The 55,742-nt window shown below is 71.9% G+C and carries 58 protein-coding genes and 1 tRNA gene (2 of these 59 only partly in view); 29 read left to right on the top strand and 30 right to left on the bottom strand.

Translation table 11 applies throughout. The features are described 5' to 3' along the window. From M3666_RS00785 to M3666_RS00775, 3 genes are all read left to right on the top strand, one after another. On the top strand, positions 1-195 hold the 3' portion of the coding sequence (locus M3666_RS00785; protein WP_251154190.1) for a thiamine pyrophosphate-dependent enzyme. Its footprint begins 939 nt before the window's first position; the window shows 195 of its 1,134 coding nt (coding positions 940-1,134); the start codon falls outside the window, past its left edge; its stop codon occupies positions 193-195. A gap of 89 nt (positions 196-284) precedes the next feature. Continuing rightward, positions 285-1,244, top strand: coding sequence for an alpha-ketoacid dehydrogenase subunit beta (locus tag M3666_RS00780; RefSeq protein ID WP_066657646.1), 960 nt, complete (start codon positions 285-287; stop codon positions 1,242-1,244). 32 nt (positions 1,245-1,276) lie between these two features. Further along, on the top strand, positions 1,277-2,896 hold the full coding sequence (locus M3666_RS00775; RefSeq protein WP_251154189.1) for a dihydrolipoamide acetyltransferase family protein: 1,620 nt from the start codon (positions 1,277-1,279) through the stop codon (positions 2,894-2,896). Between the two features lie 52 nt (positions 2,897-2,948). Here the strand turns inward: M3666_RS00775 and M3666_RS00770 are convergent, their stop codons facing one another. Continuing rightward, positions 2,949-3,788, bottom strand: coding sequence for a hypothetical protein (locus M3666_RS00770; protein WP_066651774.1), 840 nt, complete (start codon positions 3,786-3,788; stop codon positions 2,949-2,951). After that, positions 3,785-4,837, bottom strand: coding sequence for a hypothetical protein (locus M3666_RS00765; RefSeq protein WP_066651776.1), 1,053 nt, complete (start codon positions 4,835-4,837; stop codon positions 3,785-3,787). Before M3666_RS00765 ends, M3666_RS00770 begins: the two co-directional genes overlap by 4 nt. Before the next feature lie 160 nt (positions 4,838-4,997). Between M3666_RS00765 and M3666_RS00760 the strand changes: the two genes are divergently transcribed. After that, positions 4,998-5,570, top strand: a complete 573-nt coding sequence (locus M3666_RS00760) for a GNAT family N-acetyltransferase (RefSeq protein WP_251154188.1) — start codon at positions 4,998-5,000, stop codon at positions 5,568-5,570. 30 nt (positions 5,571-5,600) lie between these two features. On the opposite strand, the gene M3666_RS00755 is transcribed toward M3666_RS00760, so the two are convergent. The 7 genes from M3666_RS00755 to M3666_RS00725 form a co-directional block, all read right to left on the bottom strand. Then, positions 5,601-6,251, bottom strand: coding sequence for an ATP-binding cassette domain-containing protein (locus tag M3666_RS00755; protein ID WP_251154187.1), 651 nt, complete (start codon positions 6,249-6,251; stop codon positions 5,601-5,603). After that, a complete protein-coding gene (locus tag M3666_RS00750; protein ID WP_251154186.1) occupies positions 6,248-8,272 on the bottom strand; it encodes a hypothetical protein in 2,025 nt (674 codons plus the stop codon). The genes M3666_RS00755 and M3666_RS00750 overlap by 4 nt, the downstream gene beginning before the upstream one ends. Before the next feature lie 23 nt (positions 8,273-8,295). Further along, positions 8,296-8,694, bottom strand: coding sequence for a lactococcin 972 family bacteriocin (locus M3666_RS00745; RefSeq protein WP_066651785.1), 399 nt, complete (start codon positions 8,692-8,694; stop codon positions 8,296-8,298). Positions 8,695-8,777: 83 nt separating this feature from the next. Beyond that, a complete protein-coding gene (locus M3666_RS16965; RefSeq protein WP_209684240.1) occupies positions 8,778-10,070 on the bottom strand; it encodes an esterase family protein in 1,293 nt (430 codons plus the stop codon). Continuing rightward, positions 10,067-12,100: a DUF2156 domain-containing protein gene (locus tag M3666_RS16960; protein WP_251154185.1), complete on the bottom strand. Its 2,034-nt coding sequence runs from the start codon at positions 12,098-12,100 to the stop codon at positions 10,067-10,069. The genes M3666_RS16965 and M3666_RS16960 overlap by 4 nt, the downstream gene beginning before the upstream one ends. Positions 12,101-12,228: 128 nt before the next feature. Beyond that, the gene (locus tag M3666_RS00730; protein ID WP_066651791.1) at positions 12,229-13,434 is read right to left on the bottom strand and encodes a histidine kinase; all 1,206 of its coding nucleotides are present in this window, start codon (positions 13,432-13,434) and stop codon (positions 12,229-12,231) included. Continuing rightward, a complete protein-coding gene (locus tag M3666_RS00725; protein WP_200884149.1) occupies positions 13,427-14,053 on the bottom strand; it encodes a response regulator transcription factor in 627 nt (208 codons plus the stop codon). Before M3666_RS00725 ends, M3666_RS00730 begins: the two co-directional genes overlap by 8 nt. Positions 14,054-14,184: 131 nt before the next feature. Here M3666_RS00725 and M3666_RS00720 point away from each other — a divergent pair, with 131 nt between their 5' ends. Then, complete coding sequence (locus M3666_RS00720) at positions 14,185-14,919, top strand: GntR family transcriptional regulator (RefSeq protein WP_066651794.1); 735 nt, start codon at positions 14,185-14,187, stop codon at positions 14,917-14,919. 121 nt (positions 14,920-15,040) lie between these two features. Here the strand turns inward: M3666_RS00720 and M3666_RS00715 are convergent, their stop codons facing one another. Together M3666_RS00715 and M3666_RS00710 are read right to left on the bottom strand one after the other, a co-directional pair. Next, a complete protein-coding gene (locus M3666_RS00715) occupies positions 15,041-15,493 on the bottom strand; it encodes a PTS glucose transporter subunit IIA (protein ID WP_209684238.1) in 453 nt (150 codons plus the stop codon). Then, on the bottom strand, positions 15,490-15,747 hold the full coding sequence (locus M3666_RS00710) for a PTS transporter subunit EIIB (RefSeq protein WP_268746776.1): 258 nt from the start codon (positions 15,745-15,747) through the stop codon (positions 15,490-15,492). The genes M3666_RS00715 and M3666_RS00710 overlap by 4 nt, the downstream gene beginning before the upstream one ends. Before the next feature lie 161 nt (positions 15,748-15,908). Between M3666_RS00710 and M3666_RS00705 the strand changes: the two genes are divergently transcribed. The 12 genes from M3666_RS00705 (at position 15,909) to M3666_RS00650 (ending at position 26,356) form a co-directional block, all read left to right on the top strand. Then, complete coding sequence (locus M3666_RS00705; protein WP_251154184.1) at positions 15,909-17,174, top strand: PTS transporter subunit EIIC; 1,266 nt, start codon at positions 15,909-15,911, stop codon at positions 17,172-17,174. Between the two features lie 113 nt (positions 17,175-17,287). Beyond that, positions 17,288-18,202, top strand: a complete 915-nt coding sequence (locus tag M3666_RS00700) for a metal ABC transporter solute-binding protein, Zn/Mn family (RefSeq protein ID WP_209684236.1) — start codon at positions 17,288-17,290, stop codon at positions 18,200-18,202. Positions 18,203-18,258: 56 nt separating this feature from the next. After that, positions 18,259-19,089: a metal ABC transporter ATP-binding protein gene (locus M3666_RS00695; RefSeq protein WP_251154183.1), complete on the top strand. Its 831-nt coding sequence runs from the start codon at positions 18,259-18,261 to the stop codon at positions 19,087-19,089. Next, a complete protein-coding gene (locus M3666_RS00690; RefSeq protein WP_066651805.1) occupies positions 19,089-20,033 on the top strand; it encodes a metal ABC transporter permease in 945 nt (314 codons plus the stop codon). The genes M3666_RS00695 and M3666_RS00690 overlap by 1 nt, the downstream gene beginning before the upstream one ends. Next, entirely contained in the window at positions 20,030-20,443 is a 414-nt protein-coding gene (locus M3666_RS00685) for a Fur family transcriptional regulator (RefSeq protein WP_081984565.1), read from the top strand. Before M3666_RS00690 ends, M3666_RS00685 begins: the two co-directional genes overlap by 4 nt. A 10-nt stretch (positions 20,444-20,453) precedes the next feature. After that, entirely contained in the window at positions 20,454-21,149 is a 696-nt protein-coding gene (locus M3666_RS00680; RefSeq protein WP_251154182.1) for an alpha/beta fold hydrolase, read from the top strand. A 467-nt stretch (positions 21,150-21,616) separates the two neighbouring features. Further along, the gene (rpmB, locus tag M3666_RS00675; protein WP_022903747.1) at positions 21,617-21,853 is read left to right on the top strand and encodes a 50S ribosomal protein L28; all 237 of its coding nucleotides are present in this window, start codon (positions 21,617-21,619) and stop codon (positions 21,851-21,853) included. Further along, positions 21,853-22,023 carry a 50S ribosomal protein L33 gene (rpmG, locus tag M3666_RS00670; RefSeq protein WP_022908193.1) on the top strand — a complete coding sequence of 57 codons (171 nt, stop codon included), beginning with the start codon at positions 21,853-21,855 and terminating at the stop codon, positions 22,021-22,023. The genes rpmB and rpmG overlap by 1 nt, the downstream gene beginning before the upstream one ends. 2 nt (positions 22,024-22,025) lie before the next feature. Then, positions 22,026-22,331, top strand: coding sequence for a 30S ribosomal protein S14 (gene rpsN / locus M3666_RS00665; protein ID WP_022903745.1), 306 nt, complete (start codon positions 22,026-22,028; stop codon positions 22,329-22,331). Positions 22,332-22,622: 291 nt separating this feature from the next. Further along, positions 22,623-22,910 carry an HU family DNA-binding protein gene (locus tag M3666_RS00660; RefSeq protein WP_058727660.1) on the top strand — a complete coding sequence of 96 codons (288 nt, stop codon included), beginning with the start codon at positions 22,623-22,625 and terminating at the stop codon, positions 22,908-22,910. Between the two features lie 177 nt (positions 22,911-23,087). Further along, entirely contained in the window at positions 23,088-25,052 is a 1,965-nt protein-coding gene (locus tag M3666_RS00655; protein WP_251154181.1) for a cytochrome c oxidase assembly protein, read from the top strand. After that, the gene (locus M3666_RS00650) at positions 25,049-26,356 is read left to right on the top strand and encodes a DEAD/DEAH box helicase (RefSeq protein WP_251154180.1); all 1,308 of its coding nucleotides are present in this window, start codon (positions 25,049-25,051) and stop codon (positions 26,354-26,356) included. Before M3666_RS00655 ends, M3666_RS00650 begins: the two co-directional genes overlap by 4 nt. A gap of 277 nt (positions 26,357-26,633) precedes the next feature. Here the strand turns inward: M3666_RS00650 and M3666_RS00645 are convergent, their stop codons facing one another. Continuing rightward, complete coding sequence (locus tag M3666_RS00645) at positions 26,634-27,083, bottom strand: DUF4383 domain-containing protein (protein ID WP_158407721.1); 450 nt, start codon at positions 27,081-27,083, stop codon at positions 26,634-26,636. Positions 27,084-27,321: 238 nt separating this feature from the next. Between M3666_RS00645 and M3666_RS00640 the strand changes: the two genes are divergently transcribed. Together M3666_RS00640 and M3666_RS00635 are read left to right on the top strand one after the other, a co-directional pair. Further along, on the top strand, positions 27,322-28,218 hold the full coding sequence (locus tag M3666_RS00640; protein ID WP_251154179.1) for a phosphatase PAP2 family protein: 897 nt from the start codon (positions 27,322-27,324) through the stop codon (positions 28,216-28,218). Between the two features lie 243 nt (positions 28,219-28,461). Further along, positions 28,462-29,601, top strand: a complete 1,140-nt coding sequence (locus M3666_RS00635; RefSeq protein ID WP_251154178.1) for a CE1758 family FMN-dependent luciferase-like monooxygenase — start codon at positions 28,462-28,464, stop codon at positions 29,599-29,601. 94 nt (positions 29,602-29,695) lie between these two features. On the opposite strand, the gene M3666_RS00630 is transcribed toward M3666_RS00635, so the two are convergent. Further along, complete coding sequence (locus M3666_RS00630) at positions 29,696-30,076, bottom strand: multidrug efflux SMR transporter (RefSeq protein ID WP_066651819.1); 381 nt, start codon at positions 30,074-30,076, stop codon at positions 29,696-29,698. Between the two features lies 1 nt (position 30,077). Continuing rightward, positions 30,078-30,392 carry a multidrug efflux SMR transporter gene (locus tag M3666_RS00625; protein ID WP_209684219.1) on the bottom strand — a complete coding sequence of 105 codons (315 nt, stop codon included), beginning with the start codon at positions 30,390-30,392 and terminating at the stop codon, positions 30,078-30,080. Between the two features lie 94 nt (positions 30,393-30,486). Here M3666_RS00625 and M3666_RS00620 point away from each other — a divergent pair, with 94 nt between their 5' ends. The 4 genes from M3666_RS00620 to M3666_RS00600 are packed head-to-tail and all read left to right on the top strand — an operon-like array spanning position 30,487 to position 34,470. Then, positions 30,487-31,065, top strand: coding sequence for a TetR/AcrR family transcriptional regulator (locus M3666_RS00620; protein ID WP_251154177.1), 579 nt, complete (start codon positions 30,487-30,489; stop codon positions 31,063-31,065). Positions 31,066-31,122: 57 nt separating this feature from the next. Then, positions 31,123-32,136, top strand: a complete 1,014-nt coding sequence (locus M3666_RS00615; protein ID WP_066651825.1) for a permease — start codon at positions 31,123-31,125, stop codon at positions 32,134-32,136. Next, entirely contained in the window at positions 32,123-33,046 is a 924-nt protein-coding gene (locus M3666_RS16560) for a TIGR03943 family protein (RefSeq protein WP_285840982.1), read from the top strand. Before M3666_RS00615 ends, M3666_RS16560 begins: the two co-directional genes overlap by 14 nt. Next, on the top strand, positions 33,046-34,470 hold the full coding sequence (locus M3666_RS00600; RefSeq protein ID WP_251154176.1) for a hypothetical protein: 1,425 nt from the start codon (positions 33,046-33,048) through the stop codon (positions 34,468-34,470). The genes M3666_RS16560 and M3666_RS00600 overlap by 1 nt, the downstream gene beginning before the upstream one ends. 31 nt (positions 34,471-34,501) lie before the next feature. Here the strand turns inward: M3666_RS00600 and M3666_RS00595 are convergent, their stop codons facing one another. The 8 genes from M3666_RS00595 to M3666_RS00560 all read right to left on the bottom strand — a co-directional run bounded on the left by M3666_RS00595 (position 34,502) and on the right by M3666_RS00560 (position 41,170). Next, positions 34,502-35,461 (bottom strand): helix-turn-helix transcriptional regulator, encoded by a 960-nt coding sequence (locus tag M3666_RS00595; protein ID WP_066651828.1) that lies wholly within the window; start codon positions 35,459-35,461, stop codon positions 34,502-34,504. 158 nt (positions 35,462-35,619) lie between these two features. Continuing rightward, positions 35,620-36,666, bottom strand: a complete 1,047-nt coding sequence (locus M3666_RS00590) for an NAD(P)-dependent alcohol dehydrogenase (RefSeq protein WP_251154175.1) — start codon at positions 36,664-36,666, stop codon at positions 35,620-35,622. Positions 36,667-36,802: 136 nt separating this feature from the next. Beyond that, on the bottom strand, positions 36,803-37,864 hold the full coding sequence (locus tag M3666_RS00585; RefSeq protein ID WP_251154174.1) for a glycerate kinase: 1,062 nt from the start codon (positions 37,862-37,864) through the stop codon (positions 36,803-36,805). A 28-nt stretch (positions 37,865-37,892) separates the two neighbouring features. After that, on the bottom strand, positions 37,893-39,008 hold the full coding sequence (locus tag M3666_RS00580) for an FAD-dependent oxidoreductase (protein ID WP_251154173.1): 1,116 nt from the start codon (positions 39,006-39,008) through the stop codon (positions 37,893-37,895). Positions 39,009-39,045: 37 nt separating this feature from the next. After that, on the bottom strand, positions 39,046-40,167 hold the full coding sequence (locus tag M3666_RS00575; protein WP_209684209.1) for an AI-2E family transporter: 1,122 nt from the start codon (positions 40,165-40,167) through the stop codon (positions 39,046-39,048). A 94-nt stretch (positions 40,168-40,261) separates the two neighbouring features. After that, positions 40,262-40,531, bottom strand: coding sequence for a GlsB/YeaQ/YmgE family stress response membrane protein (locus M3666_RS00570; protein ID WP_066651839.1), 270 nt, complete (start codon positions 40,529-40,531; stop codon positions 40,262-40,264). A gap of 203 nt (positions 40,532-40,734) precedes the next feature. Next, entirely contained in the window at positions 40,735-41,052 is a 318-nt protein-coding gene (locus M3666_RS00565; protein ID WP_251154172.1) for a hypothetical protein, read from the bottom strand. A 44-nt stretch (positions 41,053-41,096) separates the two neighbouring features. After that, positions 41,097-41,170, bottom strand: a tRNA-Gly gene (locus M3666_RS00560). A gap of 217 nt (positions 41,171-41,387) precedes the next feature. Between M3666_RS00560 and M3666_RS00555 the strand changes: the two genes are divergently transcribed. Both M3666_RS00555 and M3666_RS00550 read left to right on the top strand, forming a co-directional pair. Next, positions 41,388-42,467 carry a DUF6177 family protein gene (locus M3666_RS00555; RefSeq protein WP_251154171.1) on the top strand — a complete coding sequence of 360 codons (1,080 nt, stop codon included), beginning with the start codon at positions 41,388-41,390 and terminating at the stop codon, positions 42,465-42,467. Between the two features lie 25 nt (positions 42,468-42,492). Next, the gene (locus M3666_RS00550) at positions 42,493-42,804 is read left to right on the top strand and encodes a hypothetical protein (RefSeq protein WP_209684196.1); all 312 of its coding nucleotides are present in this window, start codon (positions 42,493-42,495) and stop codon (positions 42,802-42,804) included. A 45-nt stretch (positions 42,805-42,849) separates the two neighbouring features. Here M3666_RS00550 and M3666_RS00545 read toward each other — a convergent pair whose 3' ends face one another. Both M3666_RS00545 and M3666_RS00540 read right to left on the bottom strand, forming a co-directional pair. Then, complete coding sequence (locus M3666_RS00545; RefSeq protein WP_066651850.1) at positions 42,850-44,895, bottom strand: cytochrome c oxidase assembly protein; 2,046 nt, start codon at positions 44,893-44,895, stop codon at positions 42,850-42,852. A gap of 86 nt (positions 44,896-44,981) precedes the next feature. Continuing rightward, positions 44,982-46,097 (bottom strand): GNAT family N-acetyltransferase, encoded by a 1,116-nt coding sequence (locus tag M3666_RS00540; RefSeq protein WP_251154170.1) that lies wholly within the window; start codon positions 46,095-46,097, stop codon positions 44,982-44,984. Positions 46,098-46,199: 102 nt separating this feature from the next. Here M3666_RS00540 and dcd point away from each other — a divergent pair, with 102 nt between their 5' ends. The 3 genes from dcd (at position 46,200) to M3666_RS00525 (ending at position 47,789) form a co-directional block, all read left to right on the top strand. Then, positions 46,200-46,787 carry a dCTP deaminase gene (gene dcd, locus M3666_RS00535; RefSeq protein WP_209684193.1) on the top strand — a complete coding sequence of 196 codons (588 nt, stop codon included), beginning with the start codon at positions 46,200-46,202 and terminating at the stop codon, positions 46,785-46,787. A gap of 97 nt (positions 46,788-46,884) precedes the next feature. Beyond that, entirely contained in the window at positions 46,885-47,394 is a 510-nt protein-coding gene (locus M3666_RS00530) for an XRE family transcriptional regulator (RefSeq protein ID WP_066651859.1), read from the top strand. Continuing rightward, positions 47,391-47,789 (top strand): DUF86 domain-containing protein, encoded by a 399-nt coding sequence (locus M3666_RS00525; protein WP_251154169.1) that lies wholly within the window; start codon positions 47,391-47,393, stop codon positions 47,787-47,789. Before M3666_RS00530 ends, M3666_RS00525 begins: the two co-directional genes overlap by 4 nt. A gap of 262 nt (positions 47,790-48,051) precedes the next feature. Here the strand turns inward: M3666_RS00525 and M3666_RS00520 are convergent, their stop codons facing one another. The 6 genes from M3666_RS00520 to idi form a co-directional block, all read right to left on the bottom strand. Continuing rightward, positions 48,052-49,167: a sugar-binding protein gene (locus tag M3666_RS00520; protein WP_066651861.1), complete on the bottom strand. Its 1,116-nt coding sequence runs from the start codon at positions 49,165-49,167 to the stop codon at positions 48,052-48,054. Between the two features lie 85 nt (positions 49,168-49,252). Continuing rightward, positions 49,253-50,545 (bottom strand): multiple monosaccharide ABC transporter permease, encoded by a 1,293-nt coding sequence (mmsB, locus tag M3666_RS00515; RefSeq protein ID WP_251154168.1) that lies wholly within the window; start codon positions 50,543-50,545, stop codon positions 49,253-49,255. After that, a complete protein-coding gene (mmsA, locus tag M3666_RS00510; protein ID WP_209676583.1) occupies positions 50,542-52,065 on the bottom strand; it encodes a multiple monosaccharide ABC transporter ATP-binding protein in 1,524 nt (507 codons plus the stop codon). The genes mmsB and mmsA overlap by 4 nt, the downstream gene beginning before the upstream one ends. 407 nt (positions 52,066-52,472) lie before the next feature. Further along, positions 52,473-53,492: a LacI family DNA-binding transcriptional regulator gene (locus tag M3666_RS00505; protein ID WP_251154167.1), complete on the bottom strand. Its 1,020-nt coding sequence runs from the start codon at positions 53,490-53,492 to the stop codon at positions 52,473-52,475. 104 nt (positions 53,493-53,596) lie between these two features. Beyond that, complete coding sequence (locus tag M3666_RS00500) at positions 53,597-54,682, bottom strand: magnesium and cobalt transport protein CorA (RefSeq protein ID WP_251154166.1); 1,086 nt, start codon at positions 54,680-54,682, stop codon at positions 53,597-53,599. 257 nt (positions 54,683-54,939) lie between these two features. Beyond that, entirely contained in the window at positions 54,940-55,482 is a 543-nt protein-coding gene (gene idi, locus M3666_RS00495; RefSeq protein WP_066651866.1) for an isopentenyl-diphosphate Delta-isomerase, read from the bottom strand. A gap of 21 nt (positions 55,483-55,503) precedes the next feature. Between idi and M3666_RS00490 the strand changes: the two genes are divergently transcribed. Beyond that, on the top strand, positions 55,504-55,742 hold the start of the coding sequence (locus tag M3666_RS00490) for a polyprenyl synthetase family protein (protein WP_066651867.1). The gene runs 820 nt beyond the window's last position; only the first 239 of its 1,059 coding nucleotides appear in the window; its start codon is at positions 55,504-55,506; its stop codon lies off the right edge, out of view.

Below are 55,742 nucleotides of genomic sequence, written 5' to 3'. Positions count from 1 at the left end.
GACGAGCAGCTCGCGCGCTTCGACGAGGAGGGCGAGGACATCGCCGCCGACGTCCGACGGGCGACCGTGGCCCTGACCCCGCCGTCGGTGGACGTCATGTTCGACAACGTGTACCGCGAGCCGCACCCGGTCACCACCGCGCAGAAGGCCTGGCTCGAGCAGTACGAGGCCGGGTACGAAGGGGGCTCCCACTGATGAGCACGACCGAGCAGCTCTTCGACTACACGCTCCGCGCCCACCCCGGTGCGGGCGAGGTCCCCAGCGAGCCCGTGCAGACCCTGCCGATGGCCAAGGCGCTCAACGCCGGCCTCGCCGCCGCGATGGCCGCGGACGACAAGGTCCTGCTCATGGGCGAGGACATCGGCCAGCTGGGCGGCGTCTTCCGCATCACCGAGGGCCTGCAGGAGCGGTTCGGCGCCGAGCGCGTCCGTGACACCCCGCTCGCCGAGGCCGGCATCATCGGCACCGCGATCGGCCTGGCCCTGCGCGGCTACCGTCCGGTGGTCGAGATCCAGTTCGACGGCTTCGTCTGGCCGGGCTTCGACCAGATCACCTCGCAGCTCGCCAAGATGCAGAACCGCCTGCCGCAGCACATGTCGCTGCCGGTCGTCATCCGCATCCCCTACGGCGGGCACATCGGCGCCGTGGAGCACCACCAGGAGTCCCCCGAGGCGTACTTCGCGCACACCCCGGGCCTGCGCGTGGTCAGCCCGAGCACGCCGAACGACGCGTACTGGATGATCCAGGAGGCGATCGCGTCGAAGGACCCGGTCGTGTTCCTCGAGCCGAAGTCCCGCTACTGGCCGAAGGGCGAGGTCGACCTCGTCGACGGCCACGTCCCGATGCACACCACGCGCGTCGCCCGGACCGGCACCGAGGTCACCCTCGTCGGCCACGGCGCGATGGTGGCGACCCTCATGCAGGCTGCGGACATCGCCGAGGCCGAGGGCACCAGCTGCGAGGTCATCGACCTCCGCTCCATCTCGCCGATCGACTGGGAGCCGCTGCTGACCTCGGTCCGCAAGACCGGCCGGGTCGTCATCGCGCAGGAGGCCTCCGGCTTCGTCAGCGTCGGCAGCGAGATCGCCGCGACCGTCGCGGAGCAGTGCTTCTACACGATGCAGGCGCCGCCGATCCGGGTCTCCGGGTTCGACGTCCCCTTCCCGGTGTCGAAGCTCGAACACCTCCACCTGCCGGACGCGGACCGTGTCCTCGAGGCCGTCGACCGCGCCCTCGCATACTGACCGAGCCGACCAGAACGTTCGAAGGAGCCGCAGTGCCCGCCGCCGAATTCCCCCTGCCCGACGTGGGCGAAGGCCTGACCGAGGCCGAGATCGTGCAGTGGCGCGTCGCGATCGGGGACGAGGTCGCCGTCGACCAGGTCCTGGTCGAGATCGAGACCGCGAAGTCGCTCGTCGAGCTGCCGTCGCCGTTCGCCGGGACCGTCACCGGGCTGCTCGTCTCCGAGGGTGACACCGTCGAGGTCGGCAAGCCGATCATCCGGGTCGACTCGGACGTGCAGGTCGCGTCGACGTCCGCCCAGCCGGGAGGCCCGTCCACCGTCGCCGACAGCGTCCCGGCCTCGCCGGACGTCGCCGTCACCCCGCCTGCCGCAGCGGCCGCTCCGGCTCCCGTCGCGCAGACGCCGCCGGCGCCCGTGCAGCAGACCTCCGCGCAGCAGACCCCGCCGGCACCGGCCGCCGCCCCGGCCGCACCCGCAGCGGCCGCACCGGCAGCTGCTGCTCCGCAGCAACCGCGGCACGCGGCTCCGTCGCAGCCGGTCGCTGACCACGCGACCGTCGTCGGCTCCGACGAGTCGTCCGGCGCCGTCCTGGTCGGGTACGGCTCCGCGACCACGTCCCCGTCCCGCCGGAAGCCGGGCGCCCGCCGGGCCGCAGCGCTCGCCGCCGAGGCGAGCCGTGCCTCCAGTGCGGACGCCGTCGCCGCGGCCGAGGCCGCCTCGGACCCGGGCGAGGACAGCATCTCGCAGGCCGTCGGCGAGCAGGGCTCCCGACCGCGCAAGGCCGTCGTGTCGGGCATCGTCCTGGCGAAGCCGCCGATCCGGAAGCTCGCGAAGGACCTGGACGTCGACCTGACCGAGGTCGTGCCGACGGGTCTCGCCGGCGAGGTCACGCGCGACGACGTCATCCGGCACGCGAAGCAGGCCGGCGTCTTCCGCAACATCGAGACGCCCGAGTGGGGCGACGTCCGCCGCGAGACCATCCCGGTCAAGGGCGTGCGGAAGGCCATCGCGAAGGCGATGACCACGTCGAAGTTCACGGCGCCGCACGTGTCCCTGTTCGTCGACGTCGACGCGACCCGCACCATGGAGTTCGTCAAGCGCCTGAAGTCCTCGCCGACGTTCGCCGGTGTCAAGGTCTCGCCGCTGCTCGTCTTCGCCAAGGCGGTCATCTGGGCCGTCCGTCGGAACCGGTCGGTGAACTCGACCTGGACCGACCAGGAGATCATCGTCCACCACTTCGTGAACCTCGGCATCGCCGCGGCGACCCCGCGTGGGCTCATCGTGCCGAACATCAAGGACGCGCAGGACATGTCCCTGTTCGAGCTCGCGAAGGCGCTCGAGGACCTGACGCTCACCGCCCGCGACGGCAAGACCACGCCGCAGCAGATGGCCGACGGCACCGTGACGATCACGAACATCGGTGTCTTCGGCATGGACACCGGCACCCCGATCCTCAACCCGGGCGAGGTCGCCATCGTCGCGATGGGCACGATCAAGCCGAAGCCGTGGGTCGTCGACGGCGAGGTCCGCTCGCGCATGGTGACCACGATCGGTGCCTCGTTCGACCACCGGGTCGTCGACGGCGATGTGGCCTCGCGCTTCGTGCACGACATCGCCTCGGTGCTCGAGGAGCCGGCGCTGCTGCTCGACTGACGCCTGGGTCCCGGCGGTGCTGTGGGGTTCCGCAGCGCCGGGCCGGCGTCACTCAGGCGCGCGAGCGCAGCTCGTCGATGCGCCCTGCGACCGCAGCGCGGAAGGCGGAGACCGCGACGACGGCGTCGAGTGCGTGGCTCTCCGGAGGCTCCGCGCTGCCCGCGGCCGTGGAGAGTTCCGAGTACGCACGCGCGCCGGTCGCATCCGCGCTCGTGAAGAGGTCACAGACGGCGACGACCGCGTCGGCCCGGTCGCGCTCGGAGACCGGCTCGAGGACGGTGAGCACGGCGTCGGCGGCACGGGGTCTCCCGGAGCGGAGATCGGCCACGAGGACCCAGGCGAAGTCGTAGAGATCCTTGTCCGCGCGACGCCAGTAGGCGCTCGCGCCCTTCGCGGCGACGTACCCGCCGAGTCCGGTGATGGGCGCCTGTTCCCCGTTGATCTGCGTCGCGTGGACGTCGTGGAGCGCCGGCCCCGGTCCCCGGAGGTTCTTGGCGCCGAGCACCGAGCAGCCCGGCAGCGCGATCTCCTGGTCGATGTTGTCCGGGACGTCCACCAGGAACTCGACCAGGACGGGGAAGCCCCCGACGTCGAGCAGCCACCGCCAACCGGTGTTCGGGGTGGCCGTGACGAACCCGGCGGCCAGGAGTGCGTGCTCCAGCCACGCGAAGTCGAGGTCGTCCCGGTCGTACACGAGGCCGATGTCGATCAGGACGTCGACGTCGTTCGTGCCTTGGTGGGGCTCGTCCGACTCCACGAGGTGCTCCGGCACGAGGCCCCCGATGAGCAGCAGATCGCGTCGGCGGTCGCCCACCGCGCGCAGCAACGACGCGTACGCCGTCTCGGCGAGCGCTCGGGCACCCCGGCTCCGCGTCGATGGGTCCGAGCTCACGAGACCACCTGGAGCATCGTGGCGCGGAAGGACTCTGCTGCCTCACGCTCGCGGTCCGTGCCCGCGGCGAGGTCAGCGTAGACACGAGCGGGCGCGGCGACTCGGCGACCATCGACGATGCTGGCGGTCCTCTCGATGACGGGCGTGGTCGGTGCGAGTCTGATCCGCGGCACGGAAGCGGGGATCAGTCGGGCGCGTCGGGTCGCTTCGTCGATCCCGCGCCAGGCGTCCGGACTCGCGACGTAGGCGGTCACGACCCATCCGCCGGTCAGCGTGGGGCGGGACAGCTCGCTCGCTGCGGCTCCGGTCAGGACGAGCTCGTCGCCGAACGCCTCGACGAGTTGCTCCACGATGCGAGCGGGGTCCCGGTGGACCGAGTGAAAGCCGTCGAAGCGTCGGCGTTGCTCACCCGTCCACCGTGACCAGGAGTCGAACATCGCCGGCCCGTTCGCGACGACCCGGCTCCGGGGTCGAAGGCCCGGTGCCGTCCACTGCTGCGCATCGAGGAGCGCGTAGGTGCCGGCGACGGTCCCGAGGGATCGACCGCTCATACGGGCAACCGTCTCGACATCCGGTACGTCGCTCGCTCCCGCCGTGGCGGGGTCCTGCTTCGTCAGGACGGCGAGCAGCGCTTCCGTGACGTCAGCCCGGGCAGGGCTCCATGTCAGCGGACGATCAGCAGGGCGGGACGGCGAAGCGCCGTCCCGGTCGACCCACACGGTACCGAGACGGAGCTCCGCGGATCCGTCGCGCCCGACCCACGACGCGCCCTCGGAGCGGAGCAGCTGTCGTGCTCCTGGTGACACGGTGTGGGCAGCGATCACGATGAGGTCGCCGTGCTCTCGTGCTGCGCGCACTTCCGGGTCGATCAGTGCTCGTTGCACGTCCCTCGGGTAGCCGTAGCCGGCCCAGGAGACGACGAGGCGGCGACGGGATCCGTCGGGCAGTGTTGCCGTCCAGCTCCCGTCGCGTCTCGGTGAGAGGACGACCGAGCCGTTCGGGAGCGCTTCCGCCAGTGCGGTGATCGCGAACTCTTCAGTGTTCGGCACGTTTTCACTGTACAGTGAAAACGTCCTTCATGCTGAAAAATCGGTGATTGTGTACTCGTTGGGCGGCCCCGGGCTGCGCGAAGCCGCAGTCCGGGGCCGGATCGCGCGGACGTCGCGTGGTGTCCACCCAGTTGTCGGGGGTCGGGGTGATGATCGGACCATGGCCCACCAGCTCCTGACCCCACAGCAGGAGATCCGGACGGATCGCCTGGTGCTGACACCGCTCACGCCCGCCGACATCGACGACGTGCACACGGTGTTCTCCGACGCGCGGACCTGGGAGCACCTGCCCTCCGGGCGGCACGCCGACCGTGCGACGACGATCGACATGGTGCAGCGCAAGATCGGCGGTCGGGCCCGGTACGGCCTCGGCTCGTGGACGGTCCGCACGACGGACGGAGCGTTCGTCGGGGTCGGCGGCGTCGACATGACGACGGCGGGGGTCTGGAACCTCGGCTACCGGTTGGCTCCCGCAGCCTGGGGGAACGGGTACGCCGGCGAGCTCGCGCGCGCAGCCGTGGCCGAAGCGCACCGCGCAGCTCCCTGCGCGCCGGTGACGGGCCGGGTGCTGACCAACAACCCGGCGTCGGCCGCTGTGCTGCGGAAGGTGGGGCTGTCGCTCGTCTGGCAGGGGCCGGCGTCGGTCGCTGCTCCGGACGGCGTGCTCGGTCAGGTGTGGACCGACCGCGAACTCACCGACGACCAGTTCGCCTGGCTCGTCCGCAACGCCTGAGGGGCGGACGACGCCGAGGAGCGGGCCTGCTCAGGGGCCGCCTCGATGGTCCCGTGCATCCCGGAGGGCGATCACGCGTGCCGCGCGCCGTGTGACCGACGGAGCGTGCGTCGCGATGAGGACCGCGGCGCCTGCGGCCGCGAACGACTCGAGCCGGTCGAGCACCAGCGCAGCGTTGTCGGCATCCAGCGCGCTGGTCGGCTCGTCGGCGAGGATGACGGACGGCTGCTTGACGAGGAGCCTCGCGAGCGCGACGCGCTGTTGCTCGCCGCCGCTCAACTCATGGGCGCGCGCCGTCGAGCGGCCGCCGAGTCCGACCTGTTCGAGCGCCGCGGCGGTCGAGAGGCCCCGACGACGGCCGCGTCCGGTCGGTCGGGCGAGGTCGACGTTCGCCCCCACGGTTGCATCGTGGACCAGCCCGAAGTCCTGGAACAGGTAGCCGATGTGGTCCCGTCGGAGCAGGCGCGCGCGGCGTGCACTCCGTCCCGCGTCCACACCGCCGATGCTGATCGTCCCGGAGTCGACCCGGTCGATGTGGCCGACGCAGTCGAGCAGCGTCGACTTGCCGCAGCCGCTGGGCCCCGTGAGCGCCACGACCTCGCCGGCGGCGACCGAGAAGGTGAGGTCCTCCCAGAGCGTGCGACCGCCCCGCTGCTTGCTGACGGTCAGGACGTCGATCATCGTGCTTCGTCTCCTCGGGACCTGTCGGTGCCCCGGGCCGTGCCCAGGACGATCACGGTGCTCACGATCGACACCACCACCGCGGCCGCGATCGCGAGCAGCGCTGCCGGAGTGGCCGTCTGCGTCAGCGGGTCCAGCGTCGAGACCCGCCACGATGCATCCGGCCTGAGCCGGGACCACGCCGCACCCGCCGCGACAGCTGCGACGGCGACGGACACCACCTCGACGGCGAGCAGGTCGGCGTCGGCCCGTACCGGGTGGACACCTGCGACGGTCTTCGCGAACCTGGCCCGGCCGTGCCGGCGACGGTGTGCCGACGTCGCGAGCACAGCGAGCGCGACCGACACCACGGCACCGCTCACGACCGCAGCGGACTGGGCGACGACCGTCCGCCGGGCACCGCGTGCGGTCTCCGCTGCCGCCTGTCCGACGTCCACCACGGCACTGATCTCCGAGCCGACCCCGGCAGCGTGGATCGCCCGCTCCGCGCGCGCACGGTCGCGGAACGCGACGTCGCCGGTCGACAGCCACGAGCCGAGCTGGTCCGCCGAGAACATCGTGGCCGGCGTCGGGACGACCACCAGGACGGCGTCGTCGACCCATCCCCGGACCCGGCCGCCGTCCGGGTACGTCCAGAGCTCCGGCGTGCCGAGCCGCCCGAAGGTGACGTCCCGGGTGGCCGCAGCGGGCGCGTCGCGGAAGTCCCAGTCGGTGAGCGACCTGACGAGCGCGTCCGCGTCGAGCCTGCTGCGCTCGGGGAGCCAGACGGTCGGCCCCGCACCGGCACGGATGCGGGTGCCGTCCGCCGCGCGGACGTCCTGGAGTCGGAGGTACTCGGCGTCGACGAAGAGCGCGGACACCCCCGCGCCGCCCTCGCCGGTCGAGACCTCCCTGAGCGCGGTGAGCAGTGCGTCGTGGTCCTGCAGTGCGCCACCGGCGAACCGGCCGAGCCGGTCCCAGTACGCCTGTGACTCGATCGGTCGGGGGTCCGGCGTGATCCAGAGCTGCACGACCGTCCCTGCCGCCCGGAGGTCCCGATCGGTGCCGGACGTCCGCGCCACGACCTCGGCGCCGACGAGACCGCTCACCGCGGCGACGAGCAGCAGTGTCGCCGCCAGCCGTGCGATGTGCGCGAGCCCGACGATCCCACCCGGTGGCCGCGAGCCACGCAGCGAGTCGATCAGGGGGCGTCGGCAGGCGAGGAGGACGCCCGTCGCGTGCGCGAGCAGCACCGGCGTGAGCAGCGCGGCGCAGAGCAGCGCGGACGCGGCGACGAGTGCCGGCCACTGCGCTGCGCCGTTGATGATCCAGATGCCGACGCCGGCGAGTGGCGCGCCGACGAGCACGACCGTCGCGCTCGTCCGCAGTGCACCGAGCTCCTGCCGCAGGATCCGCGCCGTGCTGTGTCCGTGCAGTCGCCGGACCGCGCAGCGCCGTGGGGAGCCGACCGTCGCGACCAGGCACGCGGTCGCCGATCCGAGGACCAGGATGCCGACCAGTCCCGCGGTGCCGTCGACCGTCTCGCCGATGCCGAGTCGAGTCAGGGCCCGGATCGACTCGGTCGTCGTTCCGTAGCCGACCGAGTCGAAGGCGCGGACCAGGTCGTGGCGGGCGGCATCGTCGCCGAACAGCTCGTACGTGCCGGTCGGGTCGACGCGGTCGAGGTCGGCCATCGGTCGGACCCGGGTCGAGACCGCACTGGAGAAGTCCGGGTAGCCGTCACGGAGCCACTGCTCGCCGAGCGTCCCCGGAGCGTCGGTCACGAGCGCTGTCCGGCGTCCGTCCGGGTCCGCGCGGTCGGCGACCATCCGGACGACGGTCGCGTGGTGTTCCTCGGCGACGCGGGTGATCGCTCCTGCGATGATCCGGTTCGACCGCGCCGCGCCGCCGAGGGAGACGGTGACCGAGGACGTCGCCCCGACCACGCTGGTCTCGTCCGCCACGGTGAGTCCGACGAAGGCGAGGACGAACGCGAGGACGGGCGGAATGGCGTAGGCGAGTACCAGTGCACGGGGTCGCATGCGGTTCTCAGGACCGTCGACGGTCAGCAGTTGTGGTAGTAGGCCTGGTTCCCGCTGAACTTCTTCGGGGTGATCGCGTAGGCGTACCGCCCGCCGGGGACACCCGTGACCTGCCTCGACTTCTTCCCGACCGCGGTCGCGCCGTGGCAGCGCTTCTCGCGGAAGTAGTTCGACCAGACGTCACTGCTGCCGACGCCCCACTGCCAGAAGCTCCCGCCCCCGCCGTCACTCCGCTGCAGGACCGAGGAGCGACGCTCTCCGGACGTTCCGGCACCGGAGTCGGGGATGACGATCCCGCCCGCTTCCGAGCCCTGCCCGAGCACCTCGGTCGGGCTCGCGACCGCCACCGTCGCGGTCCCGCCGACGACCAGCCCGATCGTCAGCGTGAGGCCGATCAGGACCTGCTTCCCCTTGTGTTCCATGTCGTCACCCTTCCGTTCGTCTGATGTGTCCGATCAGCGTGACGGAGCGCTTCGGGTGATGTCAAACATCGGATGTACGATATTCAGCTCTGCGATCGAGGTTCCGCCGCGGACAACGCATCCGCGAACGGCCCGACGTACGTCCGGAACGACCACTGCACGGTGTTCCAGTCGTGACCGCTGCCCGGCGCTGATCCGACCTCGACCCGGGCCCCTGCCTCCCGCGCGGCCGCACCGAGCTCCCGTGCGTTCTCGCTGAACTTCCGGTCGGACGACCCGGCGGTCAGCCAGAGGGCGTGGCCGTCCAGCCCGTGCTCCCGCATCTGTGCGATCGGTGCCGCCGCCTGCCAGGCCGCCACGGATCCGCCGAACGCCTGGTCGGCGCTGTGCTGCGGGCCCTGGTCGATCGGCTGGAGCTCGCTCGACACCGCCAGCGCCGCACCGAAGGCGGACGGGTGCCCGGTGAGGAACTGCATCGTGCACGTGCCACCCTGCGAGAACCCGGTCAGCCCCCAGGCCTTCCGGTCGGTCGTCGCGGGCAGGTTCGCGTGGATCCAGGTCGGCACGTCCTGCGTCACGTAGGTCGCGACGTTCCCGAGCCGGGAGTCGACGCACATCGTGTTCCTCCCCGGCGCGGAGAGCTGGTCGACGCTGACGACGATGGGCGCCCGACCGTCGTGCGCGCGGGCGTAGGCGTCCAGGGGTTCCGCCAGACGACCGGCGGTGAACAGGTCCCCGGGCGCACCCGGCTGCCCCGAGAAGGCGATGACGACGGGCAGTGGTCGCGGGTCCCGCACCAGGGCCGCCGGCGGCAGCCAGACGACGGCCGGCCGCGCGTCGAAGTGCGAGCGCGTGCCGGGGATGGTCGCGGTCCGGACGATCCCGGCGGTGGGCATCGTGTCGAGGGGAGCGGCGTCACGGTCGTAGGCGGGCCACGGGTCGCTCTGCACGACGGTGCCGAGCGTCGGGTACTTGGCGAACTCGACGTTGATGCCGAGCGCAGGCACGACGAGCGCCGCCGGCACCAGGACGATCGCGAGCGCGCGACGCCATCCGCCGCCCTGCACCAGACCGGTGACCGCGAGGGCGAGTGCCGCGCCGGCGAAGGCGCTCCACATCTGCGTGATCGGGCTCAGCGCGACGCCGAACAGGTCGACGACCTGCGTGGTGAACCAGCAGGCGGCGAGCACGACGAGCGCGGCAGCGGCAGCGATGCCGGCGCGGAGGGCCGCTCGGCGCCAGGCCTGCCGCGACCGCCACTGCCGCACGGCGGGCAGCAGGACGGCGGTCGCGAGCACGGCGAACGCCAGGTCGGCCGGCACGAGCTTGTTCGGTGCCTGCAGCTGCGTCGCGAGCAGCCACTCGACGGGGCTCACGAGCGGGCGGCCGGCTGCTCAGCCGCCGGGGCGACGTGCGCCTGGCGGAGCGCCCACAGGTGCTTGGGACGGAGCCCGGGCACGTACGCGCTGGTGAGCGCTCGCGCCACCCGGGGCGCCTGCAGCGCGCTCGGGACGACGAGCCAGAGCGGCTCGTGGCGCGCGCCGAACTTCTCCTTGAAGCGCTGCAGCGACCGGAAGCCGTAGACGGGCTCGAGCGCCCGGGCGAGGAGCGCCGACCCGCGGGCCACCCACGACCCGGCGTCGGTGTGCGGTGCGAGCGGCGTGCCGGAGAGGCTGATCGTGGTGAGGCCGGCCTCGCGGGCGCGCAGGGCGGTCCGGGCGATCAGGAACTCCATCACCCCGGGCATCCCGTCCTCGCCGCGTCGCATGACGTCGAGCGTGTACCCGGTCAGGGCACCGTGCTCGTACACGGGCAGCCAACTCGTCACCGCGGTCACCCGACCCTCGGCGGTCACGGCGAGCAGCAGTCGGACGTCCGGGTCCTCGAGCTCGCGGAACCCACCGAGCGTGAAGCCCATCTCCGGCAGCCGACGGTCGGCTGCCCAGCGGGTGCAGATCGTCTCGACCTGCGCGCGCTGGTCGGCGTCGAGGGCGGCGAGCGTGGTCCACTCGTCGCGGAGCCCTTCGCGGTCGGCACGGTTGGACGCGGTGCGCAGGTCCTGGCGCTTCTTGCCGCGCAGGTCGAACGTCGTCACGTCGAGCACGGACTCCACGCCCACGGGGAAGGACGCCCACCCCTCGGCCGCGAGGATCGCCCGCACCGGCTCGTGCACGCTCGTGAACGCGGGGGTCCAGCCGTTCCGCTCGCAGGCGCGGGCGAACGCGGCGACCACCTCGGCCCGGTCCGCGGCGGCGCACGCCGGGTCCGACACGGTCAGGGCGACGTCGCCGTGCACGCGGTAGGCGACGGCACCGAGTCCGTCCGGGTGCGTCCAGGTCGCGTTGCCCCGCCAGGTGCCCATGTGCCCGAGCGTGCCCGCGTCCCCCTCGCGGAGCATGCCGAGGTAGTCCTCGCCGCAGGTCGGCGTCGCACGGAAGCGAGCGCGCACCAGCTGGCCGCGGAGCGCCACGATCGCCAGGAGCACGGCGGCGGGGACGGCCCAGGCCCCGAGCAGCGTGACCTGCCACTCGACCTCGTCGGTCGTCAGACCCTGCCACTGCACGAAGCCGTCCTGCAGCGGTTCGATGAGGAACACGTCGGCGAGCACGGCGGACAGCGTCACCAGCAGGCCCGCCGCCAGGACGAGCCCGGTGCGACGGCCGCGCTGGACGAGCCAGGCGGCCCCGACCAGGAGCACCCCGACGAGCACGGTCGCCCGGTCGCTCATGGCATCGGCGAACGGCGACAGGACGCCGTCCGGCTCCGGCACGACGAGCGTCACCAGGGTGCCCGCGCCGAGGGCGACGAGCGTCGCGACGACGACCGAGCGCGGGTGGGTGACGACGGTCCGGTCGGTGCGCGGCGCGGTCGGTGCCGGCCGGGAGGCGCGGCGCACCACGAGCGCTCCGGCGGCGGTCCCGAACAGGGTCGCCAGGGCACGCGCGGTGTCGGAGCCGTGGCCGGCGAACAGCACCAGGGTGAGCACGACCGTCCACAGGACGGCGCGGACACGACGACGGCGGGCCGGCGGCATCCTGGCGGAGGCCGCGGCGAGCAGGGCGGTCGCGACGGCGGACGGGGCGAACAGCGGCTCACCCGCGGCGGCCTCCGCGTGGGCCTCGCCCATCGCCGACCCGACCGTCACCGCCAGGAAGGTGACGCCGACGGCCGCGAGCGGGGCGCCCACGCCGACCAGGACGGTGCGCAGCGACCCGAGCGTGCGTTCCGCGAGCACCGTGACGGCCACGACGACCGCGAGGGCTGCCCAGGCGACCGGCGGGTGGTGCGGGAAGTCCGGCTCGGCGTACGCGACGCGTGCCGTGACGGCGAGCAGGACGGAGGCGACGCCGACGCCCACGGAGACGGGGTGTCGACGGATGCTGGCGACGAGCGCTGACTGGACCACGCTGCCATCACAGCCGACCCTGCCGGGTCGGTGCATCGGGCGGTGGCGTGAACACGGGTGGCCGATCGGCCACCGACCGTCCCTCGGAGGGCTGGTCACCCGTCGTCCGCCGCTCGCTCGCCCGGCCGTCAGGGGGTGGGGACGCTCGGTCGGTGCTCGACGGGCAGGCGCAGGTGCAGCGCGAACCCGTCGCCGGGCTGCGGTCCCGAGTCGAGGCGGCCGCCGAGGAGCGACGCGCGTTCGCCGAGCCCGATGAGCCCCAGGCCGGACCCGGGCAGTTCGAGCCGGTCGGCACGTGCGGGCCCGTTCACGAGGTCGACGAGCACCTGGTCGCCGTGCAGCCGACCGCTGATCCGGACCACGGCGCCGGGGGCGTGCTTCCGGACGTTCGTCAGGCCCTCCTGCACGAAGCGGTAGACCGCGCGCTGCACGGGCAGGGGCAGGGTCTCGGGCAGGTCGACGGCCGCGTCGGTCTCGAGCCCGCTCGCGGCGACGAGCCGGGGCAGGTCGGCGAGCACGGGCTGCGGGGCGATCTCCCGGTCGGTGCCGCCGGACGCCCGGAGCACCTGGACCATCTCGCGCAGCTCCTGCAGGGTCACGACGCACAGCTGCCGGATCGTCCGCGCGAACGCCCGCTCCTGCTCGTCGCGCCCGGCCATCTGCACGCCGCCGGCCTGCACCGCGATGAGGGTCACCTGGTGCGAGACGACGTCGTGCATCTCGCGCGCGAGCAGGGCGCGTTCGCGGGAGAGGGCGACCTCGGCCGCGCGACGCCGTTCCTCGGCGCGGGAGGCCCCGAGCTCGGCGATGCGGTCGACCAGGTCCGCGCGGGTCCGCACGAGCAGGCCGATCGAGAGCGGGCCGAGCGCGAAGATGAGCGCGTACACGATCGACACCACGATCTCGTCGAGCTGCTGCGGTGGGCCGACGACGAAGCCGCTGAACCCGACGAACTGCACGACGGCGGCGAGGAGCATGAGCCACCGGCGGTCCGTCCGCTCACCGAGCGTGAAGAGGGCGATGCTCGCTGCGACGACGCCGGAGCCGATGAAGAGCCCGGGCATGGTGAGCGCGAAGGCCAGGACGGGGAGCCGCCGGCGGAGGACGAGCGCACCCGCCGCGACGAGCGACAGGGTGATCTCGGTCGTCGTGGCGCCCGCGATGTCGAGCACGGCGTCGACGACGGCGGCCGCGAGGAAGAGCGCGTCGACCAGCCACCACGGGGCCGGGTGGGCGCGCGCACGACGGAGGCCGACGTCGACGAGTGCGTCGAGCCTCCCGTCCGTCCGCGCCAGCAGCCGTCGGACGCGACCGGACGGAGCGGGCTCAGCCATCGAGCAGCCCGGCCTCCGCCGCGCGCAGCGCGAGCTGGACGCGCGTGGTGACGCCGAACGCGGCGAGGAGGGCGCGGACGTCCTCCTTCACGGTGCCGGTGCTGACGCCGATGCGCTGGCCGATCTCGGGGTTGCTGGCACCCTCGGCGACGAGCCGCACCACGGCGTGCTCGCGGTCGGAGAGCTCCGGCGCCGGCGTCGACGGCCGGTGCGCGAACAGGCGGGTGCGGTCCACGCCCGGTGCCAGGACGATGCCGCCGCGGGCGAGCGCCCGGACGTACTCGGCGAGCGACTCCGGGTCGGTGTCCTTGAGCAGGAACCCGGCGGCGCCGGACTCCATCGCCCGGGTGACCACCTGCGTGTCGGTGTCGAACGTGGTGAGCATCGCCACGGCGGGCGGCTCGGGCAGCTGCCGGAGTGCAGCGAGCACCTCGAGCCCGTTCACCCGGGGCATGCGCACGTCGAGCAGGACCACGTCGGGGGCGTGCCGGCGCACGGTCTCGACGGCGTCGACGTCACCGCTCGTGGCGACGACGTCGATGTCCGCCGCTGCGCCGAGGATGAGTTCGAAGCCGTACCGGACGAGCGTCTCGTCGTCCACGATCACCACCGAGGTCACGGGCGTCATCTTGTCACGGCGTTGGCTTCTCGCATCCTGATCGCTACTGTGAGGACAACTGGTCATGTCCGCACAGGACCAGCTGGGCGAGGACCGCCCGGAGTCGACGAGCACCGGAGCACGAGGACCGCATGACGAGCCGCATCACCGAGGGGGCCGAGCCGAAGCACCAGCAGCTGCGGCGGATCCTGCTCGACCTCGCGACCGCCCGACTCGCGCCCGGCGCGGCGATCCCCTCGGAGCGGCAGCTCATCGCCGAGTACGGGGTGTCCCGGATCACGGTGCGCGAGGCCCTCGGACAGCTCGTCAACGAGGGCTACCTGGAGCGCGTGCGCGGCAAGGGCACCTTCGTGGCGCACCGTCCCGTGCAGTCGACACTGCACCTGGCGTCCTTCACCGAGGAGATGCGTGCGCTCGGCCACGTCCCGACGACCGTCGTGCTGGTGCGCGAGGAGCGGGTCCCGCCGGCCGACACCGCGGCGGCGCTGCGCCTCGACGAGGGCGACACGGCCCACCACCTGAAGCGCCTGCGGATGGCGGACGGCGCACCGGTGTCCGTCGACGACGCCTGGCTCTCGGCGACGGCGTACCCGGGCCTGCTCGACCAGGACCTGTCCGGGTCGGTGTACTCGCTCGCGGCGGACACGTACGGCGTGCCGATCGACCGGGCGCAGCAGACGGTGGCGGCGAAGCCCGCGGCCGACGACGTCGCGACGCTGCTCGGGACCAGGACCGGGGCGCCCCTGCTCGAGTTCGACCGGGTGTCGTACTCGGGGGACCGGCCCGTCGAGCACGCCCGGTCCTGGTACCGGTCCGACCGCTACCGGGTGCAGATGGAGGTCACCGCCCGACGGCCGGGGGCGTAGCGCGCGCTGCCGCCCGCCCGCCCCGCGGCCGGAGCCGAGCCTCGGCTCCGCGGACAGGTTCGCGTTCGTGCGCCCGCGAAGACGTCCGCGGGGCCGAGACTCGGCGGGGGTTCCCCCGCGGTCAGACCGTGTAGAGCGTGGCGCCCTCGGGCACCGTGGTGCCGACCGAGCGCTGCTCGACCGAGTCCGGCGCACTGCCGAGCACCACGACCGGGCAGACCGGGGAGTAGCCGGCGGCCTCGATCACGCTCGGGGTGAACCGCACGACCGGGTCGCCGGCGTGCACGGTGTCACCCTCGGCCGCGAGCAGCTCGAAGCCCTCGCCCCGCAGCTGCACGGTGTCGATGCCGACGTGCACCAGGACGTCCGTCCCGGCGGAGCCCTGCAGGGCGAAGGCGTGCGGGTGGAGCTTGACGATCGTGCCGTCCACCGGGGCGACCGCGGTCACCGGACCCGCGACACCCGTCGGGTCGACGGCGACCCCCGCGCCGACCAGCTGCCCGGCGAACACCGGGTCGGGCACGTCGGCGAGTGCGACGACCGGGCCCGCGAACGGGGTCCGGACCGCGGTCACAGTTCGTCCTGGATGTCCTGCGCGAGGTTGTCCGCGATCGGACCGACGATGACCTGCCACCCGGTGCCGCCGCCGACGACGGCCTGCGCGCCCGCTGCCTGCAGGGCGGCCTTGTCCACGAGGTCGCCGTCCTCGACCTCGACGCGGAGGCGCGTGATGCAGCCCTCGACCTCGTCGATGTTGTCTGCGCCACCCAGTGCGGCGATGATGTCGGCTGCCTTGATGTCGGCCATCGTTTCCTCCTCGTTGCGGATTCCGTGCCGGGTTGACACGCATCTGGTCACCGGTTCAGACTACGGAACTGGTCATGACCGGACAGGACCGGACCCGGCGGTACCGCCGAGGCTACCCGGGGTCCTCGCATGACTCAACTCACCCCTGCGCCCAGCTCCACCCGATGACGAGAGGAACGCCGATGAGCACCGCTGCTGCAACGGACGTGCCGGACAAGAAGACCCCGAAGAAGCAGTCCAGGCTGTTCGCGAACGCCCAGCGCCTCGGTCGGAGCCTGCTCCTGCCGATCGCGGTCATGCCGGCCGCGGGCATCCTCAACCGCCTCGGCCAGAGCGACATGCTCGGCGCCATCCCCGGCTTCGAGCAGGGAGCCTCGGTCATCGGCGCCGCGGGCAACGCGATCTTCACGTGGCTGCCGCTGCTCTTCGCGGTGGGCATCGCGATCGGCTGGGCGAAGAAGTCCGACGGGACCACGGCGCTCGCCGCGGTCGTCGGCTACATGGTCATGTACGAGGTCTGGAAGGTCATGTCACCGATCGTCCTGGCGGGCGTCGAGGACGCGAACGGCGACCAGAAGATGATCAACTACGGAGTCCTGGGCGGCATCGTCATGGGTCTGGTCGCGGCAACCATGTGGCAGCGCTTCCACCGGACGAAGATGCCGGACTTCCTCGGGTTCTTCTCGGGTCGCCGCCTGGTGCCGATCCTCACGGCCGCCGCCGGTCTCGTGATCGCGGTCCTGATGTCCTTCGTCTACCGCTACTTCGACATCGCCCTGACGGCAGCGGGTGAGGCCGTTGCCGACAACGCTGTGATCGGTGGCGGCATCTTCGGCTTCGCGAACCGCATGCTCATCCCGATCGGCCTGCACCAGCTGCTCAACTTCTTCCCGTGGTTCCAGCTCGGGAGCTTCAACGACGGCACCACGATCTGGCACGGCGACATCGCCCGCTTCCTCAACGGAGACCCGACTGCCGGCATCTTCCAGACCGGCTTCTTCCCGATCATGATGTTCGCGCTGCCCGCCGGTGCGCTCGCGATCTGGCGGAACGCCAAGCCGCAGAACCGCAAGGTCGTCGGCGGCATCATGATCTCGGCCGCGCTCACGTCGTTCGTGACGGGCATCACCGAGCCGCTCGAGTACTCGTTCATGTTCGTGGCGTTCCCGCTCTACGTCATCCACGCGGTCCTCACCGGGACCTCGCTGGCGCTGGTCAACGCGCTCGGGATCCGGGACGGGTTCTCGTTCTCGGCCGGAGCGATCGACTACGTGCTGAACTTCGGCAAGGCCGACGGGGCGATCTGGCTCATCCCGATCGGTCTGGCGTACGCGGTCGTCTACTACTTCCTGTTCTCGTTCGTGATCAAGAAGTGGAACCTGCGGACACCGGGCCGCGAGGACGACACGATCGCCGAGAACACGATCGACGCGGCCACCAAGCCCTGATCGCTCGCTGATCCTGCTCCGGACGGGAGGCGCGGTACCGGCTGGCACCGCGCCTTCCGTCCGTCGGGCGGCTGATTTTGACAACCGTTATCAGCAAGCCGTACGCTCGCACCATGCAGAACCGCCGCCTCCTCGCCCTGCCGCTCGTCGCCGGCGCCGCAGCCCTCGCGCTGAGCGGCTGCGCCACGTCCTCCGCCTCCGGTGACGCCTCGGGTGACGGCACCGTCCGGATCGTCGCCTCGACGAACGTCTACGGCTCGATCGCGCAGGAGATCGGCGGCGACGACGTCGAGGTCACGAGCATCCTCGACGACCCGTCGCAGGACCCGCACTCGTTCGAGTCGAGCGCGAAGACGCAGCTCGCCGTGTCGAAGGCCGACCTGCTCATCGAGAACGGCGGCGGGTACGACGACTTCATGACCACCCTGGCGAAGGCCTCGAACACGACGGCCGACACGATCAACGTCGTGGAGCTCTCCGGGCTCGACCAGGGCGGCGACGCGGAGTTCAACGAGCACGTGTTCTACGACTACCCGACGATGGTGAAGCTCGTGGCCGACCTCGAACAGCGTCTGACGAAGCTCGACTCCGCGCACGCCGACACCTTCGAGCGCAACGCGAAGACCCTCACCACGAAGCTCGACGACCTCGAGTCGCAGACCGCAGCGGCCAAGGAGGAGGTCGACGGCGAGAAGGTGTCGTACACCGAGCCCGTCCCCGGGTACCTCTTCGACGCGATGGGGCTCGACAACGTGACGCCCGAGGCCTTCGCCGAGGCCATCGAGGAGGGCGACGACGTCCCGCCGGCCGCGCTCAACGACACCCTCAAGCTGTTCACCGGCAAGCAGGTGCGGCTCCTCGCCGTGAACGAGCAGACCTCCAGCCCCGAGACCGAGCAGGTCCAGAAGGCCGCCGAGCAGGCGGACATCCCGGTCGTCGGTGTCACGGAGACGCTCCCGAAGGGGGAGGATTACGTCTCGTGGCAGCAGGCGAACATCGACGAGATCACGGGGGCGCTCGCGAAGTGACCGCGGTCCAGACCCCCTCGCGAACCGCTGCGGCCCCCGGCCGTGGCGGTTCCGCCGTGCTCGCCCTCCGTGACGCGGCGCTCTCGTACGGGTCGCGGACCCTCTGGTCGCACCTCGACCTCGACCTGGCGCCGGGCGAGTTCGTCGCCGTGCTCGGGCCGAACGGCGCCGGCAAGACCTCGCTCCTGCGCACCGTGCTCGGCCAGCAGCGCCTGACGGGCGGGACGATGTCGTTCCTCGGGCAGCCCGTCCGTCGCGGGCACCGGAGGATCGGGTACATCCCGCAGCAGCGCCTCATGGAGTCCGGCACGCCCCTGCGCGCACGGGACATGATCGTCCAGGGGGTGACCGGCTCCCGGTGGGGTGTCCTGCCCGCCAGCCGGGCCGAGCGCGCTCGGGTCGACCGCATCCTCGACGAGGTCGGTGCGACCGCGTTCGCCGACGCCCCGGTGGCCGAGCTGTCCGGCGGTGAGCAGCAGCGCACCCGCGTCGGACAGGCCATCGCCGCGGACCCCGCACTGCTCCTCTGCGACGAGCCGCTCATCTCGCTCGACCTCCGGCACCAGCGGGGCGTCACCGAGCTCATCGACCGGCAGCGTCGGCAGCAGGACGCCGCCGTGCTCTTCGTCACCCACGACGTCAACCCGATCCTCGACGTCGTCGACCGGGTCCTCTACATCGCCGGCGGGCGCTTCCGCATCGGCGCCCCCGACGAGGTCCTGCGTGCCGACGTGCTGAGCGACCTCTACGGCACCCCGGTCGACGTCGTCCGCACGATGGGACGGATCGTCATCGTCGGCGCGAACGAGGCCCACGACCAGACCGGGGCGCACCACCACTGCGATGCCGACCCGCACGCCACCACCCCGGACGAAGGACGCATCTGATGGACGTGCTGTCGACCGTCTTCTCGTTCCAGGACTACGGCGAGCTCCTGGTCCTCGTCCAGAACTCGATCTGGGCCGGCGCCGTGCTCGGCATCGTCGGCGGGCTCATCGGCCCGTTCGTCGTCGCGCGGAACATGCCCTTCGCGGTGCACGGCATCTCGGAACTGTCCTTCGCCGGGGCCAGCGCCGCCCTGCTGTTCGGCGTCAACGTCGTCACCGGGTCGCTCGTCGGCTCCGTCGTCGCGGCGCTGCTCATCGGGCTGCTCGGCTCGCGGGCCCGCGACCGCAACTCGATCATCGCCGTGCTCATGCCGTTCGGTCTCGGGCTCGGCATCCTCTGCCTCGCGCTGTACAAGGGCCGGGCGGCGAACAAGTTCGGGCTGCTGACCGGGCAGATCGTCTCGGTCGACAACCCGCAGCTGACCTCGCTGGTCGTCGTCTCCGCGATCGTCGTCGTGACGCTCCTGGTGATCTGGCGCCCGCTGATGTTCTCGTCGGTCGATCCCGACGTCGCGGCCGCTGCCGGGGTGCCCGTGCGGACCCTCGCGATCGTGTTCATGCTCGCGCTCGGGCTCGCGACCGCGGTGTCGGTGCAGATCGTCGGCGCGCTGCTGGTGCTCTCGCTGCTCGTCACCCCCGCTGCCGCCGCGCTCCGCCTGACCTCGCACCCCGTGGTCGTCCCGGTGCTCTCGACGGTGTTCGCGGTCGTGTCGGTCGTCGGTGGCATCCTGCTCGCACTCGGCGGCGGACTGCCGATCAGCCCCTACGTCACGACGATCTCGTTCGTGATCTGGGTCGTCTGCCGGATCGTCGGCAGCCGCAGGGACAGACGCGGACGCGACCGCATCGCGGACCGTGAGCAGACCGACGGAGGCGTGCCGCGCCTCCCGACCGGGACAGACGCGTCGACCGACGCGACCCGCAGGGAAGGAGTCACCGCGTGAACGCCGTGCAGAAGCCGAAGCGGAACACCTGGCAGCGGGAGGCCGTGCGCAGCGCGCTCTCCGGCACCGAGGGGTTCGTCAGTGCGCAGGCACTCCACCAGCACCTCCGGGACGGTGGTTCCACGATCGGGCTGGCGACCGTGTACCGGGCGCTCGCCGACCTGGCGACCGAGGGCGACGCCGACTCGCTGCAGCAGGACGGTGAGTCGCTGTACCGCGCGTGCACGACCGACGCGCACCACCACCACCTGATCTGCCGGAACTGCGGCCGCACGGTCGAGATCGAGGCGGACCCGGTCGAACGGTGGGCGCAGGAGGTCGCAGCGGCGAACGGCTTCACGAACGCCAGCCACGTCGTCGACATCTTCGGCGAGTGCGCGGTCTGCACCGCGGCGCGCACCGGCGAGTAGCCTGCCGCGCATGCACGTCATCCTGGTGCCCGGGTTCTGGCTCGACGCGAGCGCGTGGGACGAGGTGGCGCCCGTGCTGCAGGAGGCCGGACACTCCGTCCAGGCGATCACGCGGACGGGCGACACGCTCGACGAGCAGGTCGCCGGGATCGTGGCGGTCCTCGACGCCGTGGCCACGCCGGACGAGCCCGTCGCGCTCGCCGGGCACTCGGGTGCGGGTCCGATGGTGCTCATGGCCGCCGATCGACGACCGTCGCTCGTGGCGCACCTGCTCTACGTCGACACGTTCCCCGGGCCGGACGGCGCCGTCGTCAACGACGAACTGCCCGTGGTCGACGGGGTCGTACCGCTGCCGTCGTGGGACGTCTGGGAGCCCACGACCGTGCGTGACGTGACGCCCGCGGTGCGGGAGGACCTCGAGCGCCGGGCGGTCCCGGAGCCCGCGGCCGTGGCGTCCGACCCCTTCCACTACACCGACCCCGCGCGGCACGCGATCCCGGCGACGGTGGTGTCGTGCGAGGTCCCGGCGACGGACCTCGCGGCGATGGTGGCGGAGCACCATGCGTGGACGACGGAGCTCGTCGCCGTCGAGGACCTGACGATCGTGGGGCTCGAGACCGGGCACTGGCCGATGGTCACGGCTCCGCGGGAGCTCGGCGCGCTGCTGGTGCAGGCGCTGGCGCCGCGGCCGACCGCGGGACCGTAGGCCGCGGGCGCGTCCGGGCCTCCTGGCCGTCCTCGTCGCACGACTTGCCGCGCGCATCCGTCCTGGTCGCACGACATGCCGTCTGCCGAGCCGCCCGACGGCACGTCCTGCGACCGGAAGTGCCGAGACAGGCCTGACCGGAACCGGCGTGACGGGGCCGAGCCGCGCCTCCAGGCCGGTACCGGTGCGACCCGGACGGGAGGCCCGGCTTGCGACACGCGCGGCCGTCCCGTAACGTTGACCCCTGGTCCGCCGCGTCCGCGTGGCAGACCCAGTTGTTCCAAGCCCTCCGACCGTCGCGTACGCCGCGGTCGCGCGGTGTCCGCGGGTCCTTCGACAGGGTCAGCGGGCCTGGGCGGCGCGCACAACCCCCTCGCTGCGGTCACCTCACGGTGACGAGCGCGTGCGTGCCAGGCAAGTGACCTTGGGAGCGGCCGTCCGGTCGCTCGGTACCTCAGGAGGAAACCATGGCAGCAGTGTGCCAGGTGACCGGAGCCACCCCCGGCTTCGGACACAACATCTCGCACTCGCACCGCCGGACGAAGCGTCGCTTCGACCCGAACGTGCAGAAGAAGACGTACTACGTGCCCTCGCTTCGTCGTAACGTCACGCTCACGCTCAGCGCTAAGGGCATCAAGGTGATCGACGCACGCGGCATCGAGTCCGTCGTCAAGGATCTCCTCGCCCGTGGGGAGAAGATCTGATGGCCAAGAAGGGTCAGGACGTCCGTCCGATCATCAAGCTCCGCTCCACCGCGGGGACCGGGTTCACCTACGTGACCAAGAAGAACCGTCGCAACAACCCGGACCGCCTCGTGCTCAAGAAGTACGACCCGGTGATCCGCAAGCACGTCGACTTCCGTGAGGAGCGCTAAGCATGGCGAAGAAGAGCAAGATCGCGAAGAACAACCAGCGCGCCGAGGTCATCGCGCGCTACGCCGAGCGTCGTCTCGAGCTGAAGAAGGCCCTCGTGGACCCGAACGGCACCGACGAGTCGCGTGAGGCCGCCCGCGTCGGCCTGCAGAAGCTCCCGCGCGACGCGTCGCCGGTCCGCTACCGCAACCGCGACGCCATCGACGGTCGCCCCCGTGGCCACCTCGGTGAGTACGGCATCAGCCGTGTCCGCTTCCGCGACATGGCCCACCGTGGCGAGCTGCCGGGCATCACGAAGAGCTCCTGGTAAGCACCAGCACCACCGAACGCCCCGTCCCTGCAGAGGGACGGGGCGTTCGTCGTTCCCGGCCCGAGCGGGGTACACGGTCGCCACATCCGTCACTCGGACCCCTCCAGACCCTCCACAACCCCGGAAATCCGGGCGAGTCGGTCGTCCGGACCCCGCTCGGCTGGTAGGTTCGCTGACGGTTCCGCCGGGCGTGCTCGTCCGCGGGGCCACCACGTCCAGGGCACCCCGCTCCGGGCGGGCGGGCGTCCCGGACGTCCCACCGACACTGCAAGAAGTCCGAGGAGGACATCCATGGCTGACAAGTCACTGAACCGCACCGAGCTCGTCGCTGCCGTCGCGCAGGAGTCCGGCCAGAGCCAGGCCACCGTCAACGGCGTCGTCGACGCGCTGTTCAGCGTCGTCTCGTCGTCGGTCGCCGACGGCACCAAGGTCACGATCCCGGGCTGGATCGCCTTCGAGAAGACCCACCGCGCCGCGCGCACCGGCCGCAACCCGCAGACGGGTGACGCCATCGAGATCGCCGCGAGCGACTCGGTCAAGGTCAGCGCCGGCTCGAAGCTCAAGGCTGCCGTCAAGTAGGACCGCTCAGCACCACCGGGAAGGGACGGCTCCGGCCGTCCCTTCCGTCGTTCCCGGGCGGCCCACGTGTCCGCGGCGCCCAGGCCTGTCCTGCACGGCCTGGAGGCGCGGCGCACCGCCCACAGGTCGACCCACCCGGCGTGCCGTGGTCGGTCGGGCACCGCCTAGGCTTGTCGGGTGGACCGGATCGCACGCATCGCCGGCCCCGCCGTGCTGCTGCTCGTCGGGTTCGTCTCCCTCCTCGTCGCCCTCGTGATCGGCGGCGGGGCGGATCGCGCACTCATCGCCGACCCGGGCGCGGTCGTGCGCTTCGGGCTGCCGATCGCTCGGCTCGTCGTCGACCTGTCCGCGGCAGCGACCATCGGCGGGCTCGCGCTCACCGTCGTCGGACTCTCCCGCACCCGCCCCGAGTGGAACCGCGCGATCGACGTCGCCGCCGGTGCCGCCGGGGTCTGGACCGTCGCCGCCGCCGCCACGACCTTCTTCACGTTCCTGTCCGTCGCCGGGTCGGCCCTCAGCCTCGACGAGCAGTTCGGCCAGTCGATGGGGGTCTTCCTCACCGGCACCGACCTCGGCACCGCGTGGCTGGTCTCCGTGCTCATCGCCGCCGCCGTGACGGTGCTCTGCTTCGCCGTCCGCGGGCGGGGCATGGTCGCGCTCACCGCCGGCGTCGCGATGGTCGGGCTCGTGCCGCTCGCGCAGCAGGGGCACGCCGCGGGTACCGCGAGCCACGACTCGGCGGTGACCGCCCTCGGGCTGCACCTGGTCGGCGCGGCCCTGTGGGTCGGTGGCCTGCTGCTCGTCGTGCTCCTGCGGAACGTGCTGCCCGGTGACCGGTTGCCGCTCGTCGTCGCGCGGTACTCGAGCATCGCGCTCGGCTGCTTCGTGCTCGTCGCGGTGTCGGGGACGGCGTCGGCGATCATCCGCATCGGCTCCCCGGCGAACCTCGCCAGCCCGTACGGCGTGCTCGTGCTCGTGAAGACCGCGGCGCTCGTCGGCATCGGCGTGCTCGGCGCGGTGCAACGTCGTCGTGCGATCCGGTCGCTCTCCGACGCCCCGGAGCGCCGCGGTGCGTTCTGGACCCTCGTGCTCGTCGAACTCGCCGTGATGGGCATCGCGAGCGGGTTCGCCGCAGCGCTCGGACGGACCGCGACGCCGGCCGGCGAGGTCGCCCTCAGCAAGACGACGAACCCGACCCCGGCCGAGCTGCTGACCGACGACCCGCTCCCCGCGGCGCCGGGGTCGTGGGGTTGGCTCACCGCCTGGAACATCGACCTGTTCTGGCTGCTGGCCGCCGTGCTCGCCGCTGCCGCGTACACCGCCGGCGTGGTCCGACTGCGGCGTCGTGGTGTCTCCTGGCCGGTGCGCCGCTCCGTCGCCGCCGCGATCGCGGTCGTCACGCTGGTCCTGGCGACGTCGGGATCGCTGCACACGTACGACCGCTTCCTGGTGTCCGCCAACGTCGGCGCGCACGTGCTGCTCGGCCTGGTCGTCCCCGCACTCCTCTGGGCGGCCGCTCCCGTGCAGCTCATCCGGTCCGCCGTGCACCCGCGCGACGACGGCTCGACGGGCGTCCGCGAGTGGACGGGCCTGCTCGTCGACAACGGCGTGGTGCGGTACCTGGCGCAGCCGTTCCCGTCCTTCGTGCTCCTGGCCGCGGTCTGGTGGGGGCTCTACGCCACCCAGGTCCTGCGCTGGTCGGTGAGCGACCCGTCCGGCCGCACCCTGGTCGACGTCGGGCTGCTGCTCGTCGGGCTGTCCGCCGTGCCAACGCTCCTCACCCCGGTGGCCGCTGGTGCCCGGGCGGCGAGCACCGGCGCGGCGCTCGTGCGGATCGCGGGCGCGGTCGTCGTGGCGGCGGGCACCGTCTCGCTCGGCATCGCGATGCAGGGGCCCCTCGGCCTGCTCCAGGCGTCGTGGTTCGGCGCGATGGGCCGCGAGTGGGGACCGACCCCGATCGACGACCAGGCCCGGGCCGGAGTCGTGCTCGTCGTCGCGGGGATCGCGCTGCTCGTGACGGTCGTCGTCGTCACGGTGCTCCGACTGCGCGGCGACCGATCCGCGCCCGACCGTGCGCCCGCCACCGGGTCGGCGAGCACGGCACCGGACCCGGCACCGGCGTCCGGGACGGCCGAGCGGTGAGCGTCGAGCTCAGCGCCGAACAGCGGGCGGTGTTCGAGTACATCGAGCACACCCGCGACCACGTCTTCATCACCGGACGCGCGGGCACGGGCAAGTCGACGCTCCTCAACCACCTGTCGTGGAACACCGAGAAGCAGGTCGTCATCTGCGCGCCGACCGGCGTCGCCGCGCTCAACGTCGGCGGGCAGACGATCCACTCGCTGTTCCGGCTGCCGATCGGGCTCATCGCCGACGCCGAGCTCCGTCAGGGGCCGGAGACGCGGAAGCTCCTCAACACGATCGACACCCTGGTCATCGACGAGGTCTCGATGGTGAACGCCGACCTGCTCGACGCGATGGACCGGTCGCTCCGCAAGGCCCGCGGACGGCAGTTCGAGGCGTTCGGCGGCGTGCAGGTCGTCATGTTCGGCGACCCGTACCAGCTGCCGCCGGTCCCGGGCGACGGCGACGAGCGGGCGTACTTCACGGACCACTACCGGTCGATGTGGTTCTTCGACGCGAAGGTCTGGCTCGAGGCCGAGCTGCACATCGTCGAGCTCGCGACCGTGCACCGGCAGCGTGACGACGCCTTCGCGGCGATGCTCACCGCGGTGCGGCACGGTCGGGTCACGGCCGACATCGCCGGACAGCTCAACACGGCCGGAGCCCGGCCGGCGCCCGACGACGCCATCACCCTGGCGACCCGGAACGACACGGTCGCGCGCATCAACAAGGCGGCCCTCGACCGGCTGCCGGGCACGGTGAAGACCGCCAGGGCGGACGTCAACGGCGACTTCGGCGGGCGGAACTTCCCGGCGGACGAGGCGCTCGAGCTGAAGCCCGGCGCGCACGTCATGTTCCTCCGCAACGACTCCGACCAGCGCTGGGTGAACGGCACGCTCGGCGTCGTGACCACCATCCGGGACACCGTGTGGGTCGACGTCGACGGGGAGTCCTTCGAGGTCCAGCCGTCCGTGTGGGAGAAGTTCAAGTACTCCTACGACCCGGACAAGAAGGAACTGAAGAAGGACACCGTGGGGGAGTTCCAGCAGTTCCCCCTGCGCCTGGCCTGGGCCGTGACGATCCACAAGTCCCAGGGCTCGACGTACGACCGCGCGGTGGTCGACCTCGGCAACCGGGTCTTCAGCGCCGGGCAGACGTACGTGGCGCTGTCGCGGCTGACGTCGCTCGAGGGGCTCTACCTGACCCGTCCGCTGCGGCCGCAGGACATCATCGTGGACCTCGACGTCCGACGCTTCATGTCGGAGGCGCCGCGGGTCGTGGCGACCGAGCTCGAGGCAGCGCCCGACCCCGACGGCGACTGACGCACCGGCCCCTCCCTCCCCCCCCGGTGTCGGACGCCCGCCGATCGGGCCAGATCCGTCACGGTCGTCACCCGCCGATCGGGCCGGATCCGTCACGGTCGGCGGGAGTCGTCGACGAGTCCTGCCCGCTCGGCGGACGACCCTGGCGTGCCCTGCCCGCTCGGTGGAGCACCCGTGGTGGGTCCTGCCCGCTCGACGAGCCCGGCCGAGCCCCGACGACGACGACGCCCCGCCCACCAGCCGGTGGACGGGGCGTCGAGGACGTACGACGGACGCGTCAGGCGCGCTGAGCCGCCCGGATCGCACGGACGTTCTCGCGGTCCGCACCGAAGGCGGTGAGGAGGAGGACGACGCCGATGATCGCGTGGAACAGGTTGTCCGCGAAGGTCAGCGCGAAGACGTTCGCCGAGGTGCCACCGAGCGCGAAGCCGTACACCGCCATGACGACGAGCACGACGCCGACCAGACGGTTGCCGTTCCGCGCACCGATGGTGGTGCCGAGGCTCGTGATGAGCAGCACGACGGCGAGCAGGATCCAGAGCAGGCACATCGCCGGGTTGACGCCGAAGGCATTCCAGAGCATCCCGCCCTCGCGGCTGAAGAAGCCCGGGTCGCCGTCGGCGGCGAAGAAGAAGCCGAGGAAGCCCCAGAGCGCCAGGAGCGATCCCACCGTCAGGGCGAGGCCCCGGTTCGGCGACGCCGTGATGCTGGGTTCCTTGATGGCCACTTCGGTCTCCTCCTGGTACAGGGTGGTCGCACCGGACGGACCGGCGGCGGGAGCCGGAGCACCTGCCCGCGGTGCACGGGTGGTGCGGCCGTCGGATCCTGAGGTGGCTGACCCCTGGTTCACAGGCGCGGACCGGCGGACCAACGGTATCGTGTCGGACCCCGACCGTCCGAATCGCACGCGCGGCACCAGCCGGACGAGGAGACCGATGATCGCCACACCGAGGAGGACCACGCCGGTGACCCGCACGCCCGAACGCACCGCGCCCGAGTCGCGCGGACCGTTGGTCTCGCGGCGCTTGCGGTGGGGGCTGCTGGCGGCTCTGGGGTTCGTGATCGTGCCTCTCGTCTACGCCGTCGCCGTGCTGACGCCGGTCGGGCAGCGGGTCGAGGACGCCGCGCTCGGCGGGGTCCGGGAGTCCGACCTGTTCGGGTCGGACACTGCACTGAACGTCATCTCGGTGCCGGTCATCCTGTTGCTGGTGGTCGTGATCGCCGCCGTCGCGTTCGCCCGGCGCCGGCTCGCGGTCGGACTCGGAGCGGGCGTCGTGGTGCTCGCGTCGGCAGCCACCTCGACTCTCGTGAAGCGTATCGCCGAGCGCCCGGAGATCGCCCAGTCGGAGACGCCCAACTCGTACCCTTCCGGACACGCGACGATCGCGCTCGCGGCACTGTTCGCCGTGCTCCTCGTGACGCCCCGGCGCTGGCGACCGGTGGTGACGATCGTGGGGGCTGCCTACGCCGTGTTCGTGGCGAACCAGACGGTCGTGTACGGCTGGCACCGGGTGAGCGACATCGTCGGGGCCTGCGCGATCGCCCTGTTCTGGCTCGGGCTCGTCCGTGCCGTCGGACCGCGGGTCGACCGCGGGGAGCGCGGTGACCGGGACGGGCGTCGGGGCCCCCGTCACCTGGTGACCGCGTTGCTCCTGGTCGCGACGGGCGTCGGTCTGCTCGTCGGGGTGGTCGCCGTGGTCGCGGGCCTGGCCGGGGTCGCCGACCTGCACGATGCGGTCCTGGTCGCGGGCCGCATGGCGTCGAGCGTGAGCGTGCTGGCGGTCGTCACGGTCGTGTGGCTCGCGGACGGGCTCCACCACGCCGCACAGACGGACGAACGCGCCCTGCCGCCCCGCCGCTGAGCGGCAGTCCAGGCGGACTGCCCCCCCGAACGAGCGGACGCCTCGACGACCGGGAGGCGTCGCCGCTGAACGCCTCCGGGCACACCCGGCGCCAGGCGCCTCCGGACGCACCCGCCGCTGTGCGCCTCCGGACGCACCCGGCGCTGGCGGGAATGCCCGGGGCTGCGGTACGTTGTACCCGGCAAGTCGATGCAAACGCATCGAATCAGCAGCACCAGCAGCCAGCACCAGGAGGCGGGCACCATGCAGTTCGGGATCTTCACCGTCAGCGACGTCACGACGGACCCTACGACCGGCACCACGCCGGACGACACCCAGCGCGTCCGGGACATCCTGACGATCGCCGAGCACGCGGACCAGGCCGGCCTCGACGTCTTCGCCACCGGCGAGCACCACAACCCGCCGTTCGTCGCCTCGAGCCCGACGACGATGCTCGGCTACCTGGCCGGTCGGACGGAACACATCACCCTGTCCACGAGCACGACCCTCGTCACCACGAACGACCCGGTCCGCATCGCCGAGGAGTACGCGATGCTCCAGGTCATCAGCGACGGCCGCATGGACCTCATGATGGGCCGCGGCAACACCGGTCCGGTCTACCCGTGGTTCGGGCAGGACATCCGTCAGGGCGTGAACCTGGCCATCGAGAACTACGCGCTCATCCGCCAGCTGTGGGAGAACGACGTCGTGAACTGGCAGGGGAAGTTCCGCACCCCGCTGCAGGGCTTCACCTCGACCCCGCGTCCGCTCGACGGGGTCGCGCCCTTCGTGTGGCACGGCTCGATCCGCACGCCGGAGATCGCCGAGCATGCCGCGTACTACGGCGACGGCTTCCTGCACAACAACATCTTCTGGCCGATCCAGCACACCGAGCAGATGGTCGGTCTGTACCGCCAGCGCTTCGAGCACTACGGGCACGGCACGGCCGACCAGGCGATCGTCGGCCTCGGCGGGCAGTTCTTCGCCCGGAAGAACTCGCAGGACGCCTGGGACGAGTTCCGCCCCTACTTCGACAACGCCCCGGTGTACGGCCACGGCCCGTCGATGGAGGACTTCACCGCCCAGACCCCGCTCACCGTCGGCTCGCCGCAGCAGGTCATCGACCGCTACGCCACGATGAAGGACCACGTCGGGCACTACCAGCGCCAGATGTTCCTCATCGACCACGCCGGGCTGCCGCTCAAGACGGTGCTCGAGCAGATCGACATCCTGGCCGAGGACATCGTCCCCGAGCTCCGGAGGATCAACGAGGCGGACCGTCCGGCGCACGTGCCGTCCGACCCGCCCTCGCACGCCGACCGTGTGGCCGCCGCGCTCGCCGCGGGGACCGCGGCGAGCGACCACGTCGCGGCCGAGGACGAGTGGACGGGTGCGTCCGTCTGATCACGTGACCCCCTCACGGACGGGAGGCGCGGTGCCGGCTGGCACCGCGCCTCCCGTCCGTCGCCACGGGCGTTCCGACCCATCGCACTCTCTCCTACGCGCGGGGCGACTGCTGCGGAGCGGTGCTGGCCCCGGGCTCCGGGGCCGGCGCCACCGGGCGGGCCGGCACCAGCTTGAGGCCGACGACGCACCCGACGATGCCGGCGATGAAGAGCAGGCGCAGGAACGTGACGGGCTCGGCGCCGGTCGCCATGCCCCACAGGACGGTGAGGGCCGCGCCGGTGCCCGTCCACACCGCGTAGGCGGTGCTGATCGGGATGTGCTGCAGCACGTACCCGAACGCGACCAGGCTCACGACGATCGTGACCGCGAAGAGGGCGGTCGGGCCGGGGACGGTGAAGCCGTCGCTGGCGCCGAGGGCCGTGGCCCAGACGGTCTCGAGCGCCGCGCTGACGAACAGGACGAGCCACGCCACGTCAGCTCACCACCTTGAGGCCGACCACGCAGGCGACCAGGCCGAGGACGAGGGCGACACGGGCGACGGAAGCGGCCTCCTGGCGGCGGAGGATCGCGACCACGACCGTCAGCGACGCCCCGATGCCGACCCACACGGCGTAGGCCGTGCCGACCGGGATCGCCTTCATGGCGAACGCGAGGCCCACCATGCTGAGCACCATGCCGGCCACGAACACGACCGTCGGCACCACCTTCCTGAACCCGTTCGACGCGCTCAGCGCGGTGGCCCACACCGCTTCGAGCACACCGGACAGGACGAGCACGACCCATGCCATGGCGGTCTCCCTTCCTCGTCGCGAGTCGCACGACTGTGCGACTCCTGCCGGACCGACGCTAGCACGAGTCGTACGAGCGTGCGACGATGTGCTGGTGACCACCCGCGAGGACCTCGAACAGCGCCGTCTCGACGTGTCCGACGCCGCATGCCGCGTCCTCGCCCGTGACGGACTGGGCGCCCTGAGCGTCCGCGGCGTCGCCGCCGAGGCCGGGCTGCCGCCGAGCACCGTGCGCTACGTGTTCCCGACGCAGGCGGCGATGCGCGAGCACACCATCACGCTCGTGTTCGACCGGACCCGTGAACGGATCGACGCGATCCCCGAGGGGCTGCCCGGCCGCGAGACCGCACGCCGGATCCTGCTCGAGCTGCTGCCGCTGGACGACGAGCGGGTGGTCGAGCTCGACGTGTACCTGGCGCTCGGCAACGCCGCGCTCACCGACGCTGCGCTCCGACCGGCCCTGGACCGGGTGGTCGCCGAGATGCGCACGTGGTGCGACCGGATCGTCGCACTCGTCGGGGTGCCGGAGGACCAGCGGGCCGACGAGGCGTGCCGACTCCACGCGCTCGTCGACGGTCTCGCGGTGCACGTCACACGCCTCGCCCCGGGGGAGTCCGCCGAGTGGGCGGTCGACCTGCTCGACCGACACCTGGCCGGCCTGCCCTCCGACTGACACCCGTCCCCGCGCGGCTCGGAGGGAGCCGGCGCGCTCCTCGCCTATCCTGTCCCGGTGACGAGCGCTCCCACTCGCCCCGCCCCCACCCGCACGCTCACCGGCCCCGGCCTGGTGCTCGGCGCCGTCGTGGTGCTGCTCGGCGTGCGCGTGGTGTCGCCGAGCGTGGGCACGGCCGGGCTGCCCGACGTCGTGCAGGACTTCCTGACGCTCGCCATCAGCGTCGTCGTCGAGTCGCTGCCGTTCGTCGTGCTCGGCATCGTGCTCTCGATCGTCGTCGAGGTCTGGGTGCCGGCGGGCGTGCTCGAGCGGATCCTGCCCGAGCGGCCGCTGCCCCGACGGGCGGTCATCTCGCTCATCGGGATGCTCTTCCCGGTGTGCGAGTGCGGGAACGTGCCGCTCGCCCGGGGGCTCATGATGCGCGGGTTCACCCCCGCCGAGGCCGTCACGTTCCTGGTGGCCGCGCCGATCCTCAACCCGCTCGTGATCATCAGCACCGCGCAGGCGTTCGGGTGGTCCGGGTGGATCCTCGTCGTCCGCATCGTCGGGGGGTTCGTGCTGGCGAACCTGGTCGGGTGGATCGTCGCCGCGCACCGTCGCCCGGCCGAGCTGCTCCTGCCCGCGTTCGAGGCCCGGTGCCGTGCCGCCGTCGGGGCACCGCGCTCCCGCAACCGCTGGCGCGAGAGCGCGTCGCAGTTCGGCGGCGAGACCGCGACGATGATGCCCGCGCTCTTCGTCGGTGCCGGGCTCGCGGCCGCGATCCAGGTCGCGGTACCCCGGTCGACGCTCGTCGCGGTGGGGGCGAACCCGGTGCTGTCGGTCGCCGCGATGATGCTCCTGGCGATGACGATCTCGCTCTGCTCGAACGTCGACGCGTTCTTCGCGCTGTCGTTCGCCTCGACGTTCCTGCCGGGGTCGATCACGGCGTTCCTGCTCATCGGGCCGATCATCGACGTCAAGATGATCGCCCTGCTCCGGACGACGTTCCGCGCGCGCTTCCTGGTGCTGCTCGCCGTCGTCTGCGTCCTGTTCACCGCGGCGGTCGGGTTGGTGATGAATGTCCTCGTCTGAGAAGGCTCCCGCGTACCTCGGGCTCGGGTCGGTGCTCGCGGTGGCGCTGTGCACGCTGTGGCTCGCCCTGGTCGGACACCTCGACCTGTACATCAACCCGCGGTACGACCTGTTCACGATCATCCTCGCCGCGGTCGCCGTACCGGCCTCGGTGGCGGGGCTCGTCGCCGTGGCGCGCGGGCACGGGCACGCCCACGACGACGAGCAGGACCACGCGCACGTCGCCCACGCCGACGAGCACGACCACACGCACGCCGCCCACGCCGACGGTGGCGACCACGCGCACGGTGGCGGCCACGCGCGCACGCCCGACGACGGGACCGCCTACGAGCACGGCTCCGACGCCGCCCGGGCGGTCCGCCGCCGCGCTCCCGGAGCCGCACGGGTCACCCGCGGTGTCCTCGGCGGCATCGCGGCCGCTGCCACCGTCGGGGTCACGGTCGCCATGCTCGTGCTCCCACCGACCACCCTGTCCGCCCGCACCGCCCAGCAGCGGAGCGTCGACACCCCGACCCTGTCGAACGCCACCGGCACGCAGGACGTCGCCCTGCTCGGCAGCGAGGGCGTCGACACCTCGGAGTACGGCGTGAAGGACTGGGCGGCGCTCATCCGTCAGACCACGGACACGAGCGCGCTGGTCGGCAAGCCGGTCGAGCTCTCCGGCTTCGTCGTCCCGGGCGCGGACGGGTCATTCACGCTGACGCGCTTCGTGATCAGCTGCTGCGCCGTCGACGCCCAACCGGTCGGCCTCGGTGTGGTCGTCGACGGCCCCGTGCCCGACGCCGACCAGTGGGTGCGCGTCACGGGCAAGCTCGCGGCGAACCCGGACCAGTCCGCCGACGCACGGATCGTCATCCGTGCCGCCGAGGTCCGCGACATCGACCAGCCGACGGACCCCTACGAGTACTGATGCGCACGAGCACCGACACCCACGACACCGCACCGCTCCGCCGCCGCCCGCGCGACCGGTTCCGTCGCCGACTGGTGGCGTCGATCACGGTGTTCGTGCTCGTCGGCGCCGTCGCCGCGGTCGTCGGCTCGCAGCAGGGCCCCCGGCTCCGTGACGTCACCTACGACGCCACCGGTCTCGTGTCCCGGCCGGCGCAGCGCGTCATCCTCACCGCGAACCAGGCCCTGCAGCAGGTGCCGGCCGACGCCGTCACCGTGACCCCGTCGGCCCCGCACACCGTCACCTCGAGCGGCAACACGATCGCGGTCGAGTTCGCCGGGCCGCTCGCCTACGACCGCACGTACGAGATCGCCGTGCGTGACGTCCGCGCCCCGGGGCAGCCCGCCGCGTCCGAGCTCCGCACGACGATCACGACGGGCAGCACCGACGTGCTCGCCCTCGTGCCCGCTCCGTCCGGCGGGAAGGACCGGATCGTCCGGCGCTCCCTCGACGCCGGCGGCGCCACCACGGTCTTCGAGGCCGCGGGCATCACCGAGTACGCGCGCCTCGGCCGCTCGCTCGTGGTCGTCCGCGGTGCCGACGGTCGCTCGTCGGTCGAGATCGTGCCCCTGGCCGGAGGCGTGCAGGACGACAGCACCCCCGTCGAGCGGCTGACGCTCCCGACCGCGGCGGGCCGGGTGACCGCGCTGCACGTCGCCGACGACGGGGCGTCCTTCGGGTTCGAGTACGCCGACACGTCGACCGGCCAGTCGCGGGACGTCGGGCTGTACGTGGTCGACATGACCGGCACGCACCTGCCGACGGCGATCGCGGCCGACGGGAAGCCGACCGCCGGTGCCGAACCGATGACCGTCGGGCAGTGGGCGTACGTGCCCCGCACCGAGAGCGCCCTGGTGCGGACCGGCTCCGACGACCTGGTGCTCGTCGACATGAGCGGGCGGAACGACCCGGTCCGGCTCGGCAGCGCGACGTACCTGCACGGCTACGTCGGCAGCGGCACCACGGCGGTCGTCGAGACCGGCACGGGGATCGTGCGGCTCGACCTGACCGACGGGCAGCGCCAGGACCTGCCGGCACCGCAGGGCAGCACCGATGCGCCGTACCTCGGTCGGATCGCCCCGCTCACGGACGACACGTACGTGCGCGTGGTGGGCGAGGTGCGGGCCGACGGCACCCTCGCCCAGCGGATCGTGCGCGTGGACGGCAGTCGTGCCTCCCGGCTGCCCGTGACGGTGCCGGAGGACGCGAGCGTCACCGCGGTCTGCCCGTCCCCGAACAGTCAGTTCCTCGCGGTCACCACGCGGTCCGCGTCGGGGGACCTGGTGAGCGTCGTCGACGCCTCCTCCGGTGCCCTCGAGGCGAGCGTGCAGGCGTCCTCGGTCGACTGGTGCGGCGCGCTGCCGTCCGGCGACGAGGTCGGCTGACCGGCGACGAGCGACGAGCAGCGGCCCGGGGTCAGCGCCGCAGCGTCTGCTTCGGGTACTCCCCGAACCGCCGCAGGTACTCGCCCGAGAACCGTCCCATGTGGGTGAAGCCCCAGCGGGCCGCGATCGCGGCGACGGCGACGGAGCCGGGCTCGGCACGGAGCAGGTCGTCGTGCGCCCGACGCAGCCGCACCTCGCGGAGGTACTGCATCGGCGTGCGGTCGAGGGTCCGCTGGAAGGACTCCTGCAGTCCGCGCACGCTCAGACCGGCAGCGATGGCGATGTCGGACACCGTCAGCGGCTCGTGGGCCCGTGCGTGGACGGTCTCGACGGCGGAGCGGACGCGGGCGTTGCGGTGCTCACCCCAGCCGACGGGAGCGGGCTCCCCGTGGAACCGGTAGAGGTCGAGCAGGGAGCGGACGACCTCGCGCTGGGACTCGTGCCACGCGAGCGATCCCGCGCCTCCGTCGCGCAGCGCCCGCACCGCCGATGCGACCGACGCACGCCACCGCTCGACGGCCGCCGTCGTGGGTGGCGTGAACCGGTCGAAGGCGAGCGTGCCGTCGACGAGGTGGCGCTCCGAGGCCACGTCGAGCACGAGGTCGCGGTCGAGGTGCACCAGTCGCTGGTCCCAGTCGCGGTACTCCATCTCGAAGCGCTGCTCGATCGGGAAGAGCACGGGGACGCCCGGCTGCATGCGGACGGCGTTCCGGCCGGTGTCGACGGTCGCGGTGCCGGAGTCGAGCCACTGGACGACGACCTCGCCCTCGACGGCGACGTCGCCGCGCAGTGAGCCGTGCATCTGCGACCGGCGGATGCTCATGCGCTCGTCGCCGACGGCGACGTAGCGGTACCAGTAGTCGTCGTCGACGTGCGCCGAGTGCCAGGCCTTGCCGGCGTACATCCCGGCGAGGTCGGCGATCGCGCCGTCGGTGTCACTGCCGGACACCGACACCAGGGAGCGGAGTCCCTCGTTCGTCGTGTCGTCCATCGAACCAGCCTCCCTCCTCGTGTCGGTGCAGCGGGCGCGTCGCGCAGCCCGGACTGCTGTCTCGCGTTCTGCGGACAAGGAGGGTGGTGCCACTCCGGATGGACGGACGGGAGGCGCGGGGGCGGCCGGCACCCCGCCTCCCGTCCGTGGACCCGTCGTCAGGCCAGCGTGGCCGCGTCGATCACGAAGCGGTAGCGGACGTCCGAGGACAGCACGCGCTCGTACGCCTCGTTGACCTGGTCGGCGCTGATGAGCTCGGTCTCCGGCAGGATGTCGTGCTCGGCACAGAAGTCGAGCATCTCCTGGGTCTCGGCGATGCCGCCGATGGCCGAACCGGCCCAGCTCAGGCGGCGCGGGATGAGCGCGAACGCCGGGACCTCGAGCGGCTCGGACGGGGCGCCCACGTTGACGAGCGTGCCGTCGACCTTGAGCAGCCCGAGGTAGGCCTTCATGTCGAGCTTCGCCGAGACGGTGTTGATGATGAGCTCGAACGAGCCGGCCAGCTGCTCGAACGTGGCCGGGTCCTTCGTCGCGTGGTGGGCCTTCGCGCCGTAGCGGAGCGAGTCGGCCTCCTTCGACGTGGTCTGCGACAGGACGGTGACCTCGGCGCCCAGGGCGACGGCGATCTTGACGGCCATGTGGCCGAGGCCGCCCATGCCGACGACCGCGACCTTCGAGCCGGGGCCGACTTTCCAGTGGTGCAGCGGCGAGTAGGTGGTGATGCCGGCGCAGAGCAGCGGCGCGACCTTCTCGATGTCGAGCGACTCCGGCACCTTCAGGACGAAGTCCTCGTTCACGACGACGGCCTGCGAGTAGCCGCCCTGCGTGATCGAGCCGTCGGCGGGGTCGGCGCTGGCGTAGGTGCCGATGTTGCCCTTCAGGCAGTACTGCTCCTGTCCGGCGACGCACTGCTCGCACTCGCCGCAGGAGTTCACCATGCAGCCGACACCGACCCGGTCGCCGACCTGGTGCTTCGTGACGTTCGCGCCGACCTCGGTGACGTGGCCGACGATCTCGTGGCCGACGACCTGCGGGTACTGGATCGGACCCCACTCGCCGCGGACGGTGTGGATGTCCGAGTGGCAGATCCCGGCGTAGGCGATGTCGATCATGACGTCGTCGGGGCCGACGTCACGACGGGTGATGGTGGTCTTGACGAGCGGCTCGGTGGCCGACGGTGCCGCGTACGCGTTGACGGTGCGCATTGGTCTCCTCGTGGGGGTGCTTCTCGGGTCGGGTGCGACCCGCTCCCCAGTGTGGTCCCGCGCCCCGGGGGCAGGGAGGTTGCGTCGGGGTACCCCTCGTGCGCCCGGGCGGGCGTGTCGGCCACCCCCCGGGCGCTCAGCCGACGAGCCGCGCCAACCGCTGCCCGGCGATCGTCGCGAAGCGCAGCGGGTCACGCAGGGCGTCGTCCGGCTCACCGGTCGTCTGCGTCGCGAGCACCACGAGCGAGGCCGCCGCCGCGAAGTCGTCCAGCCGCGCCTCGATCTCGCCCGCGACCAGCACCACCCGGGCCCCCGGCGCGTGCTCCGTCGCGAGCGCCCGGACGACCGTCGGCACCTTGCCCGCAGCGCTCTGCTCGTCGAAGCGTCCCTCGCCGGTGACCACGACGTCGGCGCCGTCGAGCAGCGACGGGAGTCCGAGCACGTCCGCGACCGCGAGCGCTCCCGGTGCGAGGGTCGCGCCCCAGGCGAGCAGCCCGAAGCCGACACCGCCCGCGGCACCGGCACCGGGCGTCGCGGGGTCGACCTCGGGCAGGCTGCGTGCCCAGGCGGCGAGCCGCTCCTCGGACGCCGGGGCAGCGTCCGGCGTGATGCCCTTCTGCGGTCCGAACACGGCCACCGCACCGGCCGGCCCGAGCAGCGGTGACGTGACGTCGGACAGGACGACCACCCCACCGGCGGGCAGGGGCCGGAGCCCCGACCGGTCGACCGCGCCGGAAGCACCGACGGCGAGCCCGAGCGCCTCGAGCACCGGGCGTCCGCCGTCGGTGGAGGCGCTGCCCCCGATGCCCAGCACGAGCCCGGTCGCGCCCGCGTCGAGCGCCGCCGCGATCGCCTCGCCGAACCCTCGGCTCGTCGCGGTCTCCGGGAGCAGTGCCCCGCCCAGGAGCGGCAGCCCGCTCGTCGCCGCGAGCTCCACCACGGCCCGGCCGTCGGGCAGGCGCATCCAGTGGGTGTCGACGGGGGTGCCGGCCGGCCCGGTCACCGTCACGGGCACGTGTTCGGCCGCCGGGTACGCCGCGGCGAACGCGTCGAGCGTGCCCTCGCCGCCGTCGGCCATCGGCACGGTGACGACGTCGTCCTCCGGCCGTTCGTCGAGCCACCCGGCCCGGACCGCCCGCGCGGTGTCGGCCGCCGTGGCGGTGCCCTTCAGGGAGTCGGGAGCGATGACGACGCGCACCGGACCACCGTAGCGGGGCGGCGGGCGGTCAGAGGGCGAAGCGGGGGATCGGCTCGCCACCGGTCGCCAGGTCGGCGAGGAGCTCCCCGAGCAGCGGCGCGAACTTGAACCCGTGGCCCGAGAACCCGGTCGCGACGGTGAGTGGTCCGCGCCGGTCGATCACGAATTCCTCGTCCGGCGTGGTGTCGTACAGGCAGCTGATGAACGTCGGGCGTGTGGCGTCGACGCCGGGGACGTACCGGGCGACGTAGGCCTGCAACCGCGCTGCCTCCTCGGGCACGGGGCGCTTGTCGCGGGCGTCGGGGTCGACGACCGGGCCGGTGCCGTGGAACCCGACCTTGACGCCCTCGCCCGGGGTCAGCAGTCCGTACACGTCGTCGCCGTCGGCCCAGTGCACGAACGACGGCCAGGCCTCGTCCGGCAGGTGGCTCGGGAAGTGGGCGGGCTGCTCCTGGGTGACGCGGACGGCCGGGAGGCGCGCCCCGCGTGCGGCGAGCACGTCACCCACCAGCGTGGGCGCCCAGGACCCCACCGCGGCCACCACGCTCGCCGTGCGGACCGCCGTGCCGTCGTCGAGCGTCACGGTGACCGCGTCCCCGTGGTCCGCGACCGCCGCCACCCGGGTGCCGAACCGGAGCTCGGCGAGGCCCGTCTGTTCCGCCAGCGTCAGCAGGAGCTCGATCGTGTCGGCCGACCGGATGCGTCCGGCCGTCGCGTGGGTCAGGACGTGCCCCTCGAACGCGATGCCGGGCCAGCGGTCCGCGGCGGCCTCCGGGGTCAGGGTCTCGTGGGGGATCCCGGCGTCCGCCAGCGCCGCGGCGATGGCGTCGACCACCTCGGGCCGGCCGTGGTCGACCGCGCCCGTCCGGTCGAGCAACGTCGTGCCGGTCGTCGACTCGAGGGCGTCCCAGAGCGCGAGCGCGCGGGTCGTCAGCGCGACGTACTCCGGGTCGCTGTAGCCCTGCCGGAAGATCCGGGTCGTGCCGTGCGACGAGCCCTCGAGGTGTCCGCGACCGTGCTGCTCGACGAGCAGGACGCGCTCGCCGCGGGCGGTCAGGGCCCAGGCTGCTGCGGCGCCGACCACGCCGTCGCCGATCACCACGTGCCCGTCGAACCGGGTCTCGTCCGGCTGTGTCCCGTCCATCAGGGCAGCGTAGTGCGGCGTGGTGACCGCCCGGCGCTCAGCCGACCGGTACCGTCTCGCGCCGCTTCTGCCGCCAGGGCGTCGCCGGAGCGTCCTCGCCGTTCCACACCTGCACGACGCCCCACCCGGCGGCGATGAGCGGCACCGCGAGCAGCGCGCCGGTCACCCCGCCGAGCACGGTGCCCGCGGTCAGGCCGACCAGGATGACGAGCCCGTGCAGCCGCAGCGTCCTGCCCATGAGCACGGGCTGCAGGAAGTTGCCCTCGATCTGGTTGACGAGCACGACGATCGCGACGACGATGACCGCCTTCACCGGCCCGAGTGCGACGAGGGTCACGAGCGCCGCGAGGGTGCCGGCGATCGGTGCGCCGATCATCGGGATGAACGAGGTCACGAACGCCACCACCGCGAGCGGGATCGTCAGCGGGACGCCGAGCACGGCGAGCCCGGTGCCGATCGCGACCGCGTCGAAGGCGGCGACGGCGGCCGTCCCGCGCACGTACCCGCCGAGGGTCGTCACCACGCGGTCCCCGATGCGGCGCGCACGGTCGTACTGCTCGCCGGTGAACGGGCGGAGCAGGAACTCCCACAGCGCAGGGCCGTCCTTGAGGAAGAAGAACAGGATGACCGCCATCAGCACGGCCCCGGTGACGACGTTCGTCACCGCCGAGATGCCGGCGATGGCCCCCGCCCCGAACCGGGCACTCGTCACGAAGTCGACGACACCGTCCACGGCGTCCTCGATCTGCCCGTCGGTGATGCGCACGGGCAGCTCGTGGAGCAGGTCCTGCACCTGCTGGAGCCCGTCGACCGCCGAGTCCTGCAGCGAGGACCACTGGTTCGCGACGGCGGCGACGAGGAGCCACAGGACCCCGGCGAGCACCGCGAGGACGGCCACGAACGCGATCGTCGTGGCGAGCACCGACGGGACCCCGTGCCGACGGAGCCAGCCGACCAGCGGGTGCAGGGCCGACGCGATGATGAGCGCGAGCAGCACCGGGATCGTGACGAGGCTCAGGGTGGTCGCAGCGGTGACGATCCCGCCGATGACCACGACGATCACCACGGTCTGCAGGCAGCGCACCGCGAGTCGGCCGTACGGGTCGGTCCAGGTGCTCGGGCGGACGCTGGTCGGCGCGGGGGAGCGGCGCAGGTGCATGGCGGGGTCTTCCGGGTCGTGCTGACGGGGGTGGAACGACGGGAGGCGCGGTGCCGTCCGGCCCCGCGCCTCCCGTCGTCGTGGAGCTCGTGGACTACGCGCGGCTCCCGCGGCGGCCCGTGATGAGGCCCCAGATCACCAGCACGACGAGCGCGCCGAGGATCGCGATGATCCAGGACTGGATGCTGAAGAAGCCGTCGTAGCCGACGTTGAAGACCGCGCCGCCGATCCAGCCGCCGATGAGGGCGCCGATGACGCCGAGGACGAGCGTGGCGAGCCAGCCGCCGCCCTGCCGACCGGGGAGGATCAGCTTGGCGATGGCGCCGGCGATGAGGCCGAGGAGGATGAAGCCGAGGAAGCTCATGGGTGGTCCTTTCGTTGTGCGGACGTGCGTGATGTGTGGGTCCGGGACGCCGGAGGTGGGGTGAGCCGCTCGGGACTGGAGCACGAGGGCCGCCGGCTCCGTCGGGAGCCCACACGGTGCATCGACCGTTGACGCGTTCGTCCAACGAGGTCTACCAGGCGCTGCCCGGGCGGGTTCGGAGCCGCGTGTACCTCACCGAGGCGTCAGCCCTGCTCGTCGGTGTCCTCCCGTGCGCGTCGCTGCTCCTCGGCGTGCTCGGCGCGGAGCCCTCGACGGCCGGCGAGCCGTTGCAGGAGCTTCCGGAGGAAGAACGCCTCCATGACGACGGCGATCACGAACCCGGAGAGCGCGAACACGACGTGGGCGGCGTCGGAGCCGCTCGTGAGGACGATCGTGGGGAACCCGACCACGAGCGCAGCGCCGCCGACGACGTTCCACCAGCACGCGACGATCCCGTCCGGCATGCGGTTCGACAGTCGCGGGTCGTCCGACGGATCGGTGCGATCCCACCAGGACGTCATGCACGCAGCGTAGCGAGGCTGACGACGGGCATCAGGAGGAGCAGTGGAGCGAGTGACGGGAATCGAACCCGCGCTACCAGCTTGGGAAGCTGGAGTTCTACCATTGAACTACACTCGCGCATCCCGCCGGACGGGACGCAGCAAGCCTAGCGGATTCTCCGCTGGACGCCAGCCGAACGCACGCCGCACGGTCCGTGGCGGCGGTGGGCCGGGCCTCCCGGTCGGTCCGGCCCGGTCGCCGTGTCTCCCCTGTGAGGTCCCCTGGCCGACGGACACGTGTCGTCGGCGTGTGTACCGTCCAGGGGGTTCCGACGCCCTACCGGAGGAGGACCCGGATGGTCAGGCATCCCCTCATCGACGACGTGGTCGGCCCCGCCATCGTGGTCCGCTCCGCATCGCCGGTCGTGTGGTTGACGGAGTCGCTCGCCTCGCTGCTCCGTCGTGCGTCCGAGTCCGGCCGCACGGTCGTGCTCCGCACCGGCCAGGAGGCATCCGTCACCCCCGCCCTGCGGCACGCGCTGGGCGTGCACCAGGCAGCATGGGCCGTGGACGGTCCCGACGGCAACATGCGGGACGGCCGCACCGGCGTCGCCGCCGCGGGCATCGAGGACTTCGTCCGCCGCGGGCCGGAACTCGTCGGTCCGCCGGCGCCAGGACACCTCGCATCGCACGACTCGGTGCGCCAGATCAGCATCGACCTGACCCTGCGCCACCACGCCGGTCGGTCGGTCGACATGGGGACCGCGATCGAGGCACTGTGCGAGACGGTCGGCACCTGTCCGACCCACTGGGGCACCAGTGAGCCGCTCACGGTGCCGTGGGACCGCTGGGTCGTCACGCAGTACGCCAAGCACGAGGCCCCGGAGGTCTCGACCTCGTACGCGCACGGCGAGGGGTTCTCGGCGACCATGACCGCGCACCTGCTCGACGGCGTGGTCGTCGAGACGATGTCCGCGGTGCTGACGATCCCCGAGCACGGTGCCGACCCGGCCCTCGCGTCGCGGCTCCTGGACGCGGTGCACCGCGTCGCCGACCAGGTCGAGCCGGTGTTCGGCGTCGTGATGCAGCGCCGCGGGGACGCCGACCACCTGGTCCGCGCCGTGGCGCACGAGGAACCGACCCCGCTGGCCGTCGTCGTCGGCCCGGAGGCGGCGGAGTTCCTCGACCGTGCCGGCGAGTGGCCGCCACCGCGCACGTCGACCTCGGGCTTCGGCGGCGGCGGACTGGTCGTGCGCTTCGACGACGGGTGGGAGGCGCTCGAGTCGTTCCTCGACCGCATCGACGAGGACCGCTTCCTGCAGCTCGTCGGTGGTGCTCCGCTCGACCCCGCACACGACGAGGGCGCGCTGGACGGCCACGACCGCGGGTCGCACGCCACCTCCGGACGGAGCACGGGCGGTCAGGGTGCCGCGTGACGTGACACTCCTCTGCCGTGGACCGGTGGAGACCCGCGACGTCGCCGAGGCGCTGCTGCTGCACGACGAGTCGTGGGGCGTCCGTGCACTCGACGACGGCCCGGTGCTGCAGGTCTGCCGCGACGCGACGCACCCGGTGATCACGGTGCTCGGTGTCCGACGGGTCGACTCGATCGACGAGGTCGCGCGGATCCTGCCGGACGCCCCGACGCTGTCCGCGCCGCTGTGGTGGGTGGACACGGTGACGCCGTTCGGCCCGGAGGGCGAGCCGGGTGTGACCGCTGCGCTCGAGGCGTCGATGGAGCTCGACGCCGTCTGCATCGTCCACGGCGACTGACCGGACGCAGGGACCGGACCCCGCCCGGTGCCGGGGGGATCGGTGTCAGTCGCGCTTGCTCATGGCGGCGAGCCGCTCGTTGTACGCCTTGAGGTCCGCGTCGCCGTCGCGCTCGGCCTTGCGGTCGAGGCGCTTGGCGTCCCGCTTGTCCGTCCGCACCCAGTTGCGCACCACGAGCAGCGCGACGAACACCATCGGCAGCTCGGACGCGCCCCAGGCGATGCCACCGCCCGTGTGCTGGTCGGCGAGCAGCGCCCGGTCGTCGGTCTGGCCGAGGGCGTGGAACCAGTCGGCCGCGAAGACGGACTGCGAGGTCATCACCGCGACGCCGAAGAAGGCGTGGAAGGCCAGGGTCGCCAGCAGCGCGATGATGAGGATCGGGTACTGCGGGCGCTTCGGACCCGGGTCGACGCCGACGAAGACCCAGAAGAACAGGTACCCGCTGAAGACGAAGTGCACGACCATCACGACGTGCCACTCGTGCGACTGCATCGCGTACTGGAACGCGGGGGTGAAGTAGAAGACCACGAGCGACCCGGCGAAGATGACACCGGCGACGGCGGGCTGCGCGAGGAACTGCATCCACCGTGAGTGTGTGAAGAGCATGAGCCACTCGCGAGCGCCGCGCGACCCGTCGTTCCGCACCGGCAGGGTCCGCAGCGCCAGGAGCACCGGCCCGCCGAGCACGAGCGGCAGCGGCACGAACATCATGAGCAGCATGTGCTGGAGCATGTGCGACGAGAAGTGCACCATGCCGTAGACCGCCGGCCCGGCCGAGGTGGTCCAGATGAACAGCGCGCAGCCGAGCAACCACGCGATGGTCCGGCCGACCGGCCACGAGTCGCCGCGCTGCTTGAGCTTCCGCACCGACAGGAGGTACCAGCCGGCACCGACGACGGCGATCGCCAGGTACACCCAGTCGATGTGCCACTGCGTCAGGTAGGTCTGCACGGTCTGCGCCGGCGGGTACGTGTACCCGAGCAGGCCGGAGCGGGTGTCCTGCCCGGTCTCCGGCGTCTGCGGGATCGGCGGCTGCGAGCGGGACACGGCGACCGAGACGCCGATCGCGACGGCCATGAAGACGACCTCGGCCAGGGCGAACCGCACGAAGAGCTTCCGGTCGAGCGGCGCACGGAGGAGACCCGGCACGAGCTTCCGGCGTTGAGCGACCCCGGCGAGCCCGAGCAGCACGAGGATGACGGCCTTGACCGTGATGAGCCAGCCGTAGGTCGTCGTGACGAGGTCGGCGGGGCCGGTCAGGCGGAGCGAGGCGTTGACGATGCCCGAGAAGGCCACCGCGGCGAAGGCCCAGCCCGCGAGCGTCGAGTAGCGGGCGACGACCCGGCCGGTGGCGCCCTTCGTCCGCGTGCGGAGCAGCAGCACGGCGACGAGACCGCCCGCCCAGACGCACACGGCGACCAGGTGCACGGCGAGCGAGTTCACCGCGTTCGCGTGCTCGAGGGCGCCCGCGGCGTGCCCGGAGAGTGCGAGGGGCAGCAGCGCGAAGAGCGCGGCGACGGTGGCGACCGCGAGCGTGGTGACCCGGGTGGCGAACGCGGCGACGAGCGTCGCGACGAGGATCGCCGCGGCGGAGACGACGAGTGACTGGCCGATCTCGACCTGGAACGCGAAGAGCAGGAAGTTGCGGGCGAACACCGGGCTGGTGAGCGGGACGCCCAGGGTGTTGGCGCCGGTCAGCACGATGCCGACGACGGCCGCCAGGAACCACACCGCACCGGCTGCGGCACCCCACCGGGCGGCTCGGTGCTGCACGCTCGACATCGCACCGTGGTCCGCCTTCTTCGCGGGCAGTGCGAACGCAGCGACGATGAGCAGGCCGATGGCCAGCGCGGCGGTCGTGTCGTGCACCACGCGGGCGACCGGCAGGCCGTACTCGACCAGGTCACCGGCGGAGACGAGCTGCTGCGACGCGGTGAAGGCGCCGGTCACGGTCATGCCGAGCACGGCGCACGCCACGGCGAGGGGGATCGCGATGACCAGGACCGTCGCGACGGTGGTGGATCGCGCGGTGGTGGGGGCGGGGTCGGGTGCCGTGTCCCCGGGCTGCGTGGCGGCTGACGTGACGGTCATGACCGTCCAATGGTAGGTCGCCCGCCTGACACCCCGGTCCCAGTCCGGGACCGTCCCGCTCCCGACTCCCGACGTTCGATGGGCCGTCAGTCGCGGTGCTCCCAGATGCCCTCGCTGCCGACCCCGACGAACCCGACCGCCTCGTTGACGTCGAGCATCGGCCGGTTCTCCTCGGCGTTGAAGGTGACGATCGACGGCCGGCCCGGGAAGTCCCGCTCGACGGTCTCGATCCCGACCACCTTGAGGAGCCATCCGAGTCGGTGCCCGCGGTGCTCGCGGAGCACGAGCGTGTCCCACTGCATCACGGCCCGAGTGGGATCGTCCGGCACCTTGAGCTGACTGAAACCGGCCAGGGTGGTGCTCTCGACGTGTTCGACGGCGACGGTCAGCATGGTGTGCGGCCCGCTCGCGAGCTGCTCCTCGGACTCCCGGACGCGGTCGGCGGTCCAGACGTCCTCGGGCTCCGGCATGTCGCCCTCCGGCGCGTCGGTGCTCATCCGGGTGTGCAGCAACGCGAGGTCGTCGAGCCACCGCTCGGGGGTGGCGCCGGTCCACGTGTGCACTCGGTAGCCGGGACCGGCCGCCGTCGCGGCGCGGTCGTGCAGCTCCCGGACGACGGAGGCGTCGGCGGGGAGCCCGAGCCGACTGATGCGGTTCACCTGCCCGAAGCGCCAGCCGCGTCCGGTCAGGAAGCGCACCGCCGCCTCGTCCTCGGGGACGGCGCCGGAGCCCGTCGGGGCCTGGCGGTACCCGGGCCCGTCGCCGGGACCGACCTGCCGCGAGACCGCGTACGTCTTCCACTGCGTGCGGCCCTCGGTCCGGGCGAGCTGCTCGAGGTGGTCGGCGAGCAGCGTGCCGAACCCCCGGCGTTGTCGGTCGGGGCGGACACCCACCGACAGCCAGCAGTTCGTCGTGCCCGGCTCCGTCTTCGAGTCGTACGAGCCCGCGGCCACGACGTCGCCGGTGTCGTCGCGCACGACGAACAGGCGGCTCGGCGATCCCGGCTCGTGGCACATCGGCAGGTACTCGGCCGGGGTCCACGGCAGTTCGGGCAGCCCGTGCACCGCGACCTCAGCGGCATCGGACACCGCGAGCCAGTCCGAGAACGCCCGCACCAGCTCCGGATCGTCGTCCATCGTCGCCGGCACGACGAGTTCCTCGACGACGAGCTGCCCGTCGACCGTGTCGGTGTGGTCGGCCATCGTTGCCCCCTGTGGTCGGCCGGTCGGACGGCCGTCGTCCGCCGCCCGGCAGGGCAGCCTCGCAGCATACCGGTGGCCGGACCCTGCCGCTAGGGTTGCTGCGTGCTGCTCTCCGACCGCGACATCACCGCCCAGCTCGCCGAGGGACGGATCGGCCTCGACCCGTACGACTCCTCGCTCGTGCAGCCGTCGAGCATCGACGTCCGCCTCGACAAGTACTTCCGGCTGTTCGACAACCACAAGTACCCCCACATCGACCCGGCCGAGGACCAGCCCGAGCTCACCCGTCTCGTCGAGACCGACCCGGACGAGGCGTTCGTGCTGCACCCGGGGGAGTTCGTCCTCGGTTCGACGTTCGAGGTCGTGACGCTGCCGGACGACATCGCCGCACGCCTCGAGGGCAAGAGCTCGCTCGGTCGCCTCGGCCTCCTGACGCACTCGACGGCGGGCTTCATCGACCCGGGCTTCTCGGGCCACGTCACGCTCGAGCTGTCGAACGTCGCGACGCTGCCGATCAAGCTCTGGCCGGGCATGAAGATCGGGCAGCTCTGCTTCTTCCAGCTCTCGAGCCCGGCGGAGAAGCCCTACGGCTCTGCCGAGTACCAGTCGCGCTACCAGGGCCAGCGTGGTCCGACCCCGTCGCGCTCGGCGCTGAACTTCCACCGCGCGGACGTCTCGCAGCGCGACTGACCGCGGACGGGGCCGATCACGCCCGCCCGGAGGCCGCCGCAGGACCGGTGATGTACTACTGCGCGGCGAAATGTCGCACTCTGTGTATCGTTGCTGCATGGCCGAAGCACCGACCCGTGCGCCGCAGCCGGTGGTGGCGTCCGAGATCATCCGCGACGCCCGACTGCGCGCCGGACTGACGCAGGTGCAGCTCGCCGCTCGCGCCGGGGTCACGCAGAGTGTGATCAGCACGTACGAGAACGGTCGGCGGGAACCGTCGCTCGCGGCACTGCAGCGGCTCGTCCGTGCTGCGGGGTTCGAGGCATCGGTCGACCTGCTCCCGGTGGACGCTCCGCCTCCCCTGGTCGATCGCATCGCGGCCGCGCGCGACGCCCTGGTCGCGGCGGTGGAGCGCAACGGCGGTGCCGCACCCCGCGTCCTGTGCACCACCGGCTCCCGGCGGCGAGCCGAGTCCGTCGGGCTGCTCGTGGACCTCGAGCCCGGTGCCGGCATCTTCACCCTCATGCGGATCCAGGACGAGGCGGAGCGGCTGCTCGGTGTCGACGTCGAGGTGCTCGACGCCCTGTGCGCCGGGTCGGACCTGCACCGTGCAGCGGTCCCGCTGTGACGGGTGCCACGGGACCGGAGGTGGACGAACGGCTCGACGCGGTCGTGCGCGCGTGCGAGGCGATCGAGCGCTACGTCGCGGACGCCGCTCCGTCGGACGTCGTGCTCGACGCGGTCCGGATGCGGTTGGTCGAGATCGGCGCGGTCGTCGCGGCCCTGCCCGGTGTCCTCACGGCGGCCGAGCCCGAGATCCCGTGGGCGCGTCTCGCGGGCGTGGGGGACCGGTTGACCGGCCGACGCCGGGGGGTGACCTCGTCGGTGCTGCTGTGGACGGCACGCGTCGACGTGCCACGGCTGCGGGAGGCGGCAGAGCGGCTGCGCGCGACAGGTGCGACCCACGTCCGTCCGGGCGATCCGGCGCACCCGGACGGCGAGCCCTCCGACCCGGCCGGCTGACGGACGGGAGGCCCGTGGCGGCCGCGCCCCGTGCCTCCCGTTCGGCGCCCCGTCCGTCCCGCGAGACGGGGGCGTCTGCGCGAGACGCACCGCATCCACCGAGACGCCCCCGGAACCGGAGGCGTTCCGCGGGCGTGGCGGCGCCTGGCGGCGACACCGGCGTCTCGACGCCGGTGTCCCGGGACGCGGGAAGGCCCCGTCTCGCCGGAGCGAGACGGGGCCTTCCTCGTGCTGTGGTGCTGTGGTGCTGCCGTGGAGGGGATCAGCCCTTCTTGGCGAGCTCCTCGAGGGTGTCGTTGCCCTTGTAGGCCTCGACCGCGTTCTCCTTGGTGACCAGGACCGGGGTCAGCTCGACGGCCGGCACGACCTTCTTGCCGTTGTCGTTGTTCTTGTCCTCGGTGGTCTTCGGGGTCTTGCCGTCGGCCAGGTCGGAGACCAGGTCGATCGCGGCCTGCGCCTCTTCGGTGGTGTTCTTGTAGATGGTCGAGTACTGCTCGCCCTGCATGATCAGCGGGATCGAGGCGGTCTCGGAGTCCTGACCGGTGACGACCGGGTTCGGCTTACCAGCTGCCTTGGTGGCGGTCAGGATGGCGCGGGCCAGGGTGTCGTTCGGCGACAGGACGCCGTCGAGCTCGGTGTTCGTGTACGACTTCGTCAGGATGTCGGTCATGCGCGACTGGGCGTTCTGCGCGAGCCAGCCCTGGGTGTTCGTCTTCGAGAACGAGGTCTGACCCGAGACGACCTTGAGGGTGCCGTCGTCGATCTTCGGCTGGAGCACGTCCATGGCGCCGTTGAAGAAGACCTTCGCGTTGGCGTCGTCGGGCGAGCCGGAGAAGAGCTCGATGTTGTACGGGCCGCTCGACTTCTTGGCCTTCATGCCGTCGAGCAGGGCCTGGCCCTGCAGCTGGCCGACCTTGAAGTTGTTGAACGCGACGTAGTAGTCGACGTCGTCGGTGTTCAGGATGTTGCGGTCCCAGGCGATGACGACGGCGCCGGACTTCTTGGCGGCGGCGACCTGCGTGCCGAGCTGCGAACCGTCGGCGGCACCGATGATGATCGCCTTCGCGCCCTTGGTGACCATCGACTGGATCTGGCCCTGCTGGTCCGGGACCGGGTTGCCGGCGTTGGCGTACTGGATGTCGGCCTTGAAGCCGGCGTCCTCGATCGACTTCTCGAACGCGGCACCCGCGAGGACCCAGTTCTGCGAGGTCTTGGCGGGGAGCGCGACGCCGATCAGGTCGCCCTTCTTGATCTGGACGTTCGAGGCGCCGCCCGACGAGTCCGAGCCGGCGTCCGAGTTGCCGCGGGCCGAGCAGCCGCTGAGGGCCAGACCCGCGACGAGTGCCAGGCCGATGCCGGCGATGAGCTTCTTGCGCATGAGATTGCTTTCTCTTCGTTGAGGAGTGGTGCTGTGTGGTGCGGGGATCGTGCGGGCGGCCACCGGAGCGGACGCCCGCCACGTGTTACTGGACGTTGACCTTCTCGGGCTGGTCCTCGATGCTCCGCGGCTGCTGCGCGGCCACCGTGTTCTGTTCGGTGTCCTTGCGTTGGAACTGCTTCAACATCCCGCCGATCAGGGACGGACGACCCTGCGACTTCGAGTAGACGTCGAAGGCGACGGCGACGAGCAGGACGAGACCGCGGATGATCTGGACGCGGTTGGACTCGAGGCCCACCAGCGACAGACCGTTGGACAGCAGGGCCATGACGAGACCACCGATGATCGATCCGGAGATCGTGCCGATGCCACCGGCGACCGCTGCGCCACCGACGAACACGGCGGCGATCGCGTCGAGCTCCCAGCCTGTGCCGTCCGCGGGGCCCGAGGCACCCGAGTAGCCGACGAAGACCATGCCGGCGACGGCGGCCAGGACGGACATGTTCATCATGACGAAGAAGTTGACCTTGCGGGCGCTGACGCCGGACAGGACGGCGGCGTTCGCGTTGCCACCGACCGCGTAGACCTGGCGGCCGAAGATCGTGTTCTTGGTCAGGAAGCCGTAGACGATGGTCAGGACACCGAGGATGATCGCGACGATCGGGATCGACGTGCCGGCGGGGCCGGCGGCGAACAGGTACGTCGCGACGAGGGTGACGGCGACCAGGATGCCCGTGCGGACGATCGAGACCCAGAGCGGGACGAGCTCGGCCTGCATCTTCTTGCGACGCTGACGACCACGGAACTCGAGGAAGACGAGCACGAGGCAGGTGACGATGCCGAGGATGAGCGTGCCGTTCGAGAACCCGAAGTCCGGGCCGAAGTCGGGCAGGAAGCCCGAGCCGATCTTCGCGTAGTCGTCCGGCACCGGCTGCGACGTCGAGTTGCCGATGATCTGGTTCGCACCGCGGAAGATGAGCTGGCCGGCCAGGGTCACGATGAAGGCCGGGACCTTCACGAACGCCACCCAGAAGCCCTGCCAGGCACCGACGGCTGCACCCACGGCGAGGCCGAGGATGATCGCGGCCCACGCCGGGAAGTTCCACTGCGCCATCGACTGGGCGACGATGATGCCGGTGAACGCCGCGACGGACCCGACCGACAGGTCGATGTGTCCGGCGATGATCACCATGACCATCCCCAGCGCCAGGATGAGGATGTAGGAGTACTGCAGGAACACGTTGATGATGTTCGTCGGCTCGAGGATGAGCCCGTTCGTCAGGATCGAGAACAGGATCAGGATCGCGATGAGCGCGATGATCATGCCGTACTGGCCGATGCTGTTGCCTTTGCCGAACAGCAGTTTCAGGTTCTTCATGAGATCAGTGCGCCCTTCCGCGCGGAGGTCATGCTGCGCATGAGGGTCTCGGGGTCGGCCTGGTCCGCGGGGACGTCGGCGGTGATCTGGCCCTCGAAGATCGTGTAGATCCGGTCGGAGAGGCCGAGGAGTTCGGGGAGCTCGGAGGAGATGAGGATGATGCCCTTCCCCTGTGCCGCGAGCTGCTGGATGATGCCGTAGATCTCGAACTTCGCGCCGACGTCGATGCCGCGGGTGGGCTCGTCGAGGATCAGCAGGTCCGGGTCGGTGAACATCCACTTGGACAGGACGACCTTCTGCTGGTTCCCGCCGGACAGCTTGCCGACGTTCTCCTCGACGGTCGGCACCTTGGTGCGGAGCATCTTGCGGTAGCGCTCGGCGACGTCGTACTCCTCGAGGGAGTCGACGACACCGGCCTTCGAGATCTTCGGCAGATCGGCGGCGACCGTGGAGCGCTTCACCGTGTCGAGCAGGTTCAGACCGAGGGCCTTGCGGTCCTCGGAGACGTAGCCGAGGCCGTTCTGGATCGCCTGCTGGACGTTCGCGATCTTGATCTCGCGGCCGTCCTTGATGATCTGGCCGTCGATGAAGTTGCCGTACGAGCGGCCGAAGATGCTCATCGCGAGCTCGGTGCGGCCGGCGCCCATCAGGCCCGCGAAGCCGACGATCTCGCCGCGGCGGACGTGGAAGTTCGAGCCCTTCGCGACCAGGCGCGAGGCGTCCTGCGGGTGCTGGACGGTCCAGTTCTTGACCTCGAAGAAGACCTCGCCGATCTTCGGCGTGCGGTCCGGGAACCGGCTCTCGAGCGAGCGGCCGACCATCCCGCGGATGATGCGGTCCTCGTTGACGCCGTCGCCCTTCACGTTGAGCGTCTCGATCGCCTTGCCGTCACGGATGATCGTGATCTCGTCGGCGATCTGCTCGATCTCGTTGAGCTTGTGGCTGATGATGATGCTCGCGATGCCCTTGGACTTCAGCCCGACGATGAGGTCGAGCAGGTGCTGCGAGTCGTTCTCGTTCAGGGCCGCGGTCGGCTCGTCGAGGATGAGGAGCTTGACGTCCTTGTGCAGGGCCTTCGCGATCTCGACGAGCTGCTGCTTGCCGACACCGAGGTTCTTGATCTGCGTGTCCGGGTCCTCGTCGAGGCCGACGCGGGCGAGCAGGTCCTGGGCGCGGAGCTGGGCGCTGGTCCAGTCGATGACACCGAAGCGGCCGGGCTCGTTGCCGAGGAACAGGTTCTCGGTGATCGACAGCTCGGGGATGAGCGCGAGCTCCTGGTGGATGATGACGATGCCGGCCTGCTCGGACTGCTTGATGTCCTTGAAGCGAACCTCGTCGCCCTCGTAGACGATCTCGCCGCTGTAGGTGCCGTACGGGTAGACGCCCGAGAGCACCTTCATGAGGGTGGACTTGCCGGCGCCGTTCTCGCCGCAGATCGCGTGGATCTCGCCGGCGCGGACGCTGAGCGACACGTCCGAGAGCGCCTTGACACCAGGGAACTCCTTGGTGATCGACCGCATCTCGAGGATGGTCTCGGCGCTGGTGACGGACCTGGTGGCCAGGTCCGGTCCCTGTGGGGTTGACGCCACGGTGCATCTCCTTCTGCCGCTGCGGTGCGGCAGTCCTTCGGGTGGTGAGGTGCGGCATCGGGGGCGCAGGAGTGCCTGCGTGGACCTCGTTGTCGCGTCCGGTGTCCTGCTCGGTGTGACGGTCATGTGACCGTTCACATCGGCGGAACGGAGGTAATTTACGCACAGCCCCGTCGCGGCTGTCAATTCGGTTCGGTCGCGTTTTCGTAACGGCCCGCGTGATCCGGCGGAATCCGCGTCCTGACGCCCCCCGAGGTGGGGTGGTCGGGCGTCACGCAGGGCGGACGGGAGGCGCGGGGCGGGGCCGCCACGGGCCTCCAGGCCGACGCGTGGTCGCGTCAGCGGCGCCGGGGTGCGCCCGTCGATCCGCGCACCACGAGCTGCGGCACGAGGTCGACCGGGCGGAGCGTGTGCCCCTCGGACGGCAGGAGCAGGTCGACGCAGCGCCGACCGAGCTCGGGGAAGTCGACCTCCACCGTGGTCAGCGGCGGCCAGAGGTGCTTCGCCTCGGGGATGTCGTCGTAGCCGACCACGGACAGGTCGCCCGGGACGTCCAGCCCGTACGACCGCGCCGCGTGCATGACCCCGAGCGCCATCGCGTCGTTCGAGCAGAAGATCGCCGTGCAGTCCCGGTACCGCAGGAGCTCGCGGCCCGCGTGGTAGCCGAAGTCCGCGGTCCAGTCGCCCAGGATCGGCGGCACGACGGGCATGTCCCGGTCGGACATCTCGCGCAGGAACCCCTGCATGCGGGCCTCGGCCTCGATCCAGTCCTGCGGCCCGGCGATGTGCCGGACGTACTCGTGGCCGAGGTCGAGCAGGTGCGCGGTCGCCAGCCGGGCACCCTCCATCTGGTCGATGAAGAGCGTCGAGCGCTCGTCCCCGCCGCTCGTGCGGAGCGCCACGTAGGGCGTCCGCATCCCGAGCTCCTCGATGAGGTCGAACACGCGCTGCTGCGGCGCGATGACGATGATCCCCTCGACGTCCTGGTCGAGCAGGTGCCCGAGACCGTCCCGGACCGCCTCGTCGGTGGCCGCCGCGATGTTCGCGGTCGTCACCGAGTAGCCGCGCATGACGGCGGCGTCCTCGATCGCCTGCATCGTCGCGGCCGGTCCGTAGTGGGAGCGCTGCGCGGTGAGCACGCCGATGGTGTGCGTCCGACTGGTGACCAGGGCGCGCGCGGCGCGGTTCGGCCGGTACTGCAGCTGCTCCATCGCGGCGAGCACGCGGTCCTTGGTCTCGGCGCGGATGGCGTCCGAGTTGTTGAGCACGCGCGACACCGTCTGGTGCGAGACGCCGGCGACCCGCGCGACGTCACGGATGCTGGGCGAGCGCGGTTGCTGTGTCCGCGGTGACGCCATCGTTGCTCTCTCCTGCTCGGGGCCGTGGCACCTCGATGTGCACGTTCACATTCCGAGCCAGATCATTATGCACGTCCCCGCGCTGCACGCCAGCCGTACCCGTGTCAGAGCCAGTTGCGCTTCCGGAAGACCAGCCACAGGATCCCCGCCAGGGCGAGCATCGCCACGATCGCGACCGGGTAGCCGTACCGCCAGTGCAGCTCCGGCATGTGGTCGAAGTTCATGCCGTAGACGCCGGCGATGAGCCCCGGGGCGAAGAGGATGGCCGCCCAGGACGAGATCTTCTTGACCTCCTCGCCCTGGCGGTGCGCGGCCCGGGCGAGCTGCCGGCTCTCCTCGCCCTGCGCCAGGGAGGCGCTCGTCATCCGCCGCATCGCCTCGTTCTGCTCCTGCGTCACGAGGGTCGAGTGCAGCGTGAGGGCGTTCTCGAGCAGCGCCCGGAACGAGTCCACCCGCTCCGTCACGCGGAGGGCGTGGTCGAGCACGTTGCGCAGGCGGTGCTGCACCTCGTCGTCGACGCCGTACTTGTCGGCGCCCCGGAGCAGTCCGCGCACCATCGCCGGCACCGGGGCCGTGGCGCGCTGGAACCCGAGCACCTCGCTGAGCAGCTGGTAGATGCGCTTCGAGACGCCGGGGTCGACCTGGCCCGCGAACAGCTGGTCCTCGATGGCGTCGACCTGGTCCTGGATGACCTCGACCACCGGTGCGTAGCCGTCGACGATCTCGTCGAGCACGGCGGCGGTGACGGCTTCGGACCCCGTGGCGAGGAACGCCGGGTCGGCCTCGACCCGGCAGCGGACGGCGGCGAGGTTGGGCTCCTCGGCGTGCCGCACGGTCACCACGAACCGCCGACCGACGAAGAGGTGCACCTCGCCGAACTCGACCTCGTTCGTGTCGGCGCGGTGCCAGGCGGGTCGGAGCACCAGGAAGAGCGTGTCGCCGTACCGCTCGAGCTTGGCGCGCTGGTGTCCCTTGCGGGCGTCCTCGACGGCGTTCTCGTGCAGGTCGAACTCGGCGGCGACGGCCTCGAGCTCGGCGTCGTCGGGGCGCAGCAGGCCGATCCAGGCGAGCGTGCCGTCCGCGGCCGTCGCCGTGGTGGTTATCGGGTCGGTCTCCGTGGCCCGGGACAGGGTCGCGGGACCGCCGATGCGACGTCCTGCGACGTAGACGGCGTCGTCGATGCGTGCCATGTCGTGCTCCTCGTGCTCGGGAGCAGGCAGGCGCGATGCTCCGCGACGGAGCAGGGCGAGCACGGGCACCGGTCGAGCCGGTGCGGAGCGTGCGTCAGCGAACGGGCACGGTGACGACCGGGGCGGTCGTCCGGCCCGATCGAGGATGGTCACCCGACATCGCGCCTCACCTGCCCTTCTCGTCGTCCGCGGTCGCCAGGGCGCGACCGGCGGGCCACGTTACCCGGAGGGTGGACGTGCGTCGAGTGAGCGATCGCTCAGCGGGTGACGCGCAGTCCCTGCTGCTCGAGCTCCGTGAGCTGCCACCCGAGCCAGGGGCTCCAGGCGAACGGTGCCGCGGCGACCGATGCCCGCAGTTCGTCCTCGGAGAGCCAGGCGTACTCGGCGACCTCGTCGTCCGCGGGGGCCGGGACGTCGTCGGTCACGGCGCGGAACACCGGGCAGACCTCGTTCTCGACGATGCCCGAGGCGTCGACCGCGCGGTACCGGAAGTCGGGCAGCACGAGCTCGACGTCGCGCACGGTGATGCCGAGTTCGCGGGAGGCGCGGCGGGCGACGGCGTCCTCGAACGCCTCGTCCGGTCCGGGGTGCCCGCAGAACGTGTTCGTCCACACCCCCGGCCAGGTCTTCTTCGACAGGGCGCGACGGGTCACGAGGACCTTGCCCTCGGCGTTCCGCACGTGGCACGAGAAGGCGAGGTGGAGCGGGGTGTCCTCGGTGTGCACCGCGAACTTCTCGGCGGTGCCGATGGGAGTGCGGTCTTCGGCGAGCAGGACGACGGATTCCGGGAAAGTGTTCATCTGCCCCGATAGGTTAGGCCAATGAGCGAGGAAGCGGCCACCGTGGCGCAGATCGACCTCGCACTGGTCGACGACTGCATCGAACGCTTCTTCGCGGTGTCGTCGGCCCGTGCGCGTCGGTTCGGCAGACCGTCCGAGGAACTCTGGCGGGTGCTCCGTCGAGCGAGCATGGGCGGCAAGCGCTTCCGCCCCCGCATGGTCCTCACCGCGTACGCCGGGCTCGGCGGCACGGACGCCCACGCCGCCGCGAACGTCGCCGC

The organism is Curtobacterium sp. ODYSSEY 48 V2, assembly GCF_023712625.1.
GTDB lineage: Bacteria > Actinomycetota > Actinomycetes > Actinomycetales > Microbacteriaceae > Curtobacterium.
This window is presented reverse-complemented; position numbering and strand designations above follow the sequence as displayed.

What these genes read in the sequence shown, in the direction of transcription:
- M3666_RS00780 (WP_066657646.1), top strand. Translation starts at nt 285, where the DNA reads ATGGCCAAGGCGCTCAACGCCGGCCTCGCCGCCGCGATGGCCGCGGAC.
- M3666_RS00760 (WP_251154188.1), top strand. Translation starts at nt 4,998, where the DNA reads ATGGCCCACCAGCTCCTGACCCCACAGCAGGAGATCCGGACGGATCGC.
- M3666_RS00755 (WP_251154187.1), bottom strand. Translation starts at nt 6,251, where the DNA reads ATGATCGACGTCCTGACCGTCAGCAAGCAGCGGGGCGGTCGCACGCTC.
- M3666_RS00750 (WP_251154186.1), bottom strand. Translation starts at nt 8,272, where the DNA reads ATGCGACCCCGTGCACTGGTACTCGCCTACGCCATTCCGCCCGTCCTC.
- M3666_RS00745 (WP_066651785.1), bottom strand. Translation starts at nt 8,694, where the DNA reads ATGGAACACAAGGGGAAGCAGGTCCTGATCGGCCTCACGCTGACGATC.
- M3666_RS00730 (WP_066651791.1), bottom strand. Translation starts at nt 13,434, where the DNA reads ATGGCTGAGCCCGCTCCGTCCGGTCGCGTCCGACGGCTGCTGGCGCGG.
- M3666_RS00720 (WP_066651794.1), top strand. Translation starts at nt 14,185, where the DNA reads ATGACGAGCCGCATCACCGAGGGGGCCGAGCCGAAGCACCAGCAGCTG.
- M3666_RS00705 (WP_251154184.1), top strand. Translation starts at nt 15,909, where the DNA reads ATGAGCACCGCTGCTGCAACGGACGTGCCGGACAAGAAGACCCCGAAG.
- M3666_RS00700 (WP_209684236.1), top strand. Translation starts at nt 17,288, where the DNA reads ATGCAGAACCGCCGCCTCCTCGCCCTGCCGCTCGTCGCCGGCGCCGCA.
- M3666_RS00690 (WP_066651805.1), top strand. Translation starts at nt 19,089, where the DNA reads ATGGACGTGCTGTCGACCGTCTTCTCGTTCCAGGACTACGGCGAGCTC.
- M3666_RS00680 (WP_251154182.1), top strand. Translation starts at nt 20,454, where the DNA reads ATGCACGTCATCCTGGTGCCCGGGTTCTGGCTCGACGCGAGCGCGTGG.
- rpmB (WP_022903747.1), top strand. Translation starts at nt 21,617, where the DNA reads ATGGCAGCAGTGTGCCAGGTGACCGGAGCCACCCCCGGCTTCGGACAC.
- rpmG (WP_022908193.1), top strand. Translation starts at nt 21,853, where the DNA reads ATGGCCAAGAAGGGTCAGGACGTCCGTCCGATCATCAAGCTCCGCTCC.
- rpsN (WP_022903745.1), top strand. Translation starts at nt 22,026, where the DNA reads ATGGCGAAGAAGAGCAAGATCGCGAAGAACAACCAGCGCGCCGAGGTC.
- M3666_RS00660 (WP_058727660.1), top strand. Translation starts at nt 22,623, where the DNA reads ATGGCTGACAAGTCACTGAACCGCACCGAGCTCGTCGCTGCCGTCGCG.
- M3666_RS00635 (WP_251154178.1), top strand. Translation starts at nt 28,462, where the DNA reads ATGCAGTTCGGGATCTTCACCGTCAGCGACGTCACGACGGACCCTACG.
- M3666_RS00625 (WP_209684219.1), bottom strand. Translation starts at nt 30,392, where the DNA reads ATGGCATGGGTCGTGCTCGTCCTGTCCGGTGTGCTCGAAGCGGTGTGG.
- M3666_RS16560 (WP_285840982.1), top strand. Translation starts at nt 32,123, where the DNA reads ATGTCCTCGTCTGAGAAGGCTCCCGCGTACCTCGGGCTCGGGTCGGTG.
- M3666_RS00600 (WP_251154176.1), top strand. Translation starts at nt 33,046, where the DNA reads ATGCGCACGAGCACCGACACCCACGACACCGCACCGCTCCGCCGCCGC.
- M3666_RS00595 (WP_066651828.1), bottom strand. Translation starts at nt 35,461, where the DNA reads ATGGACGACACGACGAACGAGGGACTCCGCTCCCTGGTGTCGGTGTCC.
- M3666_RS00590 (WP_251154175.1), bottom strand. Translation starts at nt 36,666, where the DNA reads ATGCGCACCGTCAACGCGTACGCGGCACCGTCGGCCACCGAGCCGCTC.
- M3666_RS00580 (WP_251154173.1), bottom strand. Translation starts at nt 39,008, where the DNA reads ATGGACGGGACACAGCCGGACGAGACCCGGTTCGACGGGCACGTGGTG.
- M3666_RS00575 (WP_209684209.1), bottom strand. Translation starts at nt 40,167, where the DNA reads ATGCACCTGCGCCGCTCCCCCGCGCCGACCAGCGTCCGCCCGAGCACC.
- M3666_RS00570 (WP_066651839.1), bottom strand. Translation starts at nt 40,531, where the DNA reads ATGAGCTTCCTCGGCTTCATCCTCCTCGGCCTCATCGCCGGCGCCATC.
- M3666_RS00565 (WP_251154172.1), bottom strand. Translation starts at nt 41,052, where the DNA reads ATGACGTCCTGGTGGGATCGCACCGATCCGTCGGACGACCCGCGACTG.
- M3666_RS00555 (WP_251154171.1), top strand. Translation starts at nt 41,388, where the DNA reads ATGGTCAGGCATCCCCTCATCGACGACGTGGTCGGCCCCGCCATCGTG.
- M3666_RS00545 (WP_066651850.1), bottom strand. Translation starts at nt 44,895, where the DNA reads ATGACCGTCACGTCAGCCGCCACGCAGCCCGGGGACACGGCACCCGAC.
- M3666_RS00540 (WP_251154170.1), bottom strand. Translation starts at nt 46,097, where the DNA reads ATGGCCGACCACACCGACACGGTCGACGGGCAGCTCGTCGTCGAGGAA.
- M3666_RS00530 (WP_066651859.1), top strand. Translation starts at nt 46,885, where the DNA reads ATGGCCGAAGCACCGACCCGTGCGCCGCAGCCGGTGGTGGCGTCCGAG.
- M3666_RS00520 (WP_066651861.1), bottom strand. Translation starts at nt 49,167, where the DNA reads ATGCGCAAGAAGCTCATCGCCGGCATCGGCCTGGCACTCGTCGCGGGT.
- mmsB (WP_251154168.1), bottom strand. Translation starts at nt 50,545, where the DNA reads ATGAAGAACCTGAAACTGCTGTTCGGCAAAGGCAACAGCATCGGCCAG.
- mmsA (WP_209676583.1), bottom strand. Translation starts at nt 52,065, where the DNA reads ATGCGGTCGATCACCAAGGAGTTCCCTGGTGTCAAGGCGCTCTCGGAC.
- M3666_RS00505 (WP_251154167.1), bottom strand. Translation starts at nt 53,492, where the DNA reads ATGGCGTCACCGCGGACACAGCAACCGCGCTCGCCCAGCATCCGTGAC.
- M3666_RS00500 (WP_251154166.1), bottom strand. Translation starts at nt 54,682, where the DNA reads ATGGCACGCATCGACGACGCCGTCTACGTCGCAGGACGTCGCATCGGC.
- idi (WP_066651866.1), bottom strand. Translation starts at nt 55,482, where the DNA reads ATGAACACTTTCCCGGAATCCGTCGTCCTGCTCGCCGAAGACCGCACT.